The 57671-nt window shown below is 50.3% G+C and carries 46 protein-coding genes (1 of these 46 running past the window's edge); 30 read left to right on the top strand and 16 right to left on the bottom strand.

Translation table 11 applies throughout. The features are described from left to right. From BSPA111_RS20660 to BSPA111_RS20625, 8 genes are all read left to right on the top strand, one after another. A protein-coding gene (locus BSPA111_RS20660; RefSeq protein WP_221200577.1) for an ATP-binding cassette domain-containing protein crosses the window boundary here: on the top strand, positions 1 to 2454 show its 3' portion. Its footprint begins 9 nt before the window's first position; only the last 2454 of its 2463 coding nucleotides appear in the window; its start codon lies off the left edge, out of view; it ends in the stop codon at positions 2452 to 2454. 16 nt (positions 2455 to 2470) lie between these two features. Continuing rightward, positions 2471 to 3445, top strand: a complete 975-nt coding sequence (locus BSPA111_RS20655; protein WP_183273012.1) for an ABC transporter permease — start codon at positions 2471 to 2473, stop codon at positions 3443 to 3445. Beyond that, entirely contained in the window at positions 3442 to 4833 is a 1392-nt protein-coding gene (locus BSPA111_RS20650; RefSeq protein ID WP_183273011.1) for an NAD(P)/FAD-dependent oxidoreductase, read from the top strand. Before BSPA111_RS20655 ends, BSPA111_RS20650 begins: the two co-directional genes overlap by 4 nt. After that, on the top strand, positions 4826 to 6061 hold the full coding sequence (locus tag BSPA111_RS20645; RefSeq protein ID WP_183273010.1) for an NAD(P)/FAD-dependent oxidoreductase: 1236 nt from the start codon (positions 4826 to 4828) through the stop codon (positions 6059 to 6061). The genes BSPA111_RS20650 and BSPA111_RS20645 overlap by 8 nt, the downstream gene beginning before the upstream one ends. Positions 6062 to 6246: 185 nt before the next feature. Further along, positions 6247 to 7029 (top strand): DeoR/GlpR family DNA-binding transcription regulator, encoded by a 783-nt coding sequence (locus BSPA111_RS20640; RefSeq protein WP_183273009.1) that lies wholly within the window; start codon positions 6247 to 6249, stop codon positions 7027 to 7029. Between the two features lie 130 nt (positions 7030 to 7159). Then, positions 7160 to 8650, top strand: coding sequence for an FGGY-family carbohydrate kinase (locus tag BSPA111_RS20635; RefSeq protein WP_183273008.1), 1491 nt, complete (start codon positions 7160 to 7162; stop codon positions 8648 to 8650). Beyond that, positions 8650 to 10161, top strand: a complete 1512-nt coding sequence (locus tag BSPA111_RS20630; RefSeq protein WP_183273007.1) for a M81 family metallopeptidase — start codon at positions 8650 to 8652, stop codon at positions 10159 to 10161. Before BSPA111_RS20635 ends, BSPA111_RS20630 begins: the two co-directional genes overlap by 1 nt. A 16-nt stretch (positions 10162 to 10177) precedes the next feature. Continuing rightward, positions 10178 to 10534, top strand: coding sequence for a DUF1937 family protein (locus tag BSPA111_RS20625; RefSeq protein WP_183273006.1), 357 nt, complete (start codon positions 10178 to 10180; stop codon positions 10532 to 10534). A gap of 33 nt (positions 10535 to 10567) precedes the next feature. Here BSPA111_RS20625 and BSPA111_RS20620 read toward each other — a convergent pair whose 3' ends face one another. After that, positions 10568 to 11410 carry a MurR/RpiR family transcriptional regulator gene (locus BSPA111_RS20620; protein WP_183273005.1) on the bottom strand — a complete coding sequence of 281 codons (843 nt, stop codon included), beginning with the start codon at positions 11408 to 11410 and terminating at the stop codon, positions 10568 to 10570. Positions 11411 to 11685: 275 nt separating this feature from the next. Here BSPA111_RS20620 and BSPA111_RS20615 point away from each other — a divergent pair, with 275 nt between their 5' ends. From BSPA111_RS20615 to arnF, 17 genes are all read left to right on the top strand, one after another. Continuing rightward, positions 11686 to 13191: a CoA-acylating methylmalonate-semialdehyde dehydrogenase gene (locus tag BSPA111_RS20615; RefSeq protein ID WP_183273004.1), complete on the top strand. Its 1506-nt coding sequence runs from the start codon at positions 11686 to 11688 to the stop codon at positions 13189 to 13191. An 11-nt stretch (positions 13192 to 13202) separates the two neighbouring features. Beyond that, on the top strand, positions 13203 to 15128 hold the full coding sequence (gene iolD, locus BSPA111_RS20610; RefSeq protein WP_183273003.1) for a 3D-(3,5/4)-trihydroxycyclohexane-1,2-dione acylhydrolase (decyclizing): 1926 nt from the start codon (positions 13203 to 13205) through the stop codon (positions 15126 to 15128). A 277-nt stretch (positions 15129 to 15405) separates the two neighbouring features. After that, positions 15406 to 16392 carry an inositol 2-dehydrogenase gene (gene iolG / locus BSPA111_RS20605; RefSeq protein ID WP_183273002.1) on the top strand — a complete coding sequence of 329 codons (987 nt, stop codon included), beginning with the start codon at positions 15406 to 15408 and terminating at the stop codon, positions 16390 to 16392. 38 nt (positions 16393 to 16430) lie between these two features. After that, on the top strand, positions 16431 to 17360 hold the full coding sequence (locus BSPA111_RS20600) for a substrate-binding domain-containing protein (RefSeq protein ID WP_183273001.1): 930 nt from the start codon (positions 16431 to 16433) through the stop codon (positions 17358 to 17360). Between the two features lie 52 nt (positions 17361 to 17412). Continuing rightward, positions 17413 to 18960 (top strand): sugar ABC transporter ATP-binding protein, encoded by a 1548-nt coding sequence (locus BSPA111_RS20595; RefSeq protein ID WP_183273000.1) that lies wholly within the window; start codon positions 17413 to 17415, stop codon positions 18958 to 18960. 10 nt (positions 18961 to 18970) lie between these two features. Continuing rightward, entirely contained in the window at positions 18971 to 19999 is a 1029-nt protein-coding gene (locus tag BSPA111_RS20590) for an ABC transporter permease (protein ID WP_183272999.1), read from the top strand. Between the two features lie 11 nt (positions 20000 to 20010). Then, positions 20011 to 21144, top strand: a complete 1134-nt coding sequence (locus tag BSPA111_RS20585; RefSeq protein WP_183272998.1) for a Gfo/Idh/MocA family protein — start codon at positions 20011 to 20013, stop codon at positions 21142 to 21144. Between the two features lie 12 nt (positions 21145 to 21156). After that, the gene (iolC, locus tag BSPA111_RS20580) at positions 21157 to 23061 is read left to right on the top strand and encodes a 5-dehydro-2-deoxygluconokinase (RefSeq protein WP_183272997.1); all 1905 of its coding nucleotides are present in this window, start codon (positions 21157 to 21159) and stop codon (positions 23059 to 23061) included. A 14-nt stretch (positions 23062 to 23075) separates the two neighbouring features. After that, positions 23076 to 23966, top strand: a complete 891-nt coding sequence (gene iolE / locus BSPA111_RS20575) for a myo-inosose-2 dehydratase (RefSeq protein ID WP_183272996.1) — start codon at positions 23076 to 23078, stop codon at positions 23964 to 23966. 9 nt (positions 23967 to 23975) lie between these two features. Beyond that, positions 23976 to 24791, top strand: a complete 816-nt coding sequence (gene iolB / locus BSPA111_RS20570; protein WP_183272995.1) for a 5-deoxy-glucuronate isomerase — start codon at positions 23976 to 23978, stop codon at positions 24789 to 24791. A gap of 1206 nt (positions 24792 to 25997) precedes the next feature. Continuing rightward, a complete protein-coding gene (arnB, locus tag BSPA111_RS20565) occupies positions 25998 to 27137 on the top strand; it encodes a UDP-4-amino-4-deoxy-L-arabinose aminotransferase (RefSeq protein ID WP_183272994.1) in 1140 nt (379 codons plus the stop codon). Position 27138: 1 nt separating this feature from the next. Next, a complete protein-coding gene (gene arnC / locus BSPA111_RS20560; RefSeq protein ID WP_183272993.1) occupies positions 27139 to 28134 on the top strand; it encodes an undecaprenyl-phosphate 4-deoxy-4-formamido-L-arabinose transferase in 996 nt (331 codons plus the stop codon). After that, on the top strand, positions 28134 to 30116 hold the full coding sequence (gene arnA / locus BSPA111_RS20555; RefSeq protein WP_183272992.1) for a bifunctional UDP-4-amino-4-deoxy-L-arabinose formyltransferase/UDP-glucuronic acid oxidase ArnA: 1983 nt from the start codon (positions 28134 to 28136) through the stop codon (positions 30114 to 30116). The genes arnC and arnA overlap by 1 nt, the downstream gene beginning before the upstream one ends. Then, entirely contained in the window at positions 30113 to 31009 is an 897-nt protein-coding gene (gene arnD / locus BSPA111_RS20550) for a 4-deoxy-4-formamido-L-arabinose-phosphoundecaprenol deformylase (protein ID WP_183272991.1), read from the top strand. Before arnA ends, arnD begins: the two co-directional genes overlap by 4 nt. Positions 31010 to 31013: 4 nt before the next feature. Next, entirely contained in the window at positions 31014 to 32675 is a 1662-nt protein-coding gene (gene arnT / locus BSPA111_RS20545; protein ID WP_183272990.1) for a lipid IV(A) 4-amino-4-deoxy-L-arabinosyltransferase, read from the top strand. Beyond that, positions 32672 to 32995 carry a 4-amino-4-deoxy-L-arabinose-phosphoundecaprenol flippase subunit ArnE gene (gene arnE / locus BSPA111_RS20540; protein WP_183272989.1) on the top strand — a complete coding sequence of 108 codons (324 nt, stop codon included), beginning with the start codon at positions 32672 to 32674 and terminating at the stop codon, positions 32993 to 32995. Before arnT ends, arnE begins: the two co-directional genes overlap by 4 nt. After that, positions 32992 to 33375, top strand: a complete 384-nt coding sequence (gene arnF, locus BSPA111_RS20535) for a 4-amino-4-deoxy-L-arabinose-phosphoundecaprenol flippase subunit ArnF (protein ID WP_183273065.1) — start codon at positions 32992 to 32994, stop codon at positions 33373 to 33375. Before arnE ends, arnF begins: the two co-directional genes overlap by 4 nt. Positions 33376 to 33383: 8 nt before the next feature. On the opposite strand, the gene BSPA111_RS22705 is transcribed toward arnF, so the two are convergent. The 8 genes from BSPA111_RS22705 to BSPA111_RS20500 form a co-directional block, all read right to left on the bottom strand. Further along, on the bottom strand, positions 33384 to 33515 hold the full coding sequence (locus tag BSPA111_RS22705) for a hypothetical protein (RefSeq protein ID WP_255459313.1): 132 nt from the start codon (positions 33513 to 33515) through the stop codon (positions 33384 to 33386). A 175-nt stretch (positions 33516 to 33690) separates the two neighbouring features. Beyond that, positions 33691 to 34761 (bottom strand): ABC transporter ATP-binding protein, encoded by a 1071-nt coding sequence (locus tag BSPA111_RS20530; RefSeq protein WP_183272988.1) that lies wholly within the window; start codon positions 34759 to 34761, stop codon positions 33691 to 33693. Then, positions 34754 to 36523: an iron ABC transporter permease gene (locus BSPA111_RS20525; protein ID WP_183272987.1), complete on the bottom strand. Its 1770-nt coding sequence runs from the start codon at positions 36521 to 36523 to the stop codon at positions 34754 to 34756. The genes BSPA111_RS20530 and BSPA111_RS20525 overlap by 8 nt, the downstream gene beginning before the upstream one ends. Positions 36524 to 36614: 91 nt before the next feature. After that, positions 36615 to 37703, bottom strand: coding sequence for an ABC transporter substrate-binding protein (locus BSPA111_RS20520; RefSeq protein ID WP_183272986.1), 1089 nt, complete (start codon positions 37701 to 37703; stop codon positions 36615 to 36617). Between the two features lie 175 nt (positions 37704 to 37878). Then, positions 37879 to 38577, bottom strand: coding sequence for a response regulator (locus tag BSPA111_RS20515; RefSeq protein ID WP_183272985.1), 699 nt, complete (start codon positions 38575 to 38577; stop codon positions 37879 to 37881). Then, positions 38570 to 40222 carry a sensor histidine kinase gene (locus tag BSPA111_RS20510; protein ID WP_183272984.1) on the bottom strand — a complete coding sequence of 551 codons (1653 nt, stop codon included), beginning with the start codon at positions 40220 to 40222 and terminating at the stop codon, positions 38570 to 38572. The genes BSPA111_RS20515 and BSPA111_RS20510 overlap by 8 nt, the downstream gene beginning before the upstream one ends. 77 nt (positions 40223 to 40299) lie before the next feature. After that, a complete protein-coding gene (locus BSPA111_RS20505) occupies positions 40300 to 40776 on the bottom strand; it encodes a WbuC family cupin fold metalloprotein (RefSeq protein WP_183272983.1) in 477 nt (158 codons plus the stop codon). Positions 40777 to 41001: 225 nt separating this feature from the next. After that, positions 41002 to 41346 carry a hypothetical protein gene (locus BSPA111_RS20500; RefSeq protein WP_183272982.1) on the bottom strand — a complete coding sequence of 115 codons (345 nt, stop codon included), beginning with the start codon at positions 41344 to 41346 and terminating at the stop codon, positions 41002 to 41004. A gap of 249 nt (positions 41347 to 41595) precedes the next feature. On the opposite strand from BSPA111_RS20500, the gene BSPA111_RS20495 reads away from it, so the two are divergent. From BSPA111_RS20495 to BSPA111_RS20480, 4 genes are all read left to right on the top strand, one after another. After that, on the top strand, positions 41596 to 42186 hold the full coding sequence (locus BSPA111_RS20495; RefSeq protein WP_183272981.1) for a cytochrome b/b6 domain-containing protein: 591 nt from the start codon (positions 41596 to 41598) through the stop codon (positions 42184 to 42186). A gap of 9 nt (positions 42187 to 42195) precedes the next feature. Beyond that, positions 42196 to 42987, top strand: a complete 792-nt coding sequence (locus tag BSPA111_RS20490; protein WP_183272980.1) for a molybdopterin-dependent oxidoreductase — start codon at positions 42196 to 42198, stop codon at positions 42985 to 42987. A 168-nt stretch (positions 42988 to 43155) separates the two neighbouring features. Further along, the gene (locus tag BSPA111_RS20485; protein ID WP_183272979.1) at positions 43156 to 43440 is read left to right on the top strand and encodes a hypothetical protein; all 285 of its coding nucleotides are present in this window, start codon (positions 43156 to 43158) and stop codon (positions 43438 to 43440) included. Between the two features lie 53 nt (positions 43441 to 43493). Then, entirely contained in the window at positions 43494 to 43799 is a 306-nt protein-coding gene (locus BSPA111_RS20480; RefSeq protein ID WP_183272978.1) for a DUF1471 domain-containing protein, read from the top strand. 172 nt (positions 43800 to 43971) lie between these two features. Here the strand turns inward: BSPA111_RS20480 and BSPA111_RS20475 are convergent, their stop codons facing one another. From BSPA111_RS20475 to BSPA111_RS20445, 7 genes are all read right to left on the bottom strand, one after another. Beyond that, entirely contained in the window at positions 43972 to 44574 is a 603-nt protein-coding gene (locus BSPA111_RS20475; RefSeq protein WP_183272977.1) for a LuxR C-terminal-related transcriptional regulator, read from the bottom strand. A gap of 185 nt (positions 44575 to 44759) precedes the next feature. After that, positions 44760 to 45785, bottom strand: a complete 1026-nt coding sequence (locus BSPA111_RS20470) for a fimbrial protein (RefSeq protein WP_183272976.1) — start codon at positions 45783 to 45785, stop codon at positions 44760 to 44762. Between the two features lie 49 nt (positions 45786 to 45834). After that, on the bottom strand, positions 45835 to 46512 hold the full coding sequence (locus BSPA111_RS20465; protein ID WP_183272975.1) for a molecular chaperone: 678 nt from the start codon (positions 46510 to 46512) through the stop codon (positions 45835 to 45837). After that, a complete protein-coding gene (locus tag BSPA111_RS20460) occupies positions 46497 to 48893 on the bottom strand; it encodes a fimbria/pilus outer membrane usher protein (RefSeq protein ID WP_183272974.1) in 2397 nt (798 codons plus the stop codon). Before BSPA111_RS20460 ends, BSPA111_RS20465 begins: the two co-directional genes overlap by 16 nt. A 133-nt stretch (positions 48894 to 49026) precedes the next feature. After that, positions 49027 to 49593 carry a fimbrial protein gene (locus BSPA111_RS20455; RefSeq protein ID WP_183272973.1) on the bottom strand — a complete coding sequence of 189 codons (567 nt, stop codon included), beginning with the start codon at positions 49591 to 49593 and terminating at the stop codon, positions 49027 to 49029. 227 nt (positions 49594 to 49820) lie between these two features. Next, positions 49821 to 50744, bottom strand: coding sequence for a LysR family transcriptional regulator (locus BSPA111_RS20450; protein WP_183272972.1), 924 nt, complete (start codon positions 50742 to 50744; stop codon positions 49821 to 49823). A 188-nt stretch (positions 50745 to 50932) separates the two neighbouring features. Next, entirely contained in the window at positions 50933 to 51835 is a 903-nt protein-coding gene (locus tag BSPA111_RS20445; protein ID WP_183272971.1) for a LysR family transcriptional regulator, read from the bottom strand. Between the two features lie 991 nt (positions 51836 to 52826). On the opposite strand from BSPA111_RS20445, the gene BSPA111_RS20440 reads away from it, so the two are divergent. Further along, on the top strand, positions 52827 to 57671 hold a 4845-nt coding region (locus BSPA111_RS20440; protein ID WP_183272970.1), incomplete at its 3' end, for an ESPR-type extended signal peptide-containing protein.

The following is a 57671-nucleotide window of genomic DNA, read 5'->3' as shown; positions in this document are numbered from 1 at the left end:
TTTGTCATTATCCTTATTGCCGTGGCGGTGTTTGGTATTGCTACACCCGATTATTTATCCCCGGAAAATCTGCTTAATATTGGCCAGCAAACCTCAGTGATAGCGACTGTTGCCTATGCGATAACGGCGGTCATCATCTGTAAAGGTATTGATATTTCAGTCGGAAGCGTCCTGGCAGCAAGCGGAATTCTGGCAGCACTGATTATGCAAAATACAGGCATACCAGGCTGGCTGGGTATCATAGTCGTGATTTTAATAGGTGCAGGATTTGGCCTGTTAAATGGCACACTGATTAGTGTCATTGGCATCAGTCCTTTTGTTACGACTCTTGCGGTTTATGCTTTTGCCCGTGGTGTTGCGCTGAGTTTTTCCGGCTCACAGTCAGTGGCTGTCGATTCTTCATTATATTTATGGTTTGGTCATACCGATATTGCAGGTATTCCAGTCAGTTTGCTTATTGCTGTTGTACTGGCCGCATTATGGATGTTCTTGCTTAATCGCACCATATTTGGCCGCTGGGTGTACGCCACTGGCGGAAATACAGAGGCTGCTCATGCATCATTAATACCGGTGCGCGTCACCTGTACGCTAATTTATGTATTTGCAGGTGCCAGCGCCGGGATTGGCGCATTGCTCACCACGGGGCGAGTCGGCTCAGCACAGCCACTGGCTGGGTTTGGCCTGGAGTTTTCTGCCATTACAGCTGCAATTATTGGTGGTGCGAGACTGGCAGGCGGGCAGGGTTCTATTTTAGGTACGGCGCTGGGCGCACTGTTACTGGGCGTGGTGAATACCGGGCTCTCCTTTTTGCAAGTTTCCCAACAGGTCAATTACTTCGTCACCGGAGGATTTGTGCTGGTCGCTGTACTGCTCAGCCAGCGTGGCCTCCTGCAAGGAATAAGCCTAAAAGCGTTATTTCCGCCAAAAAACGTCAGTTTGTCTTCAGGTGAAAATATTACCCAGTCGGTAAATAGCATTGAATTAAAGGGTATTTCTAAAATATTCCCTGGGGTGAAGGCCTTATCTAACGTTTCATTGCGCCTGAATCGTGGAGAAGTGGTGGCGTTAATGGGGGAAAACGGCGCGGGTAAATCCACGCTAGTAAAAGTGCTTTCTGGGATTTATCACCCGGAAGAAGGCGGAATATGGCTCGATGATGCCGAAATCAAATTAACTTCGCCAGCAGAAAGCCGTCGGGCAGGCATTTCGATTATTCATCAGCATTTCAGCCTGATCCCAGAATTAACAGTGGCAGAGAATCTGGCACTGGCGCAGACAAAACTTCCACGGTATTTCGGTATTGCGCTTAACCGGAAAAAAATGCGCCAGCATGCACGAACATTAATTAATGAATTACAGCTTGATGTCGATCCGGATGCGAAAGTTGCAGAACTGACAATCGGACAATGCCAGATGGTGGAAGTTGCCAAGGCAATGATGGCTGACGCCTGGCTGATTGTGATGGATGAACCGACCAGTGCGTTAACTAACCCTGAACGCGATCAACTCTATTTACTGATTGATCGTCTGCTGAAAAGAAACTGCTGCGTCCTCTATATCTCGCACAAAATGCAGGAAATTTATACCCTGGCCAGCCGAGCGGTGGTGTTGCGTGACGGTCAAAAAGTGGGCGAGGCTCCTTTGCCTAAAACCTCAGAATCTGAGCTGATCAATATGATGGTTGGACGCGATATCGGCAATGTTTTCCCATGGCATGAAACCGTGCCGGGAGAGGCGTTGCTCGAAGTGAAAGACCTGTCAGCGGGTGGCTTGCTACAAAACATCAACCTCACCGTTCGTCATGGTGAGCTGGTGGCATTAACCGGCTTGATGGGCAGTGGTCGTACTGAGCTGATGCGGTGTATCGCCGGGCTTGGCCACTTTAATCACGGCTCTATCACGCTTGATGCCCAGAAGATGACGTCCGGACATGCCCGCCGCGCCAGCCAGTTAGGCGTCGCTTATGTGCCGGAGGACCGTCACAAAGAGGGCTTTATTGGCAGTATGTCTCTGAAAGATAACATTTCCTTACGCTGGATTTTGCATAACAGCTTTGTCGGCATCCTGCGCAGGCAAGCCATTGCCAAATTAGCAAAAAATATCATTACGCAATTGGGTGTGCGCCCATCCAATCCCGAAAACCTTGTTGCCAGTTTGTCCGGTGGTAATCAACAAAAAATTGTTATCGGTAAATGGCTGGCAACCCGTCCCCGGTTACTTCTGCTCGACGAACCGACCAACGGTGTTGATGTCGGTGCGAAATTTGAAATTCACAATTTAATTGCCGAATTGAAACAGCAGGGCATGGGCATTTTGATGGTTTCCAGCGAACTGCCGGAAGCTTTGGGTGTAGCCGACAGAATAATCGTTCTTAGCAAAGGGCGCATTGCCGGGGAATTACCCCGTGGGGCTACAGAAGAACAGGTGATGAGTCTGGCCTTTAAATATGTTTAAACAAGGAAAAACCATCATGAAGTCATCGCGTTCGCGGGTAAATCTGGTGTTGGACCTGGCTCCGATACTGCTGTTAATCATTCTGCTGCTGGTGTTCGGTGTGGTGGATAACAGAATTGTTTCATTAAATAATTTAAACATCATCATGTTACAGGCAACGTCAGTTGCGCTGATGGGATTGGGACTATTTTGGATCCTACTGACAGGCGAAATTGACTTATCAGCCGGTCACCTGGTTTCATTTTGCGCCGTAACCATGGGCACGTTGCTCTCATCCGGGACGGGTTTGGCACCCGCGTTAGCGATTGGCTTCTTTGCGTGTCTGACCTTTGGTTTTCTAAACGGCCTGATGGTGACTGTTCTCAAATTACCGTCGTTTATTGCCACTTTAGTCACGATGTTGTTCCTGCAGGGGGCAACATTGATGGTGGCGAAAACCGGCACCATTCTCGTGTTTAACCCATTGCTGCGCAGCTTTGGGGCATTTACTTCTTCACTGTGGTTTCCGCCAACAGTCGTGTTTGTCTGTTTAATGGCGCTCCTGTGCTGGTGGATTTCACGCCGTACAGCTTTCGGTTTGAAGACCTACGCGGTCGGCTCGTCAGCAGAACGCGCCGAGTTGGCAGGTATTTCTGTGAAAAAACAGAAGATTGGCGTTTTTGTTCTCTCTTCTGTGTTTGTTTTCCTGACGGCAACCGTGTTCATTTCACGTATCCCTGTCGTCAATCCGAACGTTGGCGGTGTCAGTCTGCTGCTAGATGCGATAGCGGCGGCGGTCATTGGCGGTACGAGCTTATTCGGTGGTCGTGGGAGCGTTGGCGGAGTGATTTGCGGTGCGCTCATCATCAGTTTACTCACGGCAGCACTGCGTATCTTAGGTGTCGAACCTTCCAGTCTGGATCTCTATAAAGGTGCAATCATTATTTGCATTCTTCTTCTCGATCAGAGCATTAACTTTGCTCGCAATCACCGTAAGCAGGTGTCGCAATGAAGAAATTGAACGTTGATGTCGTCGTGATTGGTGCCGGTGTTGTCGGTTGCGCGGTCACTCGCCGCTTTGTCCTCGAGGGGGCTCGCGTTCTGCTGATTGAAAAAAGCAGCGATATTCTGTCGGGTGCCAGCAAAGCCAACAGCGCTATCTTGCACACCGGGTTTGATGCTCCGCCAGACAGTACCGAATTATCCTGTATGCAACGAGGCTACCGCGAATATCTGGAAATTTCCGGTCAGCTGAATCTGCCGATACTAAAAACGGGCGCAGTGGTGGCCGCCTGGAATCAGGATGAAATGGATCGTCTGCCTGGCATTATGGCGCAGGCCAAACAAAATGGTGTTGCAGATGTGCAAATGCTGGATCGCGCAAGCTTACTAAAACGCGAACCTTTTCTGTCTCCTGAAGTATTGGGGGGATTGTTAGTCCCTGAAGAACATGTGATTGACCCCTGGAGTGCGCCGCTAGCCTATTTACGGCAGGCCGTCGAGAACGGTGGCCAGGTGATGTGTGACACCGAGCTTCTCTCCGCCATAAGAGAGGGGAACGAATGGATTCTTACGACGAATCAGGGAGAAATTCGCGCCTCAACGGTCATCAATTGCGCCGGTGTTTGGGGTGATAAGGTGGAATCAATTCTGCTGGGGACATCGCGCTTTACGATTAAACCGCGTAAAGGCCAGTTCGTGGTATTCGATAAAGTCGCCTCAAGCTTGCTTAACACCATTCTATTGCCGGTCCCGAATGAGCGCACCAAAGGTGTGGTGCTCGTCAGAACCATATTTGGCAATCTACTGGTTGGGCCAACAGCCGAGGAGCAAGACGATCGTCTGCATGCGGCGGTTGAAAAGCCGATGCTTGAGCAGCTAATTGCTAAAGCAGTTTCCCTGATCCCTGCGCTGTCGGGTGTGCCGGTTACCGCGGTTTATGCGGGGTTACGCCCTGCGACGGAGCGTAAAGAGTATCGTATCTATCATGACGCCGATGTCGGTTATCTGGCGGCGGGGGGAATTCGCTCCACCGGTCTGACGGCTTCACTTGGGCTGGCAGCACATTTGTTTGACCTCTACAGCACTCAACCTTCAACGACATTAACTCCCTTATTTGATCCAGTAGCGAACTCAGTCCCTAACCTGGCTGAACATTTACCTCGTGACTGGCAGATGCCAGGCAGTCACGAAATGGTTTGCCATTGCGAACGTGTCACACGGCGCGAAATAGATGCAGCACTCAATGGCCCGGTGCCTGCCAGGGATCTTGGGGGGCTGAAACGAAGAACTCGCGTCTGTATGGGGCGCTGCCAGGGGTTCTATTGCAGTAGTCGGGTTGCTGAGTTAAGCCGGGAAAAATGGGGTGAATCCCTCATTGTAGGAGACGTCAATGAATAACGAATTTGATGCTGATGTGTTGGTCATCGGGGGAGGGCCTGCTGGCATTTCCGCTGCAGTCGCATTGCGACGCAAAGGGATAAAACGCGTGATTATTATTGAACGCGAGCCAGAAGCTGGCGGTATTCCGCGTCATTGTGGCCATCCTCCTTTTGGTATGCGGGAATTTGGGCGCATTCTGTCCGGGCCTGAATATGCGCGCCGTTTGGTGCAATTAGCCAGAGAACATCAAATTGAAATAATGACGAATACCACTGTTATCAATGTGGAACCTAATGCGACGCTTCTGGTGAGCAATCATGAAGGCCTGCGCCGACTTACAGGCCTGCGTGTGATTATGGCAACCGGCGTTCGTGAATCGCCACGCTCTGCATTGCTGGTTTCTGGCGATCGCCCTACAGGCGTACTCAATACAGGTGCGTTGCAGTCCTGGGTCTATTTGCGTGGTCTGCTTCCTTTCAAACGGCCCTTAATTGTCGGTACTGAGCTGGTTTCGCTGTCCGCGTTGCTGACCTGTCGCAAGGCCGGTATCAAACCTGTTGCTATGGTGGAAGCCAATCAACGGCCAACAGCCAGACGCCCGATGATGCTATTACCCCGTTTGCTGGGCGTGCCGTTGCATTACAACTGCGAGATTGCACGCATTGATGGGATGAAGCGTGTGGAGTCAGTGCTGATTCGCCAGGAAGGGAAGGAGCGTGAAATAGCCTGTGATGGTGTGCTGTTTACCGGACGTTTTATTCCCGACTCGGCCCTTATCCGGGGGAGTCATCTACAATTGGATCCGTCCAGCGGTGGTCCTGAAATTGATCAATTTGGTCGTTGCAGCGATCCCTCTTACTACGCCACCGGGAATATGCTCAGAGCGCTGGAAACCGCAGGCTGGTCTTTCCGTGAAGGCAATCGTGTAGGTGAAATGGTAGCCAGTGATTTAGCGGGTGAAAGAAAATCATCTCAGGAATACGTACAACTGGTGGTGGCAGATAAGCAGATTAAATGGATAGTCCCACAACGTATTGTGGCGACTGAAAAAGACAGAGGCATGGATAATCTACAACTTCGGGCGTTGCAATCGGCGCAAGGAGAATTACAGCTCATCCAGAATGGCCGCGTTATCTGGAGCAAAGAAATGAAGTTATTACCAGAGCGGCGAATTTTAATACCGTTGCAGCAAATTCCGTTAACGGATTCATTCAGCAAGATAAGCATCTCACTGAAAAACAACTGATAAACAGGAAGCAATATCATATTAATGATGCTGACTATTACACAGAATAAATGCATTATCTTCGGATGATAGTGGTTCAGGCGGGATTTTCGCCTGAAACACGTTTCAAATGAAGCTGGGGTAGCTTGGGTTATTTGTTACGCTTGCTAATAATATCGCGACAGGTTTTTGGGAGGTAAGTGGTCATGCGACCTGAGCAACGACGTGCAGAGATCCTCACACTGGTCAACGAGAAACGAAAAGTGACGGTTGACTTTTTGTCGGAAAATTTCAGTGCATCGAGGGAGACTATCCGCCGTGATTTAACCGATCTGGCCATCAGTGGGCAGTTGCGCAAATTTCATGGTGGGGCAACGGTACTGGATAACTTTCATGAAGGTAAATTCAGTACCCGACTGAGTGAGCAATCACATGAAAAGAAAGCTATTTCTCAGCTGGCTGCAACGTTATTTCAGACAGGCGACTCACTATTTATTGATACCGGAACCACGACATTAGCCTTTGCCCGAGAACTGGCAGTCAGCGCAAAAGAGCTCACGATTTTTACTAATTCTGTCTCCATTACCCAGATACTTGCCTCCAGTGGTGGCAATCATCGTGTGTTCCTGATTGGTGGGCAATATCGTGATGATGCGGCTGAAAATATTGGCCCGATAGCCGTAGCTCAAATTAAACAGTTCCAGGCCGCTCATGTCGTTATGACGATTGGGGCGCTTGATACCAATGGTGTAATGGACTACGACCTGGAAGAAACGGAAATTGCCAAGGCTATGATTTCCATGGCAAAAAAAGTCACCGTTCTGGCGGATAACAGCAAGTTGGGGCGCTCAGCACTGTTTTCTGTTTGTTCACTCAATCAGGTTGATCGGCTCATCACGGATGCCGTGCCGGATGATGACTTACTGGCGGCGCTTAAAGAAGCGGGTGTTGAAGTTTTGACGACCAACGCGATTAACGGAAAATCCTGAGCCGAGAGGGTGGTGGCTGTGCCTGCAAATAAGTTGCGGTACCGTGCACCCTCAATTTAGTCATTATTAAAAGTAATAAACAAAAAGAATTATCAAAACAATACATAACCCACCTTATACCGGAGGTCTTATGCCCATGCACATCATGACATTTGATATAGGGACATCTTCCCTGAAAGCCGCATTGATTGATCAATCGGGAAAGGTGGTGGCTGAAGGTGGGACAAGTTATACCGTTTCTCATCCAAAACCAGGTTGGGCCGAACAAGATCCTGAAGAAATATGGAACCATATTTGTGCAACAAGTCAGGATGTTATTAACCAAAGCGCAGCCAGTGCGAATGAAATTAGCGCGGTGATATTTGTTGCACCATGGAAAAATATTATTGCGCTTGATGACCAGGGCAAAGTTTTACGAGACAGCATTATTTGGATGGATGCACGCGCGGCCGAGCAAGCAGAACGTTTGAATCAATCCGTCGGTAAATTTGTTGGCAGCGGGCAAGAATATTGGCCGCGTTTGATGTGGATGAAAGAGCAAGAACCTGAATTATGGCATCGGGCTCGGCATATTATCGGTCTGAATACCTATTTTAAATTTAGGGCGACGGGTGAGGTCTATACCGAACCCTCGGATGATTTTATTCGCTCAGCCAATCCAGAATTAAATGATTATTATCAGACTATATTGAAAGCCGCAGATCTATTAACGGATACAGAAAAATTTCCCGTAGCCAAAGACGCAACCGAAATAGTCGGGAATCTGACCGAAACGGCAGCGCAGCAACTCGGTATAGCTGCGGGTACGCCGGTTATTGGTGGGTTTGGAGATTTAGTCGCCATTACCTGGGGTGCTGGCAAAGCGCAACTGAGCGATGCACATCTTTATTTTGGCACCTCTTCCTGGCTGGTGAGCATTATAACAAATCGTTCAGAATTAGAGGCGCCTCTCTATTTCTCTATTAACCAGGATAAAGAAGGTGCGGTATACGCTCTGCAGACGGGATGCCTGGCGCTAGACTGGGTGATAGATCAGGTTTATCGCACTGAACGCAGCGTTTTGGGTCCAGACATCTATCGCTTTATTGGCAATGAAGTCAGCCAGATTTCACCAGGAAGCGATGGCGTTATCGCCACCCATTGGCTGACCGGGGAACTGGCGCCTTTATCTAAAAATGCGAAAGGATCGTTCTTTAATCTCACGACAAATCATGACCGCCGCCATATGGTCAGGGCCATGATGGAGAGTGTGTGCTTTACGCATCGTCGGAATATTTCCACCTTACAAGAGCGTAGCAACATGCAACTGAGCCATATTCGCGTTGTGGGTGGGGGCGCGGTAAGCGATGTGTGGATGCAGATGCTGGCGGATATTTTGAATATCAGTGTTCAGGTACCTGAATCCCCGCGATATAGCGGAACGCTTGGCGCGTATTACTGTGCTGCACAAGGGTTAGGCTGGCTTAGTAACGCTGATGCCATGGGCAGCGAGGTCAATATTGGCAAAGTGTTTGCACCGAATCCAACTCATCGTGAAATTTATGACAGAAACTACCGTGTTTATATGAAACTCCATCCGGCTCTGAAAGAAATATATAATGAACTTAATGGTGAATATTAATGAAGACTCTTATTACTGAATTCCGCCAGGAAAGTAATTCATTTAACCCTACAAACTCTACTTTAGAATTCTGGATGCAAACTGGCGAGTATGAAGGTGCCGATGTCCGTGCACAATTTGACGGATATCCCTGCGCGATAGGCGGGTTCTTACACGCTCTTGATGAGTCGGAGCATAAACCAGAAGTTATCTGTGGGACGGTGATGGCGTGCCAGAGTGGTGGGGTTGCCGAGCAATCGGTGATGGATCATTATATGTCGAAACTGATACCACAAATAACCGCAAACCTCCCTCTTGACGGTATTTTCATTTCTTATCATGGTGCGCTGGTTACCACTGAATATGATGATCCGGAAGGTGAAATAACCCGGAGAGTGCGTGAACTGGTCGGCAATTCCGCTGTGATTGCCGTCGCGACGGATCTGCATGCTTATATTTCGGAAACGTTAGTCCGCAATACCAACGTCGTGCTGGCATATCTTACCTATCCGCACGTGGATTATTTTGAAACGGGTTATCGCGTGGCAAAGTTAGGGCTTGAGTGTATTACCAGCGCGGTTAAACCGGTAACGGCTTGGGTGCCTGTGCCGATGATTGTTCCTGCCGCGGCTTATAATACGCTTAAAGGTGCGTTTAAAGAGATTATTGATTTTGGAAATAACCTGAAGCAGCAGCGCAAAATTATTGATTTCTCGGTCTATCAAATGCAGCCGTGGCTGGATATACCCACACCTAACTCGTCAGTTGTTGTCGCAGCGTATTCACAAGAAGACGCGGCAAAATATGCACAACAATTGGCAGAATTACTGTATGCCAAACGGCACGAATTTAGTTTACAACTCATGCCAATCGCTGAGGTTATTAAACGTGCCAATGATCCCCATGTGATGAAGCCTGTGATACTGGTGGACTCCGCTGATTCCTGTAATGCAGGAGCCGCCGGAGACAATATGGCGGTAGCGGCAGAAATTCTTGCGTCAGACTGCGAGTTCCGTGCCGCGACGGTGGTGAATGATGAAAAGGCGGCGCAGAAAGCACATAAATTAGGTGTAGGTGCTCGAGCTGAGTTTACCTTAGGGGCATCTCGCGACAAGCGCTCGCAGGCCGTCACGGTGCAGGCCTATGTAAAATCTCTTCATGATGGCGTCTTCAGACAAGAAGGGCCTGCCGGAAGGGGCATGACGCAGCGGATCGGGCTCACGGCAGTCCTCAGCGTGGGTAATCTGGATATCGTAGTTTGTGAGTGGATGGCCGGTAATGGCGATCCGCAACTTTATCGCGCGCACGGTATTGAACCGACGTTATATGACTTAGTTGTGGTCAAAGCATCAACCTCGTTCCGGGTTGCGTACGAAAAACTAGCGGGAGTTATTTGTGAAGCAAATACACCAGGTTCGGCCAGCTCTGATCTGAAGCATTTGCCTTTCGAACGGTTGCCAAAAAATATCTATCCCTGGACGGATAAGAATATTTTGGATTGGTCTGTGGTATTTGCACCGATTGCTGAATAAACACGATGAGGTCATTATGCGTAAAATATTTCTTGCCTGCCCATATAGCCATACCGACGAAAATGTTATCCACCATCGATTCCTGGCATGCAATAAAGTTGCCGCCAAAATTGTAGAGTCAGGCAATACCGTCTTTAGCCAGGTAACGATGTCACATCCAATAAACCTGGCTCTGGAAAAAACTGAAAAATCAAACGTAGGTAAAATGTGGGCTCCTGTTGATGCTGTTTTTCTCGATGCTATGGAAGAGCTTATTATTCTGGACCTTGAAGGCTGGGATAAGAGTGCTGGAATCAAAAGAGAAATTGAATTTTACCAGGGGCGTCATCAGCGGGTGAGTTTATGGTCTGATGTCGCTAAAGAATTTGACTGATACAAAGAGGGGCGCGTAAAGCGCCCTCATCATTTATGCCGGCGAATTATTCACATTCCCCAACTGATACGCCAGTGCGACGACCAGTGACTGTACCAGGCACAGCGTAGCGGACTGAGAACGGAAGGCGTCCACCTGCGCTTCCTTCACCACAAAGCACAGATCGCTGAAGGTCGCGAGCGGGCTAATCTGGCTGTCAGTAATGACAATCTGCCGGGCGCCTGCATTGGCGGCAGTTTCACTCACCATCAAGGTCTCTTCTGCATAGGGTGAGAAGCTGATTGAAACCACAATATCCTTCGCCTTGATGCGGCTTATCTGCTCAGACAGCATGCCGCCCATACCATCAAGCAAAATAGGTCGGCACTCGAGATGGCTTAACGAGTAGGTTAAATAGGTGGCGACGCTAAACGAGCGGCGTAACCCAACGATGTAAATCGTGTCGGCCTGCGCCAGCAAATCAACCGCACGTTGAAGCATTTCCGGTTCGGCGCGGGCGGCAAGTTGCTGCAACGCCTGGGCGTTGGAACGGGCGAACTCCTGCAGAATATCCAGTGGTGTTTCCGGTATGGCTTCGCTTTCCATTTCACGAAACATTCGCGCGCGGTCGCTGTAACTTGCCGTCTCCTCAACCAGATTCATACGGAACAACTGTTTCATTTCGTTAAAACCGGTGAAGTCGAAGGCGTTGGCAAATCGGATAAGCGTCGACGGAGGAACCCCTGCACGTTCGGCGATGACGGCAACCGTATCGAAGGCCACGCTGTTGGTGTTGTCCAGCACATAATGGGATACCTGCTGCAACCTTTTGCTCAGGTTATCGTAGCGGTCGCGGATTTGTTGCTGTAGCTCATTCAGGCTGGATGCTGTCGTCATTTTACCCCCAAGGTGTCATTCCCTCATTCTAAACACTAGACCGCATTTTTTAAATGTTGATGATTCAAAACGCGCCTAAATGAAACAACAACTTCAGCAAAGGTTCGCCTGAAATTATAAATAACGCCATCTGTGTCGCTGACGCATAGCTGTAACATAAAAATCAACTATTGATCACAATAATTAATTTATGTTTTATTTTGACTAAAAATGGAATGTTTATTTCGTATACAGTGTTCAGGTCACAAACACACATCAACAGCGAGAGGTTCAGGATGGAGACGGTAGCGAATTTTATTCACGGCAAATGTACCACCGGTTCAGGTCAGCGCATCCAGGCAATTTTCAACCCAGCCACGGGCGAGCAAATTCGTCAGGTGGTGATGAGCACCGTGCAGGAAACGCAGCAAGCGATCACCGCCGCTGAACAGGCATTCCCTGGCTGGGCTCGCCAGTCGCCTCTAAAACGTTCACGAGTGATGTTCCGTTTTAAAGCCTTGCTTGAGCAAAACATGGATGCGTTGGCCCGGGTTATCAGTGAAGAACACGGCAAAGTGTACTCAGATGCTGTGGGTGAGGTGACGCGTGGCCTTGAAGTCGTGGAATTTGCCTGCGGGATCCCGCATCTGCAAAAGGGGGAGCACTCCGCCAATGTGGGAACCGGTGTCGACAGCCACTCGCTAATGCAGCCGCTGGGGGTTTGTGTTGGGATTACCCCGTTTAACTTTCCGGCGATGGTGCCAATGTGGATGTTCCCGATAGCGCTGGCGACCGGCAATACCTTCGTGCTCAAACCGTCGGAAAAGGACCCTTCGCTTGCGCTGGAGCTGGCAAAACTGCTGAAAGAGTCTGGCCTGCCAGACGGTGTTTTCAACGTGGTGCAGGGTGACAAAGAGGTGGTAGATGTATTGCTGACTGACGAACGGGTACAGGCGGTCAGCTTTGTCGGTTCGACACCGATCGCCGAATATATCTATCAGACCGCTTCGGCGCACGGTAAACGTTGCCAGGCACTGGGTGGCGCAAAAAATCACTGCATTCTGATGCCGGATGCGGATATGGACATGGCGGCAAACGCCATTATGGGCGCGGCGTACGGTGCTGCAGGCGAACGCTGTATGGCGCTGTCCGTCGTGCTGGCGGTGGGCGATGAAACGGCCGACGACCTTTGTGAGCGGCTGGAAAAACACATTGCCGAATTACGTGTCGGGCCGGGTCTTGACCAGGTACCAGAAAATGAGATGGGGCCGCTTATCTCCGCCGTACATCGCAGTAAAGTGCTCAGTTACATCGATAGCGGTGAGGCTCAGGGGGCGAAACTTCGCGTCGACGGTCGGGGTTATCAGGTTAAAAATTACGAACAGGGCTACTTCGTCGGCCCGACGCTGTTCGATAACGTCACCCCAGAGATGACCATCTATAAAGAAGAGATTTTTGGACCGGTGCTTTCTGTGGTGCGCGTTGCAGATTACCACCGCGCAGTGGAACTGATTAACCGTCATGAATATGGTAATGGCACCGCTATCTTCACTCGGGATGGGGGCTGCGCGCGTCGCTTTAGCGAAGAGATTCAAGCCGGCATGGTAGGCATTAACGTACCGATCCCGGTGCCGATGGCATTCCATAGTTTTGGTGGCTGGAAGCGTTCCATTTTCGGTCCGCTCAACGTTCACGGCAGCGACGGCGTACGTTTCTACACCCGGATGAAAACAGTGACCGCCCGCTGGCCCGAAATGCAACAAGATACAGGTGCCGCATTCTCCATGCCAACGTTAGGCTGACAGGAGTAGTTATGAAAACCGAACGCATGACCATGGCACAGGCGCTGGTCAAATTCCTTAATCAACAGTATGTCTGTGTCGACGGGCAGGAAACGCCCTTCGTGGAGGGCGTGGCGACCATATTTGGCCACGGAAACGTGCTCGGCATCGGCCAGGCGCTGGAACAAGATGCGGGTCATCTGAAGGTAATGCAGGGTTGTAACGAGCAAGGAATGGCGCACATGGCGACGGGATTTGCCAAGCAGCACCGCCGCCTGCGAATTTACGCCGTGACATCATCTGTGGGGCCAGGTGCGGCCAACATGGTGACGGCTGCGGCCACCGCCACGGCAAACCGAATCCCTCTGTTGCTGCTGCCAGGCGACATCTACGCCAGCCGCCAGCCGGACCCGGTATTACAGCAAATCGAGCAGTATCACGATCTCAGTATTAGCACCAATGACTGCTTCCGTCCGGTTTCCCGCTATTGGGACAGGATCAACCGCCCGGAACAGTTGATGAGCGCAATGCTGAGCGCGATGCGCACGCTCACCGACCCGGCAAATACGGGTGCCGTGACTATCTGCCTGCCGCAGGACGTACAGGGCGAAGCCTGGGATTACCCGGAAAGCTTCTTTGCCCGCCGGCTTCACCACATCGAACGCCGTCCACCGGACGCCCGACGCCTGGAGATGGCACGGGAATTGATTGCTCGTAAGCGTAAGCCGCTGGTGGTGTGTGGTGGCGGGGTGCGCTACTCAGGCGCCCATGAGGCGTTGAGTGAGTTTGTTGAAACGTTGCAATTGCCCTTTGCTGAAACCCAGGCGGGGAAAGGTGCGCTGGCAAGCGATCATCCGCTGAATATGGGGGGTATTGGTGTCACGGGTGGGTTGGCGGCGAATCAGCTGGCACCGCAGGCTGATCTGGTGATTGGTATCGGCACACGTCTGACCGATTTCACCACGGGTTCGAAAGCGCTGTTTTCACACCCGGATGTCGAATTTTTATTACTGAATGTCGCCGAATTTGATGCCTTAAAACTCGACGCCACGGCGCTGGTGGCCGATGCCCGTATCGGGTTAACGATGCTGACCGCGTCGCTTGCTCACTATCGTAGTGAGTGGGGTAATGAAGTGGCTGAAGCCAAATCTGCCTGGCGCGACGAGTGTCACCGCCTGTGGGCGCGCGAGTGGCAGCCCGATAGCTCGCCGGAAATAGCCGGTCATTTTGATGAAAAACTGACCGAGTACAGCGAAGTGCTCAACACCCATCTGACTCAGACGCGGGTGCTGGGGCTTATCAATCAACATGTCGAAGATAACGCCATTGTGGTGGGTGCGGCGGGATCGCTTCCGGGCGATTTACAACGCATCTGGCAGGTCAAAACCCCCGATAGCTATCATCTGGAATATGGCTATTCCTGCATGGGCTACGAGATTGCCGCCGCTATTGGTGCAAAGCTTGCGATGCCAGAGCAACCGGTCTATGCCATGGTGGGCGATGGCTCGTACATGATGCTCCATTCCGAGCTGCAAACAGCGGTGCAGGAGGGGATAAAAATCACCATCTTGCTGTTTGATAACGCCGGGTTCGGCTGCATCAATAACCTGCAGATGGGGCACGGCATGGGCAGTTTCGGCACCGAAAACCGTCATCGAAACTCGCGTACCGGGCAGCTTGACGGGCCACTGGTGAAGGTCGATTTCGCGCTAAATGCAGAGAGTTATGGCTGTCGTGCGTGGCGGGTACATGACGAACAAAGCCTGTTGGCAGCATTAACAGCATCACGCGCACACCCAGGGCCGACGCTGCTCGATATCAAAGTGCTACCAAAGACCATGACGCATGATTACGAAGCCTGGTGGCGAACCGGTGATGCACAAGTGGCGGCATCTTCCGCAGTTTGTGAAGCGGCGGAACACACCAGAGCGCAGGTGAAGATCGCTCGCCAGTATTAAGCTTCTCTCCATAACGAAATATTCATTTCATTCTCTCCATTCCTTTCAGCTTACCTCACTCCGTTAAGGGGCGGGGTAAGTTACCTCCCCATCTCTGAACGCTTTCACCTTCAAATTGCTTCTTTAATGTTGTGATATTGATAACAAAAATAACCTAGATTGTCTAAAAAGTGTTAACTCCAGCTCAAAAATAGTATTCCACTATTTATAAAAACGAAATAAATGTTTTATTTGAAGGGTAGCAAGTTCACCGCATTAACCAACACCGGGAGCCGTTATGTTTAACATTGCTTTACTGGGCGCAGGCCGAATCGGCCAGGTACATGCCGCTAACATCGCCACCCACAGCGAGACGACGCTGTGGTCCGTCGTTGACCCAAACCAGGAATTCGCCGCGCGTCTCGCGACGCAATATCAGGCCCGTTTGCAGACGATCGACGAGGCGATGACAGATCCTAACGTACACGCTGTACTGATCGCCTCGGCGACCGATACTCACGCCGATTTGATTGAACTCGCCGCTCGTCATGGCAAGGCTATCTTCTGCGAGAAGCCAGTCCACCTGGATTTGGCGCGCGTACGTGATTGCCTGAAAGTGGTTAAAGAGTATGACGTACCGTTGTTTATCGGCTTTAACCGCCGCTTCGACCCGCAGTTCCGCAAGATGAAAACTGAAGTCCTGGCTGGGCGTATCGGTAAACCTGAATCGCTGCTGATTATCTCCCGCGATCCGTCGCCTCCACCGGTTGAGTACGTCCGTGTGTCCGGCGGTATGTTCCGCGATATGACCATCCACGACTTCGACATGGCGCGTTTTATCATGGGTGAAGAACCGGTGTCGGTGTACGCCAAAGGCAGCAATCTGGTGGACCCGGCGATTGGTGAGGCGGGCGATATCGATACTGCATTTATCGTCCTTAAATATGCATCTGGTGCAATGGCGACAATCGTCAACAGCCGCCGCTCTGCCTACGGATACGACCAGCGCCTTGAACTGCACGGTTCTGAAGGGCTGCTGTGTGCGGGCAATATTCTGGAAAACCAGGTTCAGCACTACGGCCAGCAGGGCTGCACCAGTGCTTTGCCAGAACATTTCTTCCTGCAACGTTACAAATCTGCCTACGCCGCGGAATGGGAACACTTTGTTGCCGTTATGCGCGGTGATGCCGTTCCTCAATGCAGTGGTGATGATGGTGAACGGGCGCTCTATCTGGCGGATAAAGCGCTGGAGTCGCTGCACAGCAAGCGAGAAGTCTCCCTCTAATAAGTTTGATAGCTTCCCCTACACAGAGAGACATAAAAATGAAAAAACTGATCTTAGCTGCCCTCATCGCCGTGACATCTGGGGCGGCCATTGCTGAGAACGAGCAGATTGTTTTCAGTACGCCGAACCTGGCGATGCCGTTTGAAGTGCACATGCAGCGTACAGCGGTAAAAGCCGCGAAAGAGATGGGTGTGAATTTGCAGGTGCTGGACGGGCAGGGCAGTTCGCCCAAGCAGGCCGCCGACCTGGAAAATGCCATCACCCGTGGCGCTCAGGGGTTTATCGTCTCGCCAAATGATGTCAATGCCATCTCCAGCGCGGTAGATGAAATTCAGGATGCGAAGCTGCCAGTCGTTACCCTCGATCGTTCCGTCGACAGTCAGAAGAAAGTGCCGCACTTCGGTGCTAACAACTACAAAGGTGGCCAGGCGATTGGTGACTTTGTGAAAACCAAATTCCCCAACGGTGCGGACATTATTTTGCTGACCGGGCAGCCGGGCTCCTCTTCCAACATTGAACGTACTAAAGGCATCCGCGACAGCCTGAAGGCCGGTGGCGAGAAATATAAGATTGTCGCCGATCAGACGGGCAACTGGATGCGTTCTGAAGGGATGCGCATCGTTGAGAGCGTTCTACCGTCGTTGCAAAAGCGTCCGCAGGTGATCCTCTCGGCTAACGACGATATGGCGTTAGGGGCTATCGAAGCATTACAGGGGCAGGGGCTGAAACCGGGCGAAGTCCTGGTGACGGGTTTTGATGCGGTGCCGGAAGCGCTGGCTCGTGTACGTGACGGCTGGATGGCGGCGACTGCGGATCAACGCCCAGGTTTTGCTGTACAGACGGCGATGAGCCAGTTGGTTGCCAGCGTGCGTGAGAAGAAAGAGATCACCGGCGCGGACTACCAGCCAACACTTATCACCAAAGCAAACCTGGAGCAGGCCGAGCGCATTAATGAGGTCGGTAACTGATTTGTCCTGGGCCGCCCGTTGTGGCGGCCCTTCTTGAAGAAGGAGCAGGTCAATGCCGCAACCTTTACTCAACGTAAGCAATCTGGCGAAAAGCTTTTCTGGCGTCTGGGCGCTGAGTAGCGCACAGCTTGACGTAGGCGTGGGCGAAATTCATGCCCTGCTGGGCGAGAACGGCGCGGGAAAATCCACGCTGCTCAAAGCGCTGGCAGGCGCGCAGCCGCAAACAAGCGGTGAAATCTGGTTCAACGGCGAAACGCTGTCGGTGGAGGATTCGCCAATAGACCGGCAAAACAAGGGCATTATTAATATCTATCAGGAATTTAACCTGCTGCCCAATATGACTATCGCAGAAAACATGTTTCTCGGGCGTGAGCCACGCAAACGTAATCTGATTGTCGATGAAAATGCCGTTAACCGGGAAGCACAGGTGATTCTGGATTACCTGCAACTGAACGTTGCACCGACCACCCCGGTGGCACGGTTAAGTGTTGCGCAGCAGCAGATGGTGGAAATCGCCCGCGCACTGACGCTCAATGCAAAACTTATCATTATGGATGAACCGTCCGCAGCCCTTAGCGATAGCGAAGTGGAAAGCCTTCACCGGGTCGTGCGTGAGCTAAAAGGCCGTGGGGTCAGCATTATTTATGTGACCCATCGTCTGCACGAAGTGTTTCAGCTATGCGATAAATTCACCGTATTTCAGGATGGCCGTTTCACGGGCACGGGGTTGGTGGCACAGACAACCGTAGAACAACTGATTCGCCTGATGGTCGGGCGTGATGTGGCATTTAACCGTCGCCCGGCCAGCGAAACCCATCATCAAGACAAACCTGTACGCCTTGCGGTAAAAGGCCTGAGCCGCGTAAAACCCCCAATGGATCCGCATGGCATCGCGCTTCACGATATCAGCTTCCACGTTCATACGGGTGAGGTGCTGGGTATCGCCGGGCTGGTGGGCGCCGGACGTACCGAAGTCGCTCGTTGCCTGTTTGGTGCAGACGGCTTCACCTCCGGTGCGTTTGTACTTGATGGTGTTCCGTACCAACCGCGAGATCCGATGCACGCGCTGGACATGGGCATCGCGCTGGTCCCCGAAGATCGCAAAAAAGAGGGCGCGGTTCTCGGTCTGTCCATTCGCGACAACCTCTCGCTCTCCTGTCTCTCCTCGTTATTACACTGGCGCTATTTTGTTAACAGCCGCAAAGAGGATGACCTCATCGAGTCTTACCGTAAGGCGTTACAGATAAAAATGGTCAATAGCGACCAGGAAGTGCGCAAGCTCTCGGGTGGCAATCAGCAAAAAGTGATCCTCGCGCGCTGCATGGCGCTCAACCCGCGTGTGCTTATCGTTGATGAGCCGACCCGCGGTATTGATGTCGGCACCAAATCAGAAGTGCATCAGGTGCTCTTTGATATGGCGAAACAGGGAGTGGCGGTGATCGTGATTTCGTCCGACCTGCCGGAAGTGATGGCCGTGTCCGACAGGATTATCACCCTAAGCGAAGGCCGGGTGACTGGCGAAATTCACGGGGATGACGCCACTGAAGAACGTCTCATGATGATGATGGCCATCAACCACAACGCCCTGAACGCGGCATAACGGAGTTCCCATGACGCAGATAGATTCCAAAACCCAGATGCCGGTGAAACGCGCCGGACGTCTTGACCTGATCGCTTTTTTCGAGCGCTTTGGGGTACTGATTTTCTTGTTCCTGCTGCTGATTTTTTTCCAGTTACAGAACAGCAACTTCCTGTCTGAACGCAATATTTTCAACATTCTGACCGAGGTTTCCATCTACGGGATCATCGCGGTGGGGATGACGTTCGTCATTCTGACTGCCGGGATAGACCTCTCCGTCGGCTCCATTCTGGCGGTATGTGCCATGACGGCGGCATATGTCATTAAAGGGGATAACTTCACCACCGTTGACCCTGACGCCTGGGGCGGATTGAGCTGGCTGATTGGTCTGGGTATCTGCCTTGGAATGGGGACGGTGATTGGTTTTCTGCACGGTCTTGGCGTGACCCGTCTGCGCCTGCCACCGTTTATCGTCACCCTTGGTGGGATGACCATCTGGCGCGGCCTGACATTAGTGGTGAACGACGGCGCGCCGATTGCCGGTTTCGATGCCGGATACCGCTGGTGGGGGCGTGGTGAACTGTTGGGGATATCGATTCCTATCTGGATCTTCGCACTGGTGGCGATTGGCGGATATCTGGCGCTGCACAAAACGCGCTGGGGACGTTTTGTCTACGCCATTGGCGGCAACCCGGAAGCGGCGCGTCTTGCCGGAGTGAACGTCAAACGTGTGTTGGTCAGCGTCTATGTCCTGATTGGCTGCCTTGCCGGGCTTGCGGGCTTTATCCTCAGCGCCCGCCTTGGCAGCGCCGAAGCGGTCGCCGGGATCTCGTTTGAGCTGCGTGTGATCGCGTCAGTGGTGATTGGCGGGACATCGCTAATGGGCGGTTATGGCCGGATTGCCGGTACCGTTATCGGCTCCATCATCATGGGCGTTCTGATTAACGGCCTGGTACTGATGAACGTGTCGGCGTACTACCAACAAATTATAACGGGGCTGATTATCGTGCTGGCTGTTGCTTTTGACACCTATGCCAAGAGCCGCCGTGGCGCATTGTGAGGGAACAAAACATGAAAGACGTACGCATTGGACTAATCGGTACCGGGTACATCGGCAGAGCACATGCCATTGCTTATGCTCAGGCGCCAACCGTATTCAACCTGCGCGGGAAACTGGTGCGCGAAATGGTGGCGGAAGTGACGCCAGAACTTGCAAAGCAACGGGCGCAGGCCTTTGGTTTTAACCGTTCAACCGGTGACTGGCGCGAGCTGGTGGCGGATCCGAACATTGATGTCGTGGATATCTGCTCGCCGAACCATCTGCACAAAGAGATGGCGCTGGCGGCCATCGCTCACGGCAAACATGTCTATTCGGAAAAACCGTTGGCACTTAATGCCCATGACGCGCGTGAAATGGTGGAAGCCGCAAAACACGCCGGTGTGAAAACGCTGGTGGGGTTTAACTACATGAAAAATCCGACGGCCACGTTAGCCAAAGAGATTATCGCCCGGGGTGAAATCGGTGAGGTCATCCATTTTTACGGCACGCACAACGAAGATTACATGGCCGACCCTCTTTCCCCGATTCACTGGCACTGCTTTAAGGAAACGGCCGGGCTGGGGGCTCTGGGGGATTTAGCCGCGCATATCGTCAATATGGCGCACTACCTGGTCGGCGAGATTGAACAGGTGTGCGGCGATTTAAAAATCGTTGTCCCTGAACGCCCGGCGCACGCCGGTACATTGCGGATGGTCGCGGTAGAGAATGAAGACCAGGCGCATGCGATGGTGCGTTTTGCCGGAGGCGCGCAGGGTGTGATTGAAACTTCCCGAGTGGCCTGTGGACGCAAAATGGGGCTGTCGTACGTGATAACCGGCACCAAAGGGACCATCAGTTTTACCCAGGAGCGTATGGCAGAACTCAAGCTGTATCTGCACGACGACCCGGTGAATCGTCAGGGTTTTCGCACGCTGCTGGTGGGGCCAGCGCATCCAGAATACGCCGCGTTTTGCCTCGGGGCAGGGCATGGCATTGGCTTTAACGATCAGAAAACGGTGGAAGTTCGCGACCTGGTGGATGGCATCGCCGCCGATGCGCCCCTGTGGCCGGACTTCGAAGAGGGCTGGAAGGTGTCGCGCGTGCTTGACGCTATCGCTCTTTCTCACCGTGAAGGCCGCTGGCTGAACGTGATTGATATTGTCTGACGAGGGTTCAACGTGGAAAAACAGTTTGATGTGATATGCATGGGCCGGGTCGCCGTTGACCTCTACAGCCAGCAAATTGGTGCGCGACTTGAGGATGTGTCGAGTTTTGCCAAATACCTTGGCGGCTCGTCGGGTAACGTGGCTTACGGTACGGCGCGCCAGGGATTGCGTTCATCCATGCTGGCCCGTGTCGGCGACGAGCACATGGGGCGCTTCCTGCGCGAGGAGCTCAACCAGGTGGGCTGCGACACCAGCCATCTGATCACCGATAAAGACCGCCTGACGGCGCTGGTGCTGCTCGGAATTAAGGATCAGGACACCTTTCCGCTGATTTTCTACCGTGACAACTGTGCCGATATGGCGATTGTCGCAAGCGATGTGGACGAGGCATACATCGCCTCTTCACGAAGCCTTGCCATCACCGGGACGCATCTTTCACACCCGCAAACCCGCAATGCGGTGCTGACGGCGTTGAAGTATGCCCGTCGCCACGGTGTGCGCACGGTACTGGATATTGATTATCGCCCGGTACTGTGGGGGCTGACTTCGCTGGGAGATGGTGAGACGCGCTTTATTGCCGCAGACCAGGTGACTCGCGAGCTGCAAGAGGTGCTGCACCTTTTTGACGTCGTGGTCGGCACCGAAGAGGAGTTTCATATTGCCGGTGGCAGCACCGATACCTTGCAAGCGCTCGGCCGCGTACGCCAGGTCAGCCAGGCCGTCCTTGTGTGCAAGCGCGGTGCGCTGGGCTGTTCGGTCTATACCGGGGAGATCCCATCACAGCTTGATGATGGCCTGACCGTCACAGGTGTGCGGGTGGGCGTGCTCAATGTGCTGGGAGCCGGGGATGCCTTTATCTCCGGGCTGCTGCGCGGCTATCTTAATGACGAAGGCTGGGAGCAGGCCTGTCGCTACGCCAATGCCTGCGGTGCGCTGGTGGTATCGCGCCATGGTTGTGCGCCCGCCATGCCGAGCAAAATCGAACTCGATGATTATCTCTCGCGCGCAAGCGAGGTACCGCGTCCCGATCTCGACGCGCGTCTTAACCACCTGCATCGGGTAACCACCCGCCGCCGCGAGTGGCCGGAACTGTGCGTGATGGCTTTCGATCATCGCAGCCAACTTGAAGAGATGGCACTGCAGTGTGGTGCCAGCCTGAAACGCATACCGACGCTGAAAACACTCATCCTGAAAGCCAGCCGTGAAGCGGCTGAACGCGCCAATCTTGAGGGGAAAGCCGGGCTGCTGTGCGACGGCACCTTCGGTCAGGACGCATTGAATTCGATAACAGGAGAGGGCTGGTGGATTGGGCGGCCCATTGAGCTGCCAGGCTCACGTCCGCTGGAAATGGAGCATGGCAACATCGGCACTCAGCTGATCAGCTGGCCGCAGGAACATGTGGTGAAATGCCTGGTTTTCTTCCATCCGGAAGATGCGCACGGTTTGCGCCTGGAGCAAGAGCAAAAAGTAGCTGAGGTCTATCACGCCTGTTGCCAGTCAGGGCATGAGCTGTTGCTGGAGGTGATTTTGCCTGCCGGGATGCCTGCTCGCGACGATCTCTATCTGCGAGCCGTCTCCCGTTTCTACAACCTGGGGATTTACCCCGACTGGTGGAAACTGCCGCCGCTTGCCTCTGACAGTTGGTCGGCGCTGAGTGAAATCATTGAACGCAGGGACCCGCACTGCCGCGGCGTCGTTATTCTCGGGCTCGATGCGCCAGCGGAACAGCTTCGCATCGGGTTTAAAGCGGTAGCCGATCACCCTCTGGTGAAAGGGTTCGCCGTCGGTCGCACACTGTTTGGCGATGCCTCCCTCGCATGGCTGAAACATGACATCAACGATGCGCAGTTCGTCGCGCGTATTCGGGACAACTATCTACAGCTTATCGCCTGGTGGCGCGAGCGTGGGCAAGCATAATTCAGGAGAAGACTATGACTGTGCAATTAGGTATTAACCCACTGACATGGACCAACGACGATCTTCCATCACTGGGTGCTGAAACATCGCTTGAGACCTGTTTGAGCGAAGGTAAACAAGCCGGTTTTGCAGGTTTTGAATTGGGCAACAAATTCCCACGTGAAGCGCGCCTGCTGGGGCCGATTCTGCAAAGCCACAACCTGCAACTGGTGTCTGGTTGGTACTCGGGCCGCTTGCTGGAGCGCAGCGTGGAGGAGGAGATTGCCGCCGTACAGCCGCATCTGACGCTACTGCGTGAACTGGGGGCTAAGGTGTTGGTGTTTGCCGAAGTCAGCCATTGCATCCACGGCGAGCAGCAAACCCCCGTACATCTGCGCCCGCGTTTTCCGCAGGAACGTTGGGCGGAATATGGCGAGAAGCTGACCGCATTCGCGCGCTACACCCAGCAGCAGGGTGTGCAGATTGCCTATCACCACCATATGGGCACGGTGATTGAATCCGCTGAGGATGTCGACAATCTGATGACTCACACCGGTGAGGAAGTGGGACTGTTGCTGGATACCGGCCACCTGACTTTTGCCGGGGCCGACCCGCTACGGGTTGCGCAGCGTTGGGCTTCGCGCATTAATCACGTCCACTGCAAAGATGTGCGTGCTGAAGTGTTAGCGGAGGTCAAAAACCGTAAAACCAGCTTCCTCGATGCCGTACTCAACGGTGTCTTCACCGTACCTGGCGACGGCTGTGTCGATTACGAGCCGATCATGTCACTGCTCAAAGAGCACCATTATCAGGGCTGGTTAGTGGTGGAAGCCGAGCAGGATCCGGCTATAGCGCATCCACTGACGTATGCAACGCTCGGTTATAACAATCTGAGCCGCTTTGCACGTCACGCCGGGCTTATCTAAGGAGGTCATATGTCGCGTTTATTATCGCGCTGGCAGTCGCCGGATGCACAAGGACGCACGCAATGTGTCACGCCGGAGCGTGCGGGCTGGGGCTATGTTGGCTTTGAGGTTTTTGAGCTAACCGAAGGGCAGCAACTGAACTTGCCTGCGGTGAGCGAAGAGCGCTGTCTGGTGTTAGTGGCCGGACGGGCTTCCATCAGTACATCGACGGCAAACTTTGCTGATATCGGTGAAAGGATGAGCCCGTTTGAGCGTAAAAAACCGTGGGCGGTCTACGTCACGCCCGGCGAAAGCGTGCATGTGCAGGCGCTGACCCGCATTGAGTTGGCGGTGTGCGCAGCACCTGGCAAAGGAACCTGGCCGACCCGGCTTATCGCACCGCAGGATATTAACGCTGAAGCCCGCGGTAAGGGGCATAACCAGCGCTATGTACACAATATTCTGCCGGAGGATCAGGCAGCCGATAGCCTGCTTGTAGTGGAAGTCTGGACGAACGAAGGATGCACCAGTTCGTATCCCAGCCATAAACACGACACCGACAATCCGCCGCAGGAAACCTACCTTGAGGAGACCTATTATCATCGCCTCAACCCGGTGCAGGGATTCTGCATGCAGCGCGTCTATACCGATGACCGGAAGCTCGATGAGTGTATGGCTGTCTACAATCGCGATGTGGTGATGGTGCCAAAAGGGTATCACCCGGTGGCAACGATGGCGGGGTACGACAGTTACTACCTCAACGTGATGGCCGGGCCGGTACGCAAATGGATGTTTACTTGGGAAGCGGATCACGCATGGATTAATCATGATTATCCGCGAGAGTAAACCGTGGGATCGGTAAGCCTCTCAGGTTTTCCGTTCACCCGTACGACTGGTTATCTCTGTCACCACAGCTCACGGTGAACGTGCCAGGAGGATTACGCCATCCTCCTGGCAACCTCGGCGCCCGGTTTTAAATTGCCGCTACGCGGTAAACCCCAGCTTATCCCCAACGTTCAGGGTCGTTCGCGATTCGGTTATTCGTCACATCCCTGTGACGAACCACTTCGTGGCCAACGTAAACGTTGCTCAAAAATGTTCCTAACATTTTTGTCCGACGATCGCTCACTGGCGTGGTTCCCGACCACGCCACCCTGACTTTTGGGCAACGCTGGAGCAATTTATACCGGGAACAAAGTCAACACCGGTTGGGCTTTTGACTGTGTGTTTTGATGTTGACCTTTGAGTCCGGCATAAATCGCCTTCATTTTTACTTTAACGGACGGGTCACGTCGTCGGGAACGACGTGAGGTTGTGATCGCCGGGAGCGAATCACAACCGACCCAGGACGGTGAAGGAAAAATGGAGGTCCCCGCGCAGCGGCGATTTAGAGCCGGGAGCCGGGATTATCAAGGGTGCCGCGGCGGCACCCTTGATACGTTCACCGGTTCGGTGGCCACATAAAACGGAAGACTTCGAGTGAACGGAACCTTCACAAATTCCAATATAAACCCCTCACTCTCATCTCAAATATGTGACTAAGAGAAAAAAGGCGATTGCTCAGATTGCCCCTCAAAACTCGACACTTACTTTATTGCTGTGTTTCCAATGCTGCCCGCTTTTTAACCGAGCAATCGGTAATTCACAATCGGAGGGAAATAACAGAAATTTTAGTTATTCCCACCAACCTTAATTTAACCTTAATTTATTCACTTAAAACAGTTAACCCCTCCTCATTTCCCACAGATGACTGAAAGATGAAAGGATTCTTGCAGTTATGTGAATAAGTGACAAATTTGAGACATCTGTCACTTATTTAAATCAGGCAAATTTATTTATCCCAACCTCCCCATTCTTAATATTGAGCTAAGAAAACTTTGTTAGGTTGTTTTTAATTTAGCTGCGGTTTAGATAGCAGCTTGTTGAATCAGTCATGTTGTACTTTTATTTATATTATTTATTACATGATGAATGCCTTCATGCGTTTTCTTAATGGGCGAATCACGATGTGGACAACGTTTATGCTGTGCTTGCCAATGATGGGATTATCCAATGAGTGAATTTCTACCGTTCTCGCGTCCCGCTATGGGGCCAGAAGAGCTGTCCGCTGTTAGTGAAGTTTTGCAATCAGGCTGGATAACCACAGGGCCAAAGAATCAGCTGCTTGAACAAGCATTTTGCGAACTGACCGGGAATAAACACGCGATAGCCGTCAGTTCCGCCACGGCGGGGATGCACGTCGCTTTGATGGCGTTGGGAATACAGGCGGGTGATGAGGTGATAACACCTTCGCTGACCTGGGTTTCGACCCTGAATATGATTGTGCTGCTGGGCGCTGAGCCGGTGATGATCGACGTTGACCGCGACACGCTGATGGTGACCGCAGAAAGTATTGAGGCCGCGATAACCCCGCGTACTCGCGCAATTATTCCGGTCCATTATGCCGGTGCGCCAGTGGACATTGACGCTATCCGCGCGGTAGGTGAGCGCCACGGTATTCCAGTGATTGAAGACGCGGCACATGCTGCTGGAACCTGGTACAAAGGCAAACATGTGGGTGACCGTGGGACGGCAATATTCTCGTTCCACGCCATTAAAAACATGACCTGTGCCGAAGGTGGATTGATTGTCACTGACGATGAATCGTTCGCAAACAAGATGCGGAGCCTGAAGTTTCATGGTTTAGGCGTTGACGCCTTTGACAGGCAAACGCTCGGACGTGCGCCTCAGGCTGAGGTGATTAGCCCAGGTTATAAATACAATCTTGCCGATATTAACGCGGCCATCGCGTTGGTGCAGTTAAAAAAACTGGAACAAAATAATGCACGCCGCACCGAAATAGCCGAGCGTTATCTGGCTGAACTGGTGAACACGCCTTATTTACCCCTTATCCACCCAAACTGGGCGCATAAACACGCCTGGCATCTTTTTATTATTCGTGTTGATGAAGCTCGCTGCGGTATTTCCCGTAATGATCTTATGGATGCTTTGAAAGCAAAAGGGATTGGCACCGGTTTGCACTTCCGCGCCGCCCACACCCAGAAATATTATCGCGAACGCTACCCGGCACTCTCTTTACCTGAAACCGAATGGAACAGTGAACGTATTTGTTCCATTCCTTTATTCCCAACGATGACGGATGACGATGTCACTCGCGTGATTACAGCCTTACGCGAAGTGGCAGGAAAATAATATGACCAAACCCGAAGCCATTCACAAAGTGTCTGTGGTGATCCCGGTTTATAACGAGCAGGAAAGTTTGCCCGAACTGATCAGACGGACAACGGCTGCCTGCGAAACCCTGGGAAAAGATTATGAAATTCTGCTGGTAGATGATGGCAGCAGTGACAATTCTGCGGACATGTTAAGCGATGCGGCCGAAGCGCCGGGCAGCCATATTGTTGCCGTCTTGCTCAACCGAAATTATGGGCAACACAACGCGATTATGGCGGGCTTTAGCCACGTCACCGGAGATTTAATCGTCACGCTCGATGCGGATTTGCAAAACCCGCCAGAAGAAATCCCACGCCTGGTGGCAAAAGCCGATGAGGGCTACGACGTGGTCGGCACCGTGCGTCAGAACCGTCAGGATACCTGGTTCCGTAAACGCGCATCACGCCTGATTAACCGCCTGATCCAGAGCACCACCGGTAAAGCGATGGGCGACTACGGCTGCATGTTGCGCGCCTATCGCCGCCATATTATCGACGCGATGCTCAACTGCCACGAACGCAGCACGTTTATCCCGATCCTTGCCAACACGTTTGCCCGTAAAGCCACTGAGATCCCAGTACATCACGCCGAACGCGAGTTTGGTGATTCGAAATACAGCTTTATGCGCCTGATCAATCTGATGTACGACCTGGTCACCTGCCTGACGACCACGCCGCTGCGCATGCTCAGCGTATTCGGCAGCATCATCGCGGTAATGGGATTTGCGCTTTCGGTACTGCTGGTGGTTTTACGCCTTGCTTTCGGGCCGCAATGGGCGGCGGAAGGGGTGTTCATGCTCTTTGCCGTCCTGTTTATGTTTATCGGTGCGCAGTTTGTCGGCATGGGGCTGCTCGGTGAATACATTGGCCGTATTTACACCGATGTCCGCGCCCGCCCTCGTTACTTTATTCAACGCGTCGTTAGCCATGATGTTAGCCGCGATCCCGTTTCAACTTCTTCAGAGGAAAATCATTAATGAAAGCTGTCGTTTTTGCTTATCACGACATGGGGTGCGCGGGCGTTAACGCACTGGTCGCCGCCGGTTATGACATTGCCGCGATTTATACCCATCCTGATTCACCTGCTGAAAACCATTTCTTTGGCTCAGTGGCGCGAACGGCTGCGGAACACGGCATTCCGGTGTATGCCCCGGATGACGTGAATCATCCGCTGTGGGTTGACCGCATTCAGTCGGCTCAGCCTGATGTGATTTTCTCTTTCTACTACCGCAACTTGCTGTGCGATGAAATTTTAAATAGCGCATCCGTTGGCGCATTTAATTTGCACGGTTCGGCTTTGCCTGCATATCGTGGTCGTGCTCCGCTGAATTGGGTACTGGTGAATGGCGAAACTGAAACCGGCGTCACTCTGCACCGCATGGTTAAACGTGCCGATGCAGGTGCGATCGTGGCACAAAACCGGGTGAAGATTACCCCGGAAGACACGGCATTAACGCTGCACCATAAACTGACTAAGGCGGCGTCTGACTTACTGGAAGACATCCTGCCCGTTATCAAAACCGGGCATTTCCCCCAGTTCGAACAAGACCACACGAAAGCTACCGTGGTTGGCCGCAGGACACCGCAGGATGGCTGCATCAGCTGGCAATCAACCGCCAGTGAAATTAATAACCTGGTACGCGCGGTTACTGACCCGTGGCCTGGTGCCTTTAGCTACGTCGGTGGCAGCAAATTCATCGTCTGGAAAGCGCGCGTGCTGGAAGGTTTGCAGGCAGCGAAAGCGGGAACCGTGCTGTCTGCGAGTCCGTTAGTGATTGCCACCGGCGGCGGTGCGCTGGAAATCCTGACCGGGCAAACCGAAAATGGCGTTTACATGCAGGGTTCACAACTGGCACAAAGCCTCGGTCTGGTGGCGGGCGCATTGCTCAGCAGCCAACCGGCCTCTGTCATAAAACGCCGCACCCGGGTGTTAATCCTCGGCGTGAACGGGTTTATCGGTAACCACCTGACTGAGCGTCTGTTGCAGGACGATAACTTTGAAGTTTTCGGCCTGGATATTAGCTCTGATGCAATCAGCCGTTTCATTGGCAATGCGCGATTCCACTTTGTGGAAGGGGACATCAGCATTCACTCCGAGTGGATTGAATATCACATCAAGAAATGCGACGTGGTTCTGCCGCTGGTGGCGATTGCCACGCCAATTGAATATACCCGCAATCCGCTACGCGTGTTTGAGCTGGATTTCGAGGAAAACCTGAAGATTATTCGTGACTGCGTGAAGTATCAAAAACGCATTATCTTCCCGTCTACTTCCGAAGTGTACGGCATGTGCACCGACAAAGTTTTCGATGAAGATAACTCGAACCTGATTGTCGGGCCTATCAACAAACAACGCTGGATTTACTCGGTTTCCAAGCAGCTTCTTGACCGCGTGATTTGGGCATACGGCGAGAAAGAGGGGTTACGCTTTACGCTGTTCCGTCCGTTTAACTGGATGGGGCCACGCCTGGATAACCTGAATGCGGCGCGTATCGGCAGCTCGCGCGCTATTACACAGTTGATTCTCAACCTGGTAGAAGGATCACCGATTAAGCTGATTGACGGTGGCCGCCAAAAACGTTGCTTCACGGATATCAGCGACGGTATCGAAGCGCTGTTCCGCATCATTGAAAACAAAAACAGCAACTGCGACGGGCAAATCATCAATATCGGCAACCCGGATAACGAAGCGAGCATTAAAGAACTGGCTGAAATGCTGTTGGCAAGCTTTGAAAAACACCCATTGCGCAGCCACTTCCCGCCGTTTGCTGGCTTCCGCGAAGTGGAAAGCAGCACCTATTACGGCAAAGGTTATCAGGACGTGGAACACCGTAAACCGAGCATTCGTAATGCCCAGCGCTTGCTAAACTGGACTCCTGGGGTCGAGATGGAAAAAACCATCGACGAAACGCTGGATTTCTTCCTGAAAACAGTTGAACTGACGGAACCTCAGGCATGAGAAAAGTTGGCCTGCGCATTGATGTAGATACATGGCGGGGCACCCAGCAAGGGGTTCCGCATCTTCTTGAGATCTTAAGTTTGCACAGTATTCAGGCCACATTTTTCTTCAGTGTTGGCCCGGATAATATGGGCCGACATTTGTGGCGGCTGGTGAAGCCACAGTTTCTGTGGAAGATGCTGCGCTCAAAAGCAGCATCGCTCTACGGTTGGGATATTTTACTGGCCGGCACCGCATGGCCGGGCCGTAAAATCGGTGAGGGAAACGCGGAGATCATTTCAGCCGCGGCGGATCACCACGAAGTGGGCTTGCACGCCTGGGACCATTTTGCCTGGCAAACCTGGGCGGGTGTCTGGGATAACGCGCATCTGGAAAAACAAATCCGCCTCGGGCTTGATACGTTAAGCGCGATCATCGAACAACCGGTGACGTGCTCAGCCGTTGCCGGATGGCGTGCTGATCAGCGTGTGGTGCGGGCGAAGGAGTCGTTTGGTTTTACCTACAATAGCGATTGCCGGGGTACCGCGCCGTTTCGTCCGTTATTACCCGACGGCAGTATCGGGACGGTGCAAATACCGGTGACGCTTCCCACCTGGGATGAAGTGATTGGCCCAGACGTCAGCCGTGAAGGTTACAACCGTTTTATCCTGGATCGCATCAAGCAAGATACGGGAACCCCGGTGTACACCATTCACGCCGAAGTGGAGGGGATTGTCATGCGCCGGGACTTTAGTCAATTGCTGACCCTGGCCGCGCAGGAAGGTATTCAGTTCTGCCCGTTAAGCGAATTGTTACCGGAAGATTTATCCACTTTACCGCTAGGTAAAGTGGTGCGCGATGTGATCCCTGGCCGTGAAGGGTGGTTAGGTTGCCAACAGAACATTAAGAGTTAAACGGATGAAATTAGTCAAATATTCGGTGGTTCTGTTATTAGGTTTTGCTCTGCTTTACCTGCTCCCCCTCGAGTTTCGCGCCCTGTGGCAGCCGGATGAAACCCGCTATGCGGAAATCAGCCGCGAGATGCTGGCGGCAGGAAACTGGATAGTGCCGCACTTTCTGGATGTGCGTTATTTCGAAAAGCCGGTGGCGGGCTACTGGATAAACAACATCAGTCAGTTAATTTTTGGCCATAACAACTTCGCGGTGCGGTTTGGTTCGGTCTTTTCTATTACGTTAAGCGCGCTGATGGTGTCGTGGTTGGCGTTTCGTTTGTGGCGCGATAAAACCGTCGCCGTCATGTCGGGTGTGATTTTCCTGACCTGTCTGCTGGTTTATGGTGTGGGCTCTTACGCCGTGCTCGACCCGATGATCACGCTGTGGCTGGTGGCCGCAATGTGCAGTTTTTGGCTTGGGGCGAATGCGCAAACGACAGCGGGAAAGGCGGGCGGCTATATTCTGCTGGGACTTGCCTGCGGAATGGGCGTCATGACCAAAGGTTTCCTTGCGCTGGCTGTGCCTGTGCTGGGCGTATTGCCGTGGGTAATTGCTCAGAAACGCTGGAAAGAGGTTCTGCTGTTTGGGCCGCTGGCGGTTATCAGCGCCACGCTGATTACGTTGCCGTGGGCGCTGGCTATCGCTAAAGCGGAACCTGATTTCTGGCACTACTTCTTCTGGGTTGAGCATATTCAGCGTTTCGCAGAAAAAGATGCTCAGCATAAAGCGCCATTCTGGTACTACATACCGTTCCTGATTGCCGGGTGTTTGCCATGGCTGGCGCTGCTGCCTGGCGCATTAAAACGCGGCTGGCAGGAGCGCAAAATTGAAAGCGGCTCGCTTTATCTGCTGGGTTGGGTAGTCATGCCGTTGCTGTTCTTTAGCATCGCGAAAGGAAAGCTGCCGACCTACATTCTGCCGTGTTTTGCTCCTCTGGCTATTCTGCTGGCACGCCATGCCACGCAGTTGCTGGCCCAGTCGCGGACGTTGAAAATCAATAGCTGGATTAACATGATTTTTGGCGGAGTCTGCACGTTGGTGGTGCTGATAGGGCTGGCACCGTGGGGCGTGGCAAAGCATCCGGTTTATGCCAATCATGAAGTGCTGAAGGTGATTCAGGCGAGCGTTGCGTTTCTGGTGTGGGCGCTGGTGGGCTACCTCACGTTGCGTAATAACAACAGGCTCTGGCAGTGGGCGGCGTTATGTCCACTTGGCCTGGCGTTGTTAGTGGGCGGCGTTATCCCTGACAAAGTTATCGATTCCAAACATCCGCAGGTCTTTATCGACGTGGTACGTCCGGAACTCGAAAGCAGCCGCTACATTCTTGCCGATAGCGTAGGCGTGGGCGCAGGTATTGCCTGGGAATTAAAGCGTAGTGATATCACGATGTACGCCAAACCCGGTGAGCTGAATTATGGCCTGACTAATTTTGATGATGCAAAGGACAACCTGGTTTCCCGTGAGGATTTCGCCCGTTGGCTGTCGGTTCATCGTAAAGAGGGGAATGTCTCGCTGGTGATGCTACTGTCGAAAGATAAACTGCCGGAAGACCACTCTGTACCTGAGCCCGATCAACTTTATCGTAAAGGGCGCTTCGTGCTCTTCTTCTACGAAAAAACACCATGAGTTATCTGTTGATTATGCTGGCCAGCCTGCTGAGTTGCGGCGGCCAGCTTTGCCAGAAGCAGGCCACCTGGAAACGAGGCAGGCGGCATTTATTGGGCTGGCTGGCGTTCAGTGTTGTGCTGCTCGGCTGCGCCATGCTGCTGTGGTTGCTGGTTTTACAGCGTGTACCGGTCAGCGTTGCTTATCCGATGCTTAGCCTTAATTTTATCTTTATTACGCTTGCTGCCCGTTTTATCTGGCATGAGCCCATTTCCCTGCGGCATGGGTTGGGCGTGGTGCTGATTATTGCCGGGATCTCCATCCTCGGAGGGGCTGCCTGATGGGATACTTCTGGGCATTGATGAGCGTGCTGTTAGTCAGTTGCGCTCAGCTCATTATGAAATGGGCGATGATGACGTTGCCTCTGGTTAACCGACCCCATGAACTGCTAACGGCATTTTTAGCCCTCAGCCCTGGTGCTGTGGCGCTGTTGGTTGGCCTGTTTGCATATGTTTGTTCGATGGGCTGCTGGTTTCTGGCGTTGCGCCGAGTGGCGTTGAGTAAAGCCTATCCGTTGCTCAGTTTAAGCTACGTGCTGGTGTGGGCTGCCGCGATCTGGCTGCCGTGGTTGCATGAAGGTTTTAGTATGGGGAAATTGGTTGGGGTCGGCGTCATTTTTCTTGGTTTGTTATTGATCAGCATTCCTGACAAAAAACGTTAAATTTGCCGCTACTGCATAGCCTCTTCGAGAGTATCGAGTAAGTAAGCCAGATGCAGAGTGATATCAAAAACATTGAATAGCAGTAAACCCCAGACACCAGACATTAAAACAATCAGGCTAGCTAAGAACCAGTAAAACATACATTTTTTCATTCTATTAGGCAGTGCATAACGTTATAACAAACTCTTTGCAGGATGTTACGTCATGTTTTGTAAAATGAATCTATAGATTTTAATAAGTGGGGTGAATGTCATGGTTGAAGCCTGCGAGGCAACCGCTTTTAGCGGTTGCCTCTTATTTTCAGGCTTTGGGTTTTCAGGCTTTTGGGAAAATCCAGACATGTTGCTTTGGTAACGCCAGATGGCAATGTTGCGGGTCACGAACCTCGCGGCCGTAAGCCCGGATAACAAAATCGTCGCCTGAAGTACGGAACAGATATTCCCAGCGGTCGCCGAGATACATGCTGGTCAATAGTGGCAATTCAAGTTGATTTTCTCCCGGGCCGTCCACCAGTTCCACACGCTCAACGCGGATAACGGCGGTGCCTTCCTGGCTGACCTGTACGCCTGCTCCTGCCTGTCCCCAAAGACTCCAACCCTTTCCTTCAATGCGGGCAAAGCCATCGCGAACCTCCGTCACTTTGCCGTGCAAGCGGTTGTTGCTCCCCATGAACTCGGCGGTAAACAGGGTTTTTGGTGAGCCGTACATTTCCTGCGGCGTACCTTGTTGTTCTATTTTGCCGTTGTTAAGCAGCAGAATGCGGTCAGAAATCGCCATTGCTTCGTTCTGGTCGTGCGTCACCATCAGCGCCGATAAACCGAGTTTAATAATCAGTTCGCGCAGGAAGACACGGGCTTCCTCGCGTAACTTAGCATCGAGATTCGACAGCGGTTCATCAAGCAGGATAACCGGTGGGTTGTAAACCAGTGCCCGGCCAATCGCCACGCGCTGTTGCTGCCCACCCGAAAGCTGATACGGATGGCGCTTGCCAAGATGCCCGAGGCCAAGTTGATCCAGCACCGCCTGCACTCGCTGGGCGATTTCAGCGGTCGGCACTTTGCGTAGTTTCAGCGGGTAGGCGACATTCTCAAACACGGTTTTGTGCGGCCATAACGCGTAGGACTGAAACACCAGCCCGAGATTACGTTCCTCGGCAGGAATTTCACTGCGCGGTGTGCCGTCATACACTTTGTTGTTGCCAATGGTAATGGCACCCTGCGTCGGCTTTTCAAGGCCTGCGACGGCCCGCAGCAACGTGGTTTTTCCGCTACCGGAAGGCCCGAGCAACGACACCACTTCGCCGCGTTTCAAATTCATCGAAACGCCTTTTAGCACCGGGTTGTCGCCGTAGGTTAAATGAAGATTGTCGACCGATAATTCAATCATGTAATTTGACTCCGAAGCGAAGGGCAATACCCAGACCTACCACCACCAGCAGGATGTTAATAAACGAGAGCGCTGCGACAATATCAATGGCACCTGCGGCCCACAGGGACACCAGCATCGAGCCGATGGTTTCGGTTCCCGGTGAAAGCAAGTACACACCCGTTGAATATTCACGTTCGAAAATCAGGAACATCAGCAGCCATGAACCAATCAGGCCGTAGCGCGATAACGGGATGGTGACGTGGCGAGTGATTTGCCCGCGAGTGGCCCCGGTGCTGCGCGCGGCTTCTTCAAGCTCCGGCCCAACTTGCAGTAGCGTTGAGGAGATGAGTCGTAAGCCGTATGCCATCCACACCACGGTGTACGCCAGCCAGACGCTGAAAATAGTGCTGCGTAATGACCGTAACCAGACCACCAGATTATCCCGCAGCCATTGCGACCACGGCATTCCGGAAAGCCAGCCAGATTTAAGCGCGCTATCGAGCCACATTGGCAGGAACAGGAACACCCACAAGAATGCCAGGCCGGCCAACAGACCTGGAACCGCACGAGGCACGAGCACGCTGTAATCCAGAAAACGCGTAACGTTGTCAGGTTTGCGATGCATGGCGATACCGATAAACAGGTAACAGGCCACGGCGAGTGCGCCGCCGATAACTCCAATCGCCATGGAGTTGATGATGGCGCGCAGCAGATTAGGTTGTTCCCAGATATTGCGGAACGTATTGAGCGACAGCTCATCCCAAAGGGAAACCCCAACGCCCCAGTTGGAGATAAAAGCACGCAGCACGACACCAATTAATGGAACGCCAATGGTCACCGTCAGCCAGAATGCGACCACCGCACCCGCCACCCAGCGCCATTTCCCCAGCGGCAATGCACGCGCCTGCGACGCTTTACCTTTGACTGTGACGAAGCGGTTGGCGGTGCGCATCAGGCGGCGTTGTAACATCACAAGCGGAATAGTGATGCAAATCAGCACCACAGCAACCGCGGCCATCAAGTGATACGACGGCGTGCCGAGCTTATTGGTCAACTGATACAAATAAGTCGCCAGCACCATGTTGCCTTCAGGATCACCGAGCACCAGCATCAGCCCGAACACTTCCAGACCGAGGAAGAACAGCAAAACCGAAGCATAGAGAATCGACGGGCGCACCATGGGCAAACTGACTGCCGTCATTACCTGTAACGGCGATGCCCCGGCGATACGCGCCGCTTCTTCAACATCGGAACCCACGCTACGCAGCGCAGAAGAGATGTATAGATAGGCGTGCGGAACGTGTGTCAGGCCCGCGATAACCACGATGCTCGACATGTCGTAGATGTTCCACGGCACGAAACCGAGAACCGACTGCGCCCACAGCGAGAAGAAGCCTACTGGACCTGCGGCGACCACGTAGCCAAACCCCAGAACCATCGGTGAGACAAAAATGGGCACCAGGATCAGCGGCTCAATCAGACGTCGGCCGGGTAAATCGGTGCGCACCATCAGAAACGCCAGAATCCCGCCAAGCGGAATGGCAATAATCACCAGTCCGAATGCCAGAATAAAACCACTTTTCAGCGCTTTGTAGAAATCAGGATCGGTAAAAATAAACCCGAAGGATTCGAGGCTCCACTCTTTTGACGGCGCAAAGAATGGCGCGGAAAGAAAACTTTGGATAACGATGAACGAGAGTGGAATGTAGATAACGAGCGCGGTTATCAACACCACAACACCGCGCGGCAGGCTCTGCCACTTTCTGAGTAATGGACTCATACAACTTCCCTTCGGTTAGGAATCCACAGGTAAGTGGTTCGGGTGAGCGAGTGCGGTCAACGCACTCGCAGCTTGAAGGATGACGGGTAAATTATTTCTGAGCAGCTTCACGCCACTGCTTGATGTAATCGAGACGCTTTTTAGGTTGCAGATACTCAAGCAGGCTTTCATCGACCGGGATAGGTTTGAGCGCACTGCCTAACATTTTGGTCATGCCATCAATATCGTTTTTGCCTTCGATATCGTTGCGGATGGACGGGATATCAGCCTGATTTGCCAGAATACTCTGCCCTTTATCAGACAGCACATAGTCCAGCCACAGTTTCGCAGCGTTGCCGTTTTGCGCTTGCTGACTGATGAAAGAAACGCGTGACAACACCAGGGTGTAATCCTTTGGATAAGAGATGCCGAGCGAAGGATCGGTTTTCGCGCGGGCTTCTGCGTATGAGCCAAGAATGTTAAAGCCAATCAGGTTTTCGCCGGATGACACGCGTTCCATCATGGTGCCGGTAGATGACTGCACCGCTAACCCACCTTTGGCGACGTCAGCCAGCGTTTTGAAATAGTTAGGATCGGCTTTGGAGTCCTGAACGGAAAGCATAAAGCCCAGGCCCGATTTCTCGATATCGTAGGTGGTAACTTTTTTGCTGAACTTGTCGGTCTGGCTGGCAATCAGCTTCGCCAGTGCGCTATGGGAATCAGGCACTTCGCCTGCCGGAATCAAACGTTTGTTATAGATAAACACCACCGGTTCGTAGGTTGTACCGTAGGCCTTATCCTTCCACATTGCCCATTTTGGCAACTGGCTCTGTTCAGGGGATTTATATTCTTGCGCATAGTCCACCGCCAGTTTCAGCGCGGTGTCCATTGAAGAGCTCCAGACCACGTCGCCACTGTTGCCACCCGCGGCTTGTTCGCTGATATAACGGTTGTACAGTTCGGTACTGTTCATGTCGTTATATTCAACTTTTATTCCCGGATAAGCCGCTTCAAACCCTTGAATAAGCGGGCCTGCGGCTTTTGTGTCGGTCGTGGAATAGATAACCACTTTCCCTTCTTTGGTCGCAGCATCGACGACTTTTTGATAGTCGGCCGGGTAGCCTTGCGGTAGAGCAGACATTGCAGATGAAGACATAAGGACAGCGGCAGTAATCAGAGAGATGCGTAATTTATTCGACATTATTTTTAACCTTCTAGTTACATTTGAGAAACTAAAGGTAAACATAACGCAAGCCATCTTTCAGGCAATGGGGGGATTTTTATATCTTTCTGAATTGTGATTCGGGGCTTTTTCCAGGCAATTAACACCATTAACACCACGGAAAGTGTTTTCAATCGGACCCCAAAAGGGGCTTTTACGCCCCGATTTTTTTGCGGTAAAGCCGTCGCGGATGGCCGATATTTCCATACTGCATCTCCACCACGATTAACCCCATTTCGACGCAATACTCCAGATAGCGGCGACCGGTCGTTTTGCTGATCCCCACCTCTTGCACGACCTGCTCTACGGACCAGGAGATATCAGGCTTACAGGTAAAAACAGCCTGTACTCGCTCAAGCGTATTGGGTTCAATCCCTTTGGTTGACGAGGCTGACGGGATATTAATAGCAGGGAGATTAAAAAGCCGGTCCAACGCTGTTTGATCCACAACTTTCACATGGCGCTTTGTTTCTACCAGTTGCATAAACCGTTCAAGCGAACTGCGCAGGCGGTGAAAAGAGACGGGCTTTATGATGTAGTCAAACGCGCCGCTGCGCATGGCCTGGCTGCAGGTTTGCATGTCGCTTGCGGCTGTAATGAAAATCACGGAGCAATCGAAGCTTTTCAGCAAGGGGCTATCAATTAACTCCACGCCTTGCCCGTCGGGCAAAAAGTTGTCGAGCAACACCAACGGGGGTTGATGTAATTCCAGTAGGGCACGAGCCTGTTCAAGCGTTGCGGCAATCCCCACCACGCGCAGTTTGAAATTTTGCTCGATAAAGTCACGATGCAAACTGGCGAGATAGGGTTCATCCTCCACGATGACGACATCGAATGCGCTGCTTTTACTCATGGTGTTGTCCTGTTGAAACGCTCCCGGGGAACGGAATAAAAACAGAAAATATCGTACCTTGTGGCGAATTGTCTGTGACTTCGATACTGCCGCCAGCCTGATTGACATATCCCGCAGCCAGATACAGGCCGATGCCATGATCCGAGCCTGCCATCTCATGCACGTCTGAAGGTTTGCTCGACACCCCTTGCTCAAAGATATGGGGTTTTAATGCATCCTCAATTCCGACACCCTGATCGGCGACTTCAATCAACAATTCCTGATTTCTGTCCGAAATATAAAGCTCTACAGGCGCTGCACTATTGTGGGCTTTTAGCGTGGCGTCGACTGCGTTATCCAGCAAATTGCCAATCACTGACATCAGTGCCGTTTCGCTGATACCACTGGGAATGCGGGTGAGCTGGCAGGCTGGATCGAACGCCAGCTCAATTCCTTTTTCTCGCGCGCTGACGAATTTTCCCAATAACAGACCGCATAAACATGGGGAAGTGATGCGCGTGGAGACAAAATCCAGCACTGCCTGTGCGCCTTCGGATTGCGCCTGAATGTAGCGCATCGCATCGTCATAACGTTGCATTTGTAGCAGACCGGCCAGTGTCGCGGTCCAGTTCAGTTGCTCATGGCGCATGATACGCAGGTTGTCGGCATAGCGCTTCACCTGGCTCAACTGGCTGCTCAAGGTGTTGATGTCATTTTTGTCGCGAAAGCTAAAGACCCAACCCCTTTCAGCGCCGGGTTCCACTTCGATAGGCACGCGGTTGACGATCACTTCGCGTTGATTCAATACCGTGATTTGATCGTGGAGGCTGCGGTTATCTACCGCGCGGGTTGGGTCAAAAAAGGTCAGCGGGGTTTGCACGATTTTCTCAATGGGTTTGCCAATGAGTTCATTTTCGGGCTGGCGAATATCCAGTAATTCCCGTGCGGCACGGTTAATTAAGATCAGCTGTTTCTCGGCGTTAACCGCAAATATCCCTTCATACATCGCTTCCAGCAGCGCTTTTTGTTGTAGCACCAGTAATGCGATCTCTTTTGGCTCAAGCCAAAACATCTGCCTTTTGACGTTGCGGGTAAACATCCACGAAAAAATAAACAGCAGTATTAAAAGCAACAGGCCATATAAACCGGCTTGCCAGAGCAGCCGTGCATTAATATTGGCGATATAGGAGGTGAGGTAGCCGACCGAAACAATACCAATGACCTGATTGTTGGCATCGAGAATAGGGGCTTTGCTGCGCAATGAAACACCGATTCCCCCTTTACGCATGGAGATAATGGTTTTCCCCTGCAAAACCTCTGCGTTATCACCGCCAATCATCGGCAGATGTAGCCGCTCCGGTGATTCCGAGTGATAGAGATGCTGTTCACGCACATCGCCAATCACGATATAACTGGCATCACTTTGATTGCGCAGGGGTTGAATCAAATGTGCAATGCCTGACACATCCCTGGCGGCGACTTTCTCAGCAAGCCCTGGCATCAATGCAATCTGAGTGGCCTGAACCCGTGCGCGTTGGCCAAGATCTCGATGAAGCTGGCGGTCAAGAACATGAAACAAGATCGCCCCCAACAGGGCTAACAGCAGGCAGGAAAACCCCACCAAAGATAAAAAGAGTTTCACCTGAAAAGGTAATCTGCGTTTCATACAACCTGCTGTGGGCACACATTTAGTCACGTGGAATGAGCGTAACACGCGACACCTGCATGAATGCACCGCCAGTTTTACAAAGTAAAACCTCCGTCACCAACCTGTGCCAGTGCGTACCACTTCATCATCTCAGTTGTTCCTTTTTCACCCTCGGCGGGTGCCCAGGAGACATAGTCTTTTTCTGCAACGGGTTGATAGCCGCCTTGCTTCACTTCAAAAATCACCCCTCCATGATCCAAAGACAGAACCGTATGCCAGGTTCCGGCATCCATCTCCAGCGCTTTGCATTCTTCGCCCAACACCACGCGATGAGTCACCGTCCCGTTGTCATCAAAATTCAACACCAGGAAGCGCCCACGGAGTGCAAACAACAGCTCAAAAGTGAGTGGGTGGCGATGCGGTCGAACGTAAGTACCCGGTTCCATGGCGACAGCCAGTCGCTGTACGGGATCGCTTAATTCAGGGTGAAAGTTTTGGTGCGCGCGAAGGCGTGGAGAGCTTGCTGCGGCTTCGCTCTGTTTTTGCATGTCATTTAGGGTGATTGATTTCATGTGAGTTGCCTGGTTCGTTGGACTGTCACTGGATAATGTCATTGATATGGAAGCTTTTCCGGGATTTATACGGCAGATTGCTTAATTTCGTTGTCGCTTTTCATTGGAGCGTTCATTTATCCAGCAACTTATTAAAGCTCTGATGGGGAGAGGCTGCAGAACAAGGTTGAGCTGAGGGCATTTTTTGCGGTACTCATGCTCTCAGACACGGGGGGATGACAGAGATTATGGGAAACGAACGATCAGCTTCTCTAAAACTTTATGGTTGTGTTTTGCACCAGCAATAATTTCCTGTGTGCCTTCCTCGTCGCCGCTAAAACTCGTCACCAGCGCGCTATAGCAGGTGAGGGCATCGTTTGCATAGCCTGTGTGGGCCAGGGCGAGTGCGCGATTAAACATGGTTATCGCAACATATTTAGGGCTTGCTTCACCGCAAGCATTAAAACCGTTAGGGTCAGTTTCCTCTTTTTCGAGAAGTGTATTCTTCAGCCGCTCACACTTGACGATATGCGGGAAGGAAGACGCTAAGGCACACTGGGTTTGTCCACAGGCTTTTTTCGTGATGTTCATGCTTACGACCTCTGGTTTTTAACGCTTGTGGTTAACTCCAGAACAAATGAGGAGTTACACGAATTTAATGAATAACCAGATAGTAAGCTGCTGGTGATAAATAGCTCTGAAAGAGCATTTTCTGAAAATTAAAATAAGCAGTGTTGCGCATATGGATTTTAAAATTTAAAAGTACCATTTTGGTATGATTTATTTATTTGGCAATTATTATAGCTTGATTCTATTAAACACAATTGTGTGTGGTTATTGATGAAAAGCGCAACAATTCATAGTGTTTGGTTACGGCTATGCCACTGGGTTAATGTCCTGGCAATGCTCATTATGGTGACCAGTGGATGGCGCATTTATAACGCCTCGCCGCTGTTTGATGCCATGTTCCCTGATAACTTAACGTTGGGCGGATGGTTAGGCGGCGCAATTCAATGGCATTTTGCGGGTATGTGGCTATTCGGTATTAATGGCGTCGTTTACCTGTTGATCAATATATTCAGTGGCCGCCTGAAGAGGAAGTTTTTCCCGTTAACTATTCAAGGCATCTTTGCTGATTTTAAAGATGCACTTCGCGGAAAACTCGCTCATGCCGATCTAAGCCAATACAACATGGTACAGAAACTGGCATATTTGTTTGTGATGTGTGATGGTGTGTTATTAGTGGTTTCCGGCCTGGTGGTATGGAAATCGGTTCAATTCCCGTTACTGAATACGTTAATGGGTGGCTTTGATGCCGCAAGATATGTTCATTTCTTTGCTATGTCGGCAATGGTCGGCTTCGTTGTTATCCATTTAATTATGGTCATGCTGGTGCCTAAAACACTGTTAACCATGCTACGTGGCCGCTGAGATAAAAACATGAGCGAAAAAAAGAAGAGTATTAATTCTGCACTTGACACCAGGGCTTTTATTAACGAAGCGAACAATATTGTTGCCAAAAAATTAGATGGCGAAAAGAGACGCTTGTTCCTGAAACAAGGCTTAACGCTTGGTGGCATTGTTATGCTTACCGGATGCGATATCAGCGACAATAGCAGTGTGGATAAAGCGTTGACGACAATGTCAGGTTTTAACGATCGTGTTCAGGCATGGCTATTTGACGGGCAGCGACTTGCACCGGTTTACACAGAATCGCAAATGACCCGACCGTTTCCTTTTAATGCATATTATGGTGAAGATGACGCACCGGTAATTGACCCAAATAATTACGAATTAGACATTGCTGGACTGGTGTCGGATAAACGCAGCTGGACACTGCCGATGTTGCATAAAATGAGTAGCGTGAGCCAAATTACCCGACACATCTGTGTTGAAGGCTGGAGTGCCATTGGTAAATGGGGAGGGATTCCTTTTGCTGACTTCCTTAAAATAATTGGTGCCGATCTGACGGCTAAGTATGTCAGCTTCAAATGTGAAGATGATTATTATACCAGTATTGATATGGCAACAGCGTTGCATCCACAAACGTTGCTGGCATTAACCTATGATGGTCAGATTTTACCGCGAAAATATGGCTTCCCTATGAAATTAAGGATGCCAACAAAGCTAGGTTATAAAAACCCTAAGCATATTAAAGTGATTGAAGTAACGAACCAATATCCAGGCGGATATTGGGAAGACCAGGGGTATAACTGGTTTGGTGGAAGTTAATTTATTATTTATACCCAAAATAATTCGAGTTGCTTGAAGGCGGCAAGAGAAAGAATCCCGATGAGCTTACTCAGGTAAGTGATTCGGGTGATTGAGCGCAGCCAACGCATAAGCAGCTTGAAGTATGACGGGTATACATGTGTGTTCAATTAATCGAAAGGTGCTCTTATGAAAAACATCTCTGCAATTATGATGGCAAGCGCTTTGGTATTTGGTGTCACCACCGTTCATGCTGAAGATGCGATGAAAAAAGACGAAATGGGCCAGATGTCAAAGAAAGAGGCAATGGGCCATATGTCTAAAGATGAAATGAAAAAAGACGAAATGAGCCACATGTCTAAAGACGGCATGAAAAAAGACGAAATGGGCCACATGTCTAAAGACGGCATGAAAAAAGACGAAATGGGTCACATGTCTAAAGATGGCATGAAAAAAGATGATATGGCTAAGTAATCGCTATTGATTCTGTATTTTTATTATCAATAAAATAAATAGGGACAGTTATAATGAAAAGAATTGCAGTGGCAACCGCTTTATTCATGGCAGCAGGTTCTTTCTCAGCGTTTGCTGCGACGACCTCAGAAATGGCTCCAGCTCAGGCTAAAGAAATCACCAAAGTTGCGTTGAAGAAAGCTAAAGAAGATATGATGGGGCATAAAAAAGTTGGCACCATCAGCGGTAGTGCATCCACCAGCGATGATCTGGATGCTAAATTCGCACGTGCTGCAACAGAAATGGGGGCAAAATACTTCGTTATTACTTCTTTGAATACCCATACTGAAGCATACGGCACAGCGGATCTTTATAATTAATATTATAAAGTAAAGCACTTTAGAAGCATAACTGCCTGTAACAGCAGTTATGCTTTTTTTTGTCTAAAATACACCGTGCTAACATGAAGTGAAAATAGAGATAGATGAAAGCAAAAAAAATCCGGAAATTTCTTTCCGGATATCTTTTTGTCAATGGCGAGAATAATAGACTCTAGTGCATGTAGTCATACAATTCGACTAAACCACGAACTTTAATTTTCCTGAAGAGACTCCGTCGATGACCGCTGGTGGTCTTGGGTGCAATATCAAGCAGTGACGATATTCTTGCATTGCATTTTCCCTTCATAATGAGACTGAGTATGATGGATTCCCGCTCGGTTAGCCTTGGCAAGGTGCTGATATTTATCTGTGTTTTGTCAGAGTAATCGATCTCTCTGTCCAGTGCCGGTACGTTCCACTTAATGCATTGGATTTCTTTTATTATTCTCTCCAGTGGGGAGAATATGAAAGTGTGTTTCTTATCAATATAAGTGCGAGTTAAGTTTTTAAAGTTGTATTCTCTGCCACTAGCCAAGGAAAATACTTTAATGTCAGGGTTTAGTTTTTTTATGAGGTAAATTTGTCTTTTAGTCTGTTCTGCACCTTCATGCTCATCATAAAAAATGAGCTTGGCTTTTTTTACCTGCCTCAATGCTGACAAATAGGACTGGCATTGGTATACCGACAAATCATATGTCTGCCTGTAGGACTTAAATAATGAAGTCAGGCCTAACCCCACATAGTGGTTCTTACTGTAAATAATAACATCAATCATTACATGCTTCCTGGAATATCAATGCCCATGGCAACAGCAAGGGGAGGGCTGAAGGTTAAATAGCAATTAATGAATGATTTTATATTTACTGCCAATAATAAGCATTTAAAATGTATTTTTTAATGTTTGTAATTTCATGCAGATCTCTTATTTAACAATGAAGTACAATTTTTTATTTTAAAAAATTATTCATAAGTTAACAAGATTGTTGCAGTCGCCGTATACGGTGCAGCATTCGGGGCGACTTCTGAGCCTGAATTGGTTGGATAAGCCTTTAACTTCAGCGTATCGGTTATGGTTGAAAGACCCACGTTTACCTTACCAGCCTGTGTGTTTGGGGGAATAATTGAGCCATTACTGTCTGTCACAATAACGGAGACATCCGGGCTTGATGTTGCAAAACCCTGGCCCTGATCGTCTGCGTTTCCAGACAACACAACATCAAGCGCTGCGTTGGCAAAATCACAGTCAAATTGCAGATTAACGGCACGGGGTGTGTAGGATGTTGGCGGCTCGGGGTAAGGCTGGCCAACGAATTGTGTTTGCCGGGTTTGGCTTCCCAGATCGATATTCAGCGTACTTCCTGCCAGTAAAGTACAACCTTCCGGTACGGTGATATTAAGGTTGAGATTAACCATCATCTCGACGGGGTCGGCTGGGTTGATGTAATTTGCCTTCCTGTAGTGCCACATTTTTGCCACCGTACCGTTGAAGTTGATTTGTCCAACGGCAGGTTTAATAATTTTTATAGAGACCGTCCCTCTGCTACCAGAGGCTGCAGATCCGCTCATACCACATTTTTCAGATACTTTATTGCTGATACCGGTAAACGGTACGACGTGCATACTATTGCCACCGGAATTATAAATATATAACTCAACGCTTGCGGCCAGGAAGGGGCTTAATTGCTGCCAGGAGTAGCCATCAGAAGTGGTATAAGGGAACATACCCTGAGTGGACCACCAGTGAGAAACACTTGTATTTGGGCTGGTACAGTCACACGTGAAGCTAACACTACCGGAACTGGTGGTACTTTCTTTATCGACTAAAACGGCATTCGCCATGTTTTCATCTTTAGTCAGCGTTTTGGTAATTGTAAAGTTCTGCTTGCCCGGTGTGCCTGATGAGGGATAGCAAACCTTATCTGCTGCGGCAAATCCATTTGTCGCATAGCCCAGCACAATCACTAATAGTGCGATAATTTTTTTCATTAATTCATTCTCATGCCAGTGAAATCCTTACATCGCAAAACAATCTACGTTAGTTTATTTTTTTTGTCGTTTTACTCACGGCACCGTAGTCATCCAGATAACTCAGCGTTGCCGACGTCGCATTATTGTTGCTGACTTTGAGTTCTACTGTACTGAAGGGGGCGAAAGTCCCAAGCGCGGTCCGGGTATAATCTTTTCCACCCACGGAAACTTTAGAAATCGCAAAGTAGTAAGGCGTCGGGTTCTTGAAACGCAATCCGCCGGACGTTTTGGATATCTCAATCTTTTCTTCAGCCTGCTTACGCGCTTCTTTTAATGCGACCGGGCGAACCAGAACTTTAATTTTTGTCCTCACCGCCAGTGAAAGCTGATTGCGACCGGTATCGGGCCCTTTTGGCGGGATCTCCTGCACATTCAGGAAAAACAGCTGTTCCTGATTTTTGTCCGGTGCAAACGAGAGCAGGCGCAACACCGCTTTTTGTTTGCCTCCCAGAGCCTGAAACTCAGGGGTGACGACCAGTGCGCGGCCAGGGTTTTTCCCTGCGCTGTCTTCAACCCAGGACTGTACTCCGTAACGGCTGTTGGAACCGTTAATCACTTCGACAGAATTCGAGGATTGGCCATCAATAATCACGCGAGTATTACTGAGCGACAGGGCCGCATTTGCGTGATTCATACCCAATAACAGAGCCAGACTTACGCCTGCTGGGATTAATTTCTTGAACATGTTAATTCTCCGGCATTAATAAAGTCTTCCTGGAAGTTCTTTTTCAAAACGCCTACAGGAAGAGTATAGCTACAGCCAGTATCGCTGCTTATGAAAACCATATTTTTCAATTCTTTCGGGGACTTAATGGCCAGCTGTAATAACAAACCGCCACCATTTCCTAAGTAATATTCCTGACCATCATCCGTTGAAATTTGAGAGCCAAAGCCCATCTCTTTACCTTGCGGATCAAGCAATACGGCACGCACGTATTTCACGCGTTTCGCTGAGAAATCCATTTTCACCACGCTGCCACGCTTTGGTCTGATTTTAATTTGTGACTTATCGAGCATAATATTGTTCTGCAACGATGAGGTATCCACCGAAACATCCTGTGCATCGAAGCTGTCATTAAGAGGAACCAGTGCGTAACCGTTGCTCTGGGTCTGAATACCATTCACCATTGCACCTTCTACCCCATCCATTTTGACTAACGCCATGGTCGAGGACTGGCTGCTGCTGGTGACAAAATGCCCGTCGGCAAACGCGACTGTGCCGCTGACTGAACCCGAGGCATACATTGAGCTGGTCCCTACGCTGGAACTGATCTGCGAATTAATGCGGTCGGTATGTTTACTGTAACTACCGGACAAGGTGTTTTCATGTGATCCGCTATCGTGCGAGGCCGCAACGCTATAACTTGAATCAGCGTCATAGCTGTTCATCCCCACTTCGGTGTTATTGCTGTTATTGTTCTGGTTATAACGGGTATAAACACTTTTACCGTTGTTTCCGAATGGAATATCAATCGACAGCGCAAGACTCGTATCAGGCTTATAGTCATCAGTATATGATTTTGACAAAGAGACGTTGTAGCTGACGCCATGGGTATAGCCGCCATAGTTCACGGAATAAGTATTACGCTTTCCTTTATTCGCCCAATAACTGTCACGTAAAAAGTTAACTGAAATCTGGTTGTCAAAAATAGGTTCCTGCGCCATCACGGTCGCCGTAAATCGATTACGCACTGAACTGTGATTCTGGCTATCGCTACGCTTGGCTTCCATCGCTTCGTTGAAGGTGTAGTAATCCCTTGTTGAATATCGGTAGCCTGCCAATTGGATGTTTACCCCATTGGTCATATATTTTGCGTAGTTGATGCTGTAACTCTGGCCGGTATCTTCTTTATCATTATGTTTAAATTTAGAGTTGGCTACGGCCAGACCGACAGCACCAATATGCTGCAACGGGACTGCCGCACCCAAAGTAATATTTTTATAATCGGTCGAAACAATGCTGCTGATGGTCGGCGTCCAGTATTCAAAACCATGGGAGTATTCACCAGAAACGAAATTATCACCCATGCTGTTATCGTTAAAACGATAGCGACCCGAGCTAACTTCATAATCATTAATTCCGGGTGTTAACAGGCCGGGAACAATCGTGTTCTCATAATAGAAAGTGTGTTCTGAGCCATTAGACTCTTTAACGACCACGCGCAATGTCTGGTTAGATAACCCCTGAACTTCATCAATCACAAACTTACCCGCTGCGACCGTTTTGGTGTAAAGCAGGCGTTGCTCCTGATAAACCTCTACTGTGGCGTTGCTGTTGGCAAACCCTGTGATGCTTGGCGTGTAAAGGCGTTCACGGCGGCTTAAGAGTTCATTGACATGATTTAATTGAGCACCAATGAAACTGAAACCTTCACCATAGCGGCTGCTGGTGTAAGTTTGTCCGGCAGTGACTTCACTGTTAATTGACGGCAACAGGTGAGAGACGCTCAGGTTATCAACGCTGACTCCCTCTTTAAGTACGTCCGAACTTGAGAGATCAAGGTTAATTGGAAAGTCGTACATTCCCAATTGCAGATGGCTGCTGAAAGGCAATGTGGTTTGCGACTCGCCGGTTTTGCGATTGCGATAATAACTGCTGCTCATGTTGTAGCTCATCATCGCGGCATTGATGGATTGGGCAAGTTCCATATTGCTGCTGTCGGCACGCACCATATCCTGGTCGTTAAACCAGATAGCCAAAGATGATTCGCTGGTATTCTCCTGAAACTTGTAATCTTCAGAAGTCGCGTCTAAAGAGAGGTTTTTTTGTAATTCTTCGAGTCGCTCTTTTTTGACTAATGGAGCAAGTGTCTCCAGAAAATCCTTGGTAAAAACCAGGTCTTGCATTTTTCGACTAAAATAAAAATTACCGACAAATTGTCCATTTACGTCGACAGCATAAATAGCACTTTGATTTAAACCTTCATCAAGTGCCTTGCTAATAGCAGTTTGGTTATATTTCCCTACAATAAAATCAGTATTAAAATCGTCCCCTTCACTGGCAAAGGCCGGAGTCAAGGTAATTAATAATGAAGTACCAAAGAGTGTGAAGGAAATATAACGCATTCTTAATACCTATAAATAAAATTAAAAGGTCACCCAATTAAGGACAGAGTTGTACGCAGGCCAGCAGGCTGGCCTGAAAATTTGCGACGAATCTATTAATTAAATGGGTGAGATATTTTATTTAATAGAATACTTAGAGGTAGGCAACGGTGTAAGAAACAGAACCACCAATGATGCCTGGGTTTACGCTTGCCGCGATGGCATAAGGCTGTGCGGTGAAGTGGATAGCGCCTGCGGCGTCGAGATCGGCAGAACCAGAGGTCAGAGAAACGCTGCCGTTGTTGACCACATTACCGCCGCTTGCCAACTGGAACAGCACGCCAGCATTGGTGGTTGTGGTTTCAGCAGAGGTCACAACACTGGTGTTGGTGGCATCAGTTTGTGCGGCAGAAATCTGTACCAGGGCATCTTCACCCGCTGGAGAAATATCGCAAGTCGCTTCGTCTGGAGTCAGCGCCAGGTCAACTGCCGTACCGAAGGTACCCACGGCTGTAACATCACTTGCTTTATGCACGCCTAAATCAACAACACCCGTTGGGGAGACAATACCGTTTACGGAAACGTTCATATCACAGGTTGCCGCAGAAATAGCGCCGGAGAATTTAATAATACCGGTATTAGCTGATGCGGTAGATGCTGCACCAAATGCGCCAGCGACTAACAAAGAGGTCAAAGTTGCTACTTTAGTAAAATGGTTCATAAAAACTCACAGGTAATTAAAAATGATGTTTGAAGATAAAGAAATTAAATTTGATGATTAATTTCTTTTTGATTGTCGACGCATGTTTGTCGATGTGAAGATAATAACGTAGGGGGAGTAAATAAGCGATGGCTGCAATTAGAAACGAAAATTTCGATTTTTAGAATGCCCTAAAACTCACTGTTAAGCGATTGAAGTTAATGGCTATTATTGCTGTGACTGGTAGGCTATTTGCCTACCAGCTTGTTAATTTCTTTCAATAATTTACTGATATATTGATCGCTGAGTGATTGATTATGAAAGTGCAGGTAGACATCAACGCTGATATCCACATCGAAGGGCAAATCAAAGATATTGACGGGAAGGATTGATTGCAGGAAAGGCGTAAATAACCGCGGGGTCAGCATAATATTATCCGTTTGAGCACACAGCATCATCATATTAAGAGAAGATGTGCTGGTAACCAGTACGGCCCGGCGTTCCCTGAGTTCATTGAGAGTCACCGCATCACCTAACAGAGTCGTTTTGCCGTAGTCGTCTCTAAACCAGACCAAATGTTTATAATTATGCCAGTCTTCAAGGGTCAGTCTGTTCTTAATTGATGGGTGGCGATTACTCACCATAGCCTGGGTATTCGTCGTAAATAATTTATAGGAGGTGATGGATTTATCTCTTGGTAGCTCAGAACCAATATCAATATCCACTTCCCGGCTACGTAACTTATTGATCCTCTCTTCTGACGAGAGAGGATGTGTAGAAAATTTAAGTGCAACGCCGTCTCTTTCAAGCATGCCGCTATTCAGAGAGGTCATCGAAAGCCAAAACTCGATAAACGTATAAGTACTTATATTGATCTCTTTGCTAAACCCCATTTCGCTTTCATTTAAATGACCAACCTCCAGGCCACCATTGATCAGCGACATCGCTTTCAGATAGCGCGCATTCAGATCCAGAGCAAGCGTGGTAGGAACGACCCCACCTTTGGAGCGGGTAAAAATGGGGTTGGCGGTCACATCGCGAAGTTTATTTATCGCGTAAGTGACGGAGGAGGGCGAAAGAGAGAGCAATTCGGCGGCGGCCGTAACGCTTTTTGTCTCCAGTACAGCATTAAGGATCCCTAACGACTTCAGCTCAATCTTTTCATTTTTCATGGCTTACCTGCTGAGTTTATATAATGTCTCTGTATTGACTATATACAGAAAGCCCGAATTCACCAGTCGATATTCTGCTGTATAAACATTCGCTTAAACTAAAAAAGCCTCGACGTCTTACGTCGAGGCTCTAACAACGGCAACTTTTGCTAGTCGTCATACGAAAATGGCGCTGACCTGCACATGGCTTAACAGTTGTAGTGCCGAATGACATTCAGGAAGCCTTCCACAACGGAATCTTTCAGCGAAGTGGTATGCGCGTGGACATACAGTGACGATTCCATACTGTTTGGGAACGGAATGTCGAAGAATTTAACCGGCAATATTTCGTCAATGCAGCAACAGAAATACTCGGGAATCAACATCAGTGAGTCGCTGTGGGCGCACATCATCATCATATTCAGAGAAGAGTCAGAAGTGATGTGAGTTTCACGATCCAGCATTTCCTCAATGATCTGAGCATCGCCCATCATCGAAGACGTCTCGCTGTTAATCCGGTTCCAGGTGACGTGCTTGTTGGCAGACCAGTCTTTAATGCTCATCGAATCTTTAATGGTGGAGTGGTTTTTACTGACCATCACTTTGAAGGCAGAGCTGAACAACCGGTACGAAACAATCGACGGATCGTTAGGGAGCTGCGCGCCAATATCAATATCCACTTCCCGATTACGTAACTTCATCAGGCGTTCGTCATTGGTGCTCGGATGCGTCAGAAAATTAAGAATGCCATTATTAATAATGCTTTCTTTTTTGAGCGTCATCTGCGAAATCCACAGTTCAACGTAAGTATAGGTGCTGATCGTGATGGTTTTTGACACATCAGAGGGGTTATCTTCACTGTCAATCCCTAACCCTTCGTTGATCATGTGAACCGTTTTTTTATAACGCGTATTAAGTTCGTGGGCGAGGGTGGTCGGTTTAACGCCCGTTTTCGAACGCGTAAAAATTGGGTTATCCGTTACGCGACGTAACTTATTTATGGCATAGGTAACGGACGACGGTGAAATGGACAGCCGTTGTGCAGCAACAGAAACGCTACCGCTTTCAACCACTGCGTTAAGTATGACCAAAGAGTTAAAATCTATCTTCATAATCGAACTCGCATTTGCTTAATTTTTTTTATAAACAGAATTCAACGCAGGTGTAACTTCTATTGATGCGTTGGTTGGCGTAATAAAAGGCTGAAAAATGTCAGCGATGACATGGATTAATTCTCATTCAGCGTATTTTAGTTTTTAAAATAAACACCAGTAAAAAATAGAAATCACCAGGAATATCTTTTATCCGCTATTGCACGAGTGATGGTGTTTATTTCTATCACGGTTCTGGTGTGGATTTCCCGGTAAGGTGCCTTGTGTCACCAGATAGTGTCGGCAATCTAGTTTCGAAGTGAATAAATTACAATGAAATACAAAATTCTAATTTTTAGAAAGCGCGAAAATTTAAAGGTTTTGTATTTTAATATCAGGCTAGTAGAGGAGGGGGGGCGCGTATAAAGCAGAGCATTCCTATTTATAAATGCATTGAATTTATACTTTTAAGTATAATTGGTAGCCAAAACGAAAGTATTTTATTTCGATTGTTACTTTGAAATAATGTAATAAACATTTCTAAAAAATAAATAACTCTCTTTGGTCATTTTTTTAATGATGTGATATCAGATGCTTAAGCTGTGCTTAGGTGTGATGTGTTCTGGTTTTTATCAATAAATTCAATGTTTCTAAAAACTAAAATTTGTATTTTTATTGCTATATGTAACATGGCTATTTAATATCCGCACAAACAAGCGGGTTGTCGTGTTTTTACCCGCTACATTTCAAAACTTCGCACTTTAAGCCAAGGAAAGGATAAATCCAGAAATACGTTTTTCCACTGGAAAGGAAAGTCGGAAAGAATTAATAGCTCGGTCGGCAGTCCGTGGCACATTTACTGCGATAAGTTTTTCGAGCTTATTCAAATATCTTTTGTCGATATTCCACTGAGAAATATTAACCATTATGTGATGCTTTCCGTTAAGCGACGGATAGCGTTAGTTTTCTGCTATTCGCACGAAAGTGCGAAATAAATCTCTTGAGAGACAAAATGAATAAGGTTTTCAAAGTTATCTGGAATCACAGTCTGCAATGTTTCGTTGCTGTGTCCGAGCTGTCCCGTAATAAAACTAAATCTGAATGCACGCTTTCGGCTGAAACTGAGCAAGCGGCGACCCGTACTAAGACCTTTGCATTTAGCCGTTTAGCGCTTGTGCTTGCAATGGCGATGGCTCCTGTCGCAACAAGCTATGCTGCGGTAAGCGGTACGGTAAACGAAGAAGACTGGTTATTCTCGCCACGTGATGATGGCAACTTGCAGATGGTCTTTGACGGCAATAATAACTTCCTGGTTGGCTCTTTTGCCAATATGAACCGTGGTGATGGCGGTTACAAAACCGTTAAATTGTCCGAAGCCTCTCTCAGTAAGGGCAGTGAATATCTGGGCAATAAGATTTTTAAAATTGGTGCTCAGAATAAAGGCGTTACCTACCATGATGGCCAGACGAACTCCGATGTCACCATCAAAACTTATGACAAAAGCAATTTTGATGATTCACAGAATGTTGCAGATTATAAGGTAACCGTAACGACGGATGATATTGCTAATGGTCAATATCTCGATCGCCGTCTGCATACGCTGACCCAGGGCAGTTCTGTGGATGTCAATGTTGGTAACGCCGGGGCCGGTGCGGGTTGGGCTCGTGATGCCAGCAATCAATTTAGCGCGATCATGAAAGGCTCTGTGGATAAGAAAACCACTTCATCTGCATTTTATGTCGAGTCTGACGGTTCTTCGGATACCGTGCTCAACTATAACGCTAAAACAGTGGTGAACCTTGGCAACCAGAACAACAACATTCACGACTCCAAAGTTGCGGTGTTCAATGCTGCCCTGGATATCTTCAAAGGCTCCTTTGACAGCATTATCGGTCCACAAGATATTAAAGATATCGATGATTTTGATGTGTATAACCAAGCCTTACAGAAAGCTATAGGTGATGGAATCATTAAATCTCAGGCTGTCTACGACGAACAGATTAAGCTGGCGTGGGACAACGAGATAAAAAGCATTTATCTGACGGACCCGACTCATCTAGCTGAGAATAGTGATATTCCTTATGTAAACGATCGCGATCGTGTTGCTTATATTCATGCGACTGGTGATAAATCTCAGGTCAATATTGGCAACGACGCGAATGTTGAACTGTTCTGGAGCGATGCGTCTTTAGTCTTCGTTGAAAATGGGGCCAAAGTGGTGAACAACGGTACCCTGGGTACCGCAGGTAACACGGCGAAAAGCGCCGCAGTTGTGGTGAAAGCCACCAACGGTGTGGTGGAAAACAACGGCGTGATTGATGCTGGCACCAACCCGGATATGGAAGGTTATGATGTCAACCGCTTCACGGCTTTAGGGCAACAAACGGGTATTCGTGCAAACGGTGCATCGACCGTCACCAACTCAGGTGTTATCAACGTTTCTACACGTGGTCAGAACGCCGATAACATTGCGGCGCATCTTGATGGCACAACGCAGATGACCAATAACGGCAGCATCAACGTGGCGAGTACCGTTGGGGTCCCTGCCACTGCGGGTCAGTACGATGTCGGTGTTCATGCGCAAAGTAACTCAAAAATCACCAACAACGGCACTATTTATATTGGCCGTGAAGCGCAAAGAACGGCAGGTGACGCGACTAACGATTTGTTCTTGAAAGAGCGATCGCAGGGCGTGCGTCTGTCTGGGAACGCGACATACACCGGAACGGCTGGCTCTCAAATTGTTATTGGCAGCCAGGTTGAAAACTCGGTGGGTATCGATGCTGCTGGCACATCTCATGTGCTCCAGGGCGGCGAAATACTTATCCACGGTGCAAACATTACTGCTGGCTCATCGACCATAGATAACAAAGGTATCTATGCGCATGATGGCGTGCAGGACGTGGTCAACAGCGGCTCGATCACACTCGATGGCCTGAATGCCCGTGGTATCCAGGTTAACAGCGATGCAAAAGCAACCAACACCGGTGTGATTAACGTCAACACCCTGCCAGCAGGGGAAGATGTTCGCTACCAGAGCGCAGGGATGTTTATTGCGGGGACATTGGCGAACCCAGAGAAAAATATTTTAGCGCAATCAGCTAAAGGCGTGATGTCTGGTGACGGCATCATCAACCTGAAAGGCAACCAGACCATTGGTATGTATATCCTTAATGGCGGTGTTGCTGAGGTCAAAGATCAGGCGCACATTAACTTTAGCGACGGAAACCATCAGGTGGGTTACTACCTGTTCGGCGCAGATTCCACGTTGAGCAATACTTCTACCGCGAAGAAAAATGTCTCGACAGCCGACTCCACTTTGTATCGTGTTGATATGGGTGCTGCGCTTTCTGGTGCGGATAGCGGTTCTGTAGAACTCCAGGCTTCAGGTAAGAATTCTACCATCGCCCAGATTACCGGCAAACAAAGTGCATACACCTCTGACTCCAGCACCTTTAAAATTAATGGTGACGGCGCAACAGGTATCAAGGTTGAAGGTGGAGCAACGGCTACGCTGAGTGCGGGCACCAACATGGAACAAATCAGCGGTACAGGCACCACTGCCGGTATTGTTGACGGTAAATACTTCGATATTACCGGAACAGAAGTGGTGGCAAATAAAGGCGATTCGGTTCTGACCAGCTATGCCGCGTTGACTTCTAAAAACACAACGGGCGGGGCTTTCGGTTATATCGCGCGTAACGGCGGTAAACTCGATCATCAGGGTTCTATCGATTTTACTGATGCTAACAGCACTGGTGTGCTGGTTGATGGCGGTATTCTGGCCAACAGCGGCAGCATTGAAGTGAATGGCACTGGCGTACACATCAAAGGCGCATCTACGGTCACCAACTCTGGCAGTGCTTCTGTGAAAGCGACCGATGGTACTGCAGCTTACCATGTGGACAAAGGTGCCAGCCTCGCCTTAACCGGTACAGGGACCACGTCTGCTGCGGGAACGGCGCATGGCGTGCTATTGGATACAGGGGCGACAGCCCTGACGGTCAACGGCGCAACCATCAATATGTCTGCGACAGGCAGCGGTAGTGCGATTGAAAACAAAGCCGGTGTGGCGAATATCGCCCTTACTGGCACCACAATCAGTGTCGGTGACGGTACCGGTGTTCACACCGGTGTATCGATGGCAAAAACAAACAGCGGAACTATCACCGTTAACGGTAGCGGTGCCGGGATTCGGTTCGAAAAAGTTGGCGATGGCGGTGGTACTACCGCTCAAGCGATGGATATGTCCGACTCTAAGAATCTGGTCATTACGGTGAAGTCTAAAGATGGCAAAGGATTGGTGACAAATTCTTCAGCAGATCTGAAGACGGGCGTAAGCGTTACAGTGGACAATGTTGAGGGTGGTTCTGCGGTTATTGTTAACGGTACGACCCAAAACATTGAGCAGTCTGGCACCCTGACTTCCACGTCGACTATCAGCAGCGTGGTGGATATTGATAACGGTACGGTAACCACCTTTAAAAACAGCGGCACTATTCAAGCGGCGACTAAAGATCAGAAAGCAGTAGAAACACTGTCTGGTAATGGTGTGACCTTCACTAACCTGACAGATGCTGTCATTCAGGGCTACGTGAATCTGATGGCGGGTAATAACACCGTCAATCTGGAAGTGGGCAGTAAGGGCACTGATTTTGTCACTGACGAAGGTGATGATGTCTTTAACCTGAACAACCTGGGCTCGAAGACGATTGGTGTATTCAGCAGCCTGGTAGCAGGAACCGGAACCGATATCCTGAACGTGATTGGCAGTGATTACAATCTGTCGGATCCTGCGGCATTGTCTGGTTTTGAAAAGGTCAATCTGGTCAAGGGAACCGCTGGCAAATCCAACCTGACGCTGGACAATACCCTGTTGCCACTGGGTGATGCTAAGGGGGATATCACCGGAACGGGCTTTAATATCGATGCGGACAGCTCACTGACGTTATCCAATAAAGACGACGTGGCGTTTGCAAGCCATCTGGCAGGCACGGGTCTGGTACAGGTGAACCTCGCAGAGGGTAAAAACTTTACCTTCACCGACAACAACTCGGGCGATAAATTCACCGGCACCGTGGCTCTGAGCCGCGCCAATATGGAACTGGCGGGTGTGAACACTAAAGCTCTGTCCGATGCAACTTTGCGTCTGGATGGTCTGAGCAATACACACGTCGGTGACGGCGAGCAGACCATCGCTGGCCTGAAATTTAACGGCGGTACGCTGAAGTTTGACAGCGGCACCCCGGGCGAAACCGTGGCCAAAGGTAGCGTACACACCACCAAATCTATGGATCTGAGTGGCACCGGTAACGTGCAGGTTGCCAAAGGCAGCGTGAGCAACGATCACCCGCTGGCAGATACGTTGCTGGATATCCTGGCGCAGGACGATGCCACCACCATGGTGCAGCTGGGTAAATCAGACACGGCGACCATCGGCAGCGGCGGCGCGCTGAAGCTGAAAGACCAGGACGGCAACATTATTACCGACAGCACCACGGCAGATATTGCCCAGAACGGCAGCACGGTGGCGAAAGGCACCTATGACTACCGTCTGACCAGCGGTGAAAACAGCGACGGCCTGTACATTAACTACGGTCTGACCCAGGTTGACCTGCTGACGGCGGGTGCTGATGCACTGGCGCTGAATGCGGCAGGCCTGAGCGGCAACGCGGCTGACCTGAGCGCGAAAATCACCGGTACCGGTGACCTGGCGATTGACACTGGCGCGGGCAACACCGTGTCGTTGTCCAACACGCTCAACGATTATGTCGGGAATACCGATATTCGTTCCGGCACCCTGAAAATGATTGCCGATAACGTGCTGGGCCAGACCGATGTGTTGTCTCTGGCAGCC

Origin of the sequence: Buttiauxella sp. A111, assembly GCF_014189855.1 — a bacterium.
GTDB lineage: Bacteria > Pseudomonadota > Gammaproteobacteria > Enterobacterales > Enterobacteriaceae > Buttiauxella > Buttiauxella selenatireducens.
This window is presented reverse-complemented; position numbering and strand designations above follow the sequence as displayed.

Excerpts from the sequence above, each read along its gene's own strand:
- BSPA111_RS20655 (WP_183273012.1), top strand. The coding sequence starts at position 2,471 with ATGAAGTCATCGCGTTCGCGGGTAAATCTGGTGTTGGACCTGGCTCCG.
- BSPA111_RS20650 (WP_183273011.1), top strand. The coding sequence starts at position 3,442 with ATGAAGAAATTGAACGTTGATGTCGTCGTGATTGGTGCCGGTGTTGTC.
- BSPA111_RS20645 (WP_183273010.1), top strand. The coding sequence starts at position 4,826 with ATGAATAACGAATTTGATGCTGATGTGTTGGTCATCGGGGGAGGGCCT.
- BSPA111_RS20640 (WP_183273009.1), top strand. The coding sequence starts at position 6,247 with ATGCGACCTGAGCAACGACGTGCAGAGATCCTCACACTGGTCAACGAG.
- BSPA111_RS20635 (WP_183273008.1), top strand. The coding sequence starts at position 7,160 with ATGCCCATGCACATCATGACATTTGATATAGGGACATCTTCCCTGAAA.
- BSPA111_RS20630 (WP_183273007.1), top strand. The coding sequence starts at position 8,650 with ATGAAGACTCTTATTACTGAATTCCGCCAGGAAAGTAATTCATTTAAC.
- BSPA111_RS20625 (WP_183273006.1), top strand. The coding sequence starts at position 10,178 with ATGCGTAAAATATTTCTTGCCTGCCCATATAGCCATACCGACGAAAAT.
- BSPA111_RS20620 (WP_183273005.1), bottom strand. The coding sequence starts at position 11,410 with ATGACGACAGCATCCAGCCTGAATGAGCTACAGCAACAAATCCGCGAC.
- BSPA111_RS20615 (WP_183273004.1), top strand. The coding sequence starts at position 11,686 with ATGGAGACGGTAGCGAATTTTATTCACGGCAAATGTACCACCGGTTCA.
- iolD (WP_183273003.1), top strand. The coding sequence starts at position 13,203 with ATGAAAACCGAACGCATGACCATGGCACAGGCGCTGGTCAAATTCCTT.
- iolG (WP_183273002.1), top strand. The coding sequence starts at position 15,406 with ATGTTTAACATTGCTTTACTGGGCGCAGGCCGAATCGGCCAGGTACAT.
- BSPA111_RS20600 (WP_183273001.1), top strand. The coding sequence starts at position 16,431 with ATGAAAAAACTGATCTTAGCTGCCCTCATCGCCGTGACATCTGGGGCG.
- BSPA111_RS20595 (WP_183273000.1), top strand. The coding sequence starts at position 17,413 with ATGCCGCAACCTTTACTCAACGTAAGCAATCTGGCGAAAAGCTTTTCT.
- BSPA111_RS20590 (WP_183272999.1), top strand. The coding sequence starts at position 18,971 with ATGACGCAGATAGATTCCAAAACCCAGATGCCGGTGAAACGCGCCGGA.
- BSPA111_RS20585 (WP_183272998.1), top strand. The coding sequence starts at position 20,011 with ATGAAAGACGTACGCATTGGACTAATCGGTACCGGGTACATCGGCAGA.
- iolE (WP_183272996.1), top strand. The coding sequence starts at position 23,076 with ATGACTGTGCAATTAGGTATTAACCCACTGACATGGACCAACGACGAT.
- iolB (WP_183272995.1), top strand. The coding sequence starts at position 23,976 with ATGTCGCGTTTATTATCGCGCTGGCAGTCGCCGGATGCACAAGGACGC.
- arnB (WP_183272994.1), top strand. The coding sequence starts at position 25,998 with ATGAGTGAATTTCTACCGTTCTCGCGTCCCGCTATGGGGCCAGAAGAG.
- arnC (WP_183272993.1), top strand. The coding sequence starts at position 27,139 with ATGACCAAACCCGAAGCCATTCACAAAGTGTCTGTGGTGATCCCGGTT.
- arnA (WP_183272992.1), top strand. The coding sequence starts at position 28,134 with ATGAAAGCTGTCGTTTTTGCTTATCACGACATGGGGTGCGCGGGCGTT.
- arnD (WP_183272991.1), top strand. The coding sequence starts at position 30,113 with ATGAGAAAAGTTGGCCTGCGCATTGATGTAGATACATGGCGGGGCACC.
- arnT (WP_183272990.1), top strand. The coding sequence starts at position 31,014 with ATGAAATTAGTCAAATATTCGGTGGTTCTGTTATTAGGTTTTGCTCTG.
- arnE (WP_183272989.1), top strand. The coding sequence starts at position 32,672 with ATGAGTTATCTGTTGATTATGCTGGCCAGCCTGCTGAGTTGCGGCGGC.
- BSPA111_RS22705 (WP_255459313.1), bottom strand. The coding sequence starts at position 33,515 with ATGTTTTACTGGTTCTTAGCTAGCCTGATTGTTTTAATGTCTGGTGTC.
- BSPA111_RS20530 (WP_183272988.1), bottom strand. The coding sequence starts at position 34,761 with ATGATTGAATTATCGGTCGACAATCTTCATTTAACCTACGGCGACAAC.
- BSPA111_RS20525 (WP_183272987.1), bottom strand. The coding sequence starts at position 36,523 with ATGAGTCCATTACTCAGAAAGTGGCAGAGCCTGCCGCGCGGTGTTGTG.
- BSPA111_RS20520 (WP_183272986.1), bottom strand. The coding sequence starts at position 37,703 with ATGTCGAATAAATTACGCATCTCTCTGATTACTGCCGCTGTCCTTATG.
- BSPA111_RS20515 (WP_183272985.1), bottom strand. The coding sequence starts at position 38,577 with ATGAGTAAAAGCAGCGCATTCGATGTCGTCATCGTGGAGGATGAACCC.
- BSPA111_RS20510 (WP_183272984.1), bottom strand. The coding sequence starts at position 40,222 with ATGAAACGCAGATTACCTTTTCAGGTGAAACTCTTTTTATCTTTGGTG.
- BSPA111_RS20505 (WP_183272983.1), bottom strand. The coding sequence starts at position 40,776 with ATGAAATCAATCACCCTAAATGACATGCAAAAACAGAGCGAAGCCGCA.
- BSPA111_RS20500 (WP_183272982.1), bottom strand. The coding sequence starts at position 41,346 with ATGAACATCACGAAAAAAGCCTGTGGACAAACCCAGTGTGCCTTAGCG.
- BSPA111_RS20495 (WP_183272981.1), top strand. The coding sequence starts at position 41,596 with ATGAAAAGCGCAACAATTCATAGTGTTTGGTTACGGCTATGCCACTGG.
- BSPA111_RS20490 (WP_183272980.1), top strand. The coding sequence starts at position 42,196 with ATGAGCGAAAAAAAGAAGAGTATTAATTCTGCACTTGACACCAGGGCT.
- BSPA111_RS20485 (WP_183272979.1), top strand. The coding sequence starts at position 43,156 with ATGAAAAACATCTCTGCAATTATGATGGCAAGCGCTTTGGTATTTGGT.
- BSPA111_RS20480 (WP_183272978.1), top strand. The coding sequence starts at position 43,494 with ATGAAAAGAATTGCAGTGGCAACCGCTTTATTCATGGCAGCAGGTTCT.
- BSPA111_RS20475 (WP_183272977.1), bottom strand. The coding sequence starts at position 44,574 with ATGATTGATGTTATTATTTACAGTAAGAACCACTATGTGGGGTTAGGC.
- BSPA111_RS20470 (WP_183272976.1), bottom strand. The coding sequence starts at position 45,785 with ATGAAAAAAATTATCGCACTATTAGTGATTGTGCTGGGCTATGCGACA.
- BSPA111_RS20465 (WP_183272975.1), bottom strand. The coding sequence starts at position 46,512 with ATGTTCAAGAAATTAATCCCAGCAGGCGTAAGTCTGGCTCTGTTATTG.
- BSPA111_RS20460 (WP_183272974.1), bottom strand. The coding sequence starts at position 48,893 with ATGCGTTATATTTCCTTCACACTCTTTGGTACTTCATTATTAATTACC.
- BSPA111_RS20455 (WP_183272973.1), bottom strand. The coding sequence starts at position 49,593 with ATGAACCATTTTACTAAAGTAGCAACTTTGACCTCTTTGTTAGTCGCT.
- BSPA111_RS20450 (WP_183272972.1), bottom strand. The coding sequence starts at position 50,744 with ATGAAAAATGAAAAGATTGAGCTGAAGTCGTTAGGGATCCTTAATGCT.
- BSPA111_RS20445 (WP_183272971.1), bottom strand. The coding sequence starts at position 51,835 with ATGAAGATAGATTTTAACTCTTTGGTCATACTTAACGCAGTGGTTGAA.